General features: G+C 63.5%; 55 protein-coding genes and 1 pseudogene (1 of these 56 cut by a window edge). 23 read left to right on the top strand and 33 right to left on the bottom strand.

The window, feature by feature from the left end:
- Positions 1–33: 33 nt before the first annotated feature.
- The 5 genes from xdhC to ACMGE0_RS06005 all read right to left on the bottom strand — a co-directional run bounded on the left by xdhC (position 34) and on the right by ACMGE0_RS06005 (position 6,894).
- Entirely contained in the window at positions 34–867 is an 834-nt protein-coding gene (xdhC, locus tag ACMGE0_RS06025) for a xanthine dehydrogenase accessory protein XdhC (RefSeq protein ID WP_436814948.1), read from the bottom strand.
- A 240-nt stretch (positions 868–1,107) separates the two neighbouring features.
- Positions 1,108–3,444 (bottom strand): xanthine dehydrogenase molybdopterin binding subunit, encoded by a 2,337-nt coding sequence (xdhB, locus tag ACMGE0_RS06020; protein WP_436814947.1) that lies wholly within the window; start codon positions 3,442–3,444, stop codon positions 1,108–1,110.
- Positions 3,445–3,625: 181 nt separating this feature from the next.
- A complete protein-coding gene (xdhA, locus tag ACMGE0_RS06015) occupies positions 3,626–5,098 on the bottom strand; it encodes a xanthine dehydrogenase small subunit (RefSeq protein WP_436814946.1) in 1,473 nt (490 codons plus the stop codon).
- Between the two features lie 63 nt (positions 5,099–5,161).
- Positions 5,162–5,950, bottom strand: coding sequence for a 3-hydroxybutyrate dehydrogenase (locus ACMGE0_RS06010; RefSeq protein WP_436814945.1), 789 nt, complete (start codon positions 5,948–5,950; stop codon positions 5,162–5,164).
- 101 nt (positions 5,951–6,051) lie between these two features.
- Positions 6,052–6,894 (bottom strand): glycosyl transferase, encoded by an 843-nt coding sequence (locus tag ACMGE0_RS06005; protein WP_436814944.1) that lies wholly within the window; start codon positions 6,892–6,894, stop codon positions 6,052–6,054.
- Positions 6,895–7,152: 258 nt separating this feature from the next.
- On the opposite strand from ACMGE0_RS06005, the gene glpK reads away from it, so the two are divergent.
- Both glpK and ACMGE0_RS05995 read left to right on the top strand, forming a co-directional pair.
- Positions 7,153–8,646, top strand: a complete 1,494-nt coding sequence (gene glpK, locus ACMGE0_RS06000) for a glycerol kinase GlpK (RefSeq protein ID WP_436814943.1) — start codon at positions 7,153–7,155, stop codon at positions 8,644–8,646.
- A 111-nt stretch (positions 8,647–8,757) separates the two neighbouring features.
- Positions 8,758–9,963: a D-alanyl-D-alanine carboxypeptidase gene (locus tag ACMGE0_RS05995; RefSeq protein ID WP_436814942.1), complete on the top strand. Its 1,206-nt coding sequence runs from the start codon at positions 8,758–8,760 to the stop codon at positions 9,961–9,963.
- Between the two features lie 7 nt (positions 9,964–9,970).
- On the opposite strand, the gene ACMGE0_RS05990 is transcribed toward ACMGE0_RS05995, so the two are convergent.
- A complete protein-coding gene (locus ACMGE0_RS05990; protein ID WP_436814941.1) occupies positions 9,971–10,522 on the bottom strand; it encodes an SH3 domain-containing protein in 552 nt (183 codons plus the stop codon).
- A 133-nt stretch (positions 10,523–10,655) separates the two neighbouring features.
- Positions 10,656–11,084, bottom strand: coding sequence for a VOC family protein (locus tag ACMGE0_RS05985; RefSeq protein WP_436814940.1), 429 nt, complete (start codon positions 11,082–11,084; stop codon positions 10,656–10,658).
- 188 nt (positions 11,085–11,272) lie between these two features.
- On the opposite strand from ACMGE0_RS05985, the gene ACMGE0_RS05980 reads away from it, so the two are divergent.
- A complete protein-coding gene (locus tag ACMGE0_RS05980; RefSeq protein ID WP_436814939.1) occupies positions 11,273–13,474 on the top strand; it encodes a DNA/RNA non-specific endonuclease in 2,202 nt (733 codons plus the stop codon).
- A gap of 14 nt (positions 13,475–13,488) precedes the next feature.
- Here ACMGE0_RS05980 and ACMGE0_RS05975 read toward each other — a convergent pair whose 3' ends face one another.
- Together ACMGE0_RS05975 and ACMGE0_RS05970 are read right to left on the bottom strand one after the other, a co-directional pair.
- A complete protein-coding gene (locus ACMGE0_RS05975; RefSeq protein ID WP_436814938.1) occupies positions 13,489–13,944 on the bottom strand; it encodes a GFA family protein in 456 nt (151 codons plus the stop codon).
- Between the two features lie 47 nt (positions 13,945–13,991).
- Entirely contained in the window at positions 13,992–14,696 is a 705-nt protein-coding gene (locus tag ACMGE0_RS05970) for a glutathione S-transferase family protein (RefSeq protein ID WP_436814937.1), read from the bottom strand.
- 145 nt (positions 14,697–14,841) lie between these two features.
- Between ACMGE0_RS05970 and ACMGE0_RS05965 the strand changes: the two genes are divergently transcribed.
- The 3 genes from ACMGE0_RS05965 (at position 14,842) to ACMGE0_RS05955 (ending at position 17,042) form a co-directional block, all read left to right on the top strand.
- Complete coding sequence (locus tag ACMGE0_RS05965) at positions 14,842–15,216, top strand: YciI family protein (RefSeq protein ID WP_436814936.1); 375 nt, start codon at positions 14,842–14,844, stop codon at positions 15,214–15,216.
- A complete protein-coding gene (locus tag ACMGE0_RS05960; RefSeq protein WP_436814935.1) occupies positions 15,213–16,469 on the top strand; it encodes an RNA polymerase sigma factor in 1,257 nt (418 codons plus the stop codon). The genes ACMGE0_RS05965 and ACMGE0_RS05960 overlap by 4 nt, the downstream gene beginning before the upstream one ends.
- A 102-nt stretch (positions 16,470–16,571) precedes the next feature.
- On the top strand, positions 16,572–17,042 hold the full coding sequence (locus ACMGE0_RS05955; protein WP_436814934.1) for an SRPBCC family protein: 471 nt from the start codon (positions 16,572–16,574) through the stop codon (positions 17,040–17,042).
- Between the two features lie 90 nt (positions 17,043–17,132).
- Here ACMGE0_RS05955 and ACMGE0_RS05950 read toward each other — a convergent pair whose 3' ends face one another.
- The 4 genes and pseudogenes from ACMGE0_RS05950 to ACMGE0_RS05935 form a co-directional block, all read right to left on the bottom strand.
- The gene (locus ACMGE0_RS05950) at positions 17,133–17,267 is read right to left on the bottom strand and encodes a hypothetical protein (RefSeq protein WP_436814933.1); all 135 of its coding nucleotides are present in this window, start codon (positions 17,265–17,267) and stop codon (positions 17,133–17,135) included.
- Between the two features lie 183 nt (positions 17,268–17,450).
- On the bottom strand, positions 17,451–17,816 hold the full coding sequence (locus tag ACMGE0_RS05945) for a response regulator (protein ID WP_436814932.1): 366 nt from the start codon (positions 17,814–17,816) through the stop codon (positions 17,451–17,453).
- Between the two features lie 13 nt (positions 17,817–17,829).
- Positions 17,830–19,515, bottom strand: coding sequence for a GAF domain-containing protein (locus tag ACMGE0_RS05940; RefSeq protein ID WP_436815075.1), 1,686 nt, complete (start codon positions 19,513–19,515; stop codon positions 17,830–17,832).
- Positions 19,516–19,578: 63 nt separating this feature from the next.
- Positions 19,579–19,947: pseudogene (locus ACMGE0_RS05935) on the bottom strand (PAS domain S-box protein); the annotation flags it as partial.
- A 387-nt stretch (positions 19,948–20,334) separates the two neighbouring features.
- Here ACMGE0_RS05935 and ACMGE0_RS05930 point away from each other — a divergent pair.
- Both ACMGE0_RS05930 and map read left to right on the top strand, forming a co-directional pair.
- On the top strand, positions 20,335–21,378 hold the full coding sequence (locus ACMGE0_RS05930; RefSeq protein WP_436814931.1) for an LLM class flavin-dependent oxidoreductase: 1,044 nt from the start codon (positions 20,335–20,337) through the stop codon (positions 21,376–21,378).
- A gap of 58 nt (positions 21,379–21,436) precedes the next feature.
- Positions 21,437–22,192 carry a type I methionyl aminopeptidase gene (map, locus tag ACMGE0_RS05925; protein ID WP_436814930.1) on the top strand — a complete coding sequence of 252 codons (756 nt, stop codon included), beginning with the start codon at positions 21,437–21,439 and terminating at the stop codon, positions 22,190–22,192.
- Positions 22,193–22,819: 627 nt separating this feature from the next.
- Here the strand turns inward: map and ACMGE0_RS05920 are convergent.
- Positions 22,820–23,035, bottom strand: coding sequence for a hypothetical protein (locus ACMGE0_RS05920; protein ID WP_436814929.1), 216 nt, complete (start codon positions 23,033–23,035; stop codon positions 22,820–22,822).
- Positions 23,036–23,241: 206 nt separating this feature from the next.
- Between ACMGE0_RS05920 and ACMGE0_RS05915 the strand changes: the two genes are divergently transcribed.
- Entirely contained in the window at positions 23,242–24,417 is a 1,176-nt protein-coding gene (locus ACMGE0_RS05915) for a YbfB/YjiJ family MFS transporter (protein WP_436814928.1), read from the top strand.
- 145 nt (positions 24,418–24,562) lie between these two features.
- On the top strand, positions 24,563–25,834 hold the full coding sequence (gene sbmA / locus ACMGE0_RS05910) for a peptide antibiotic transporter SbmA (RefSeq protein WP_436815074.1): 1,272 nt from the start codon (positions 24,563–24,565) through the stop codon (positions 25,832–25,834).
- A gap of 390 nt (positions 25,835–26,224) precedes the next feature.
- Here sbmA and ACMGE0_RS05905 read toward each other — a convergent pair whose 3' ends face one another.
- Positions 26,225–27,223: a polysaccharide deacetylase family protein gene (locus ACMGE0_RS05905; RefSeq protein WP_436814927.1), complete on the bottom strand. Its 999-nt coding sequence runs from the start codon at positions 27,221–27,223 to the stop codon at positions 26,225–26,227.
- Between the two features lie 231 nt (positions 27,224–27,454).
- Here ACMGE0_RS05905 and ACMGE0_RS05900 point away from each other — a divergent pair, with 231 nt between their 5' ends.
- Together ACMGE0_RS05900 and der are read left to right on the top strand one after the other, a co-directional pair.
- The gene (locus ACMGE0_RS05900; protein ID WP_436814926.1) at positions 27,455–28,126 is read left to right on the top strand and encodes a tetratricopeptide repeat protein; all 672 of its coding nucleotides are present in this window, start codon (positions 27,455–27,457) and stop codon (positions 28,124–28,126) included.
- Positions 28,127–28,156: 30 nt separating this feature from the next.
- Entirely contained in the window at positions 28,157–29,587 is a 1,431-nt protein-coding gene (der, locus tag ACMGE0_RS05895; RefSeq protein WP_436814925.1) for a ribosome biogenesis GTPase Der, read from the top strand.
- Positions 29,588–29,830: 243 nt separating this feature from the next.
- Here the strand turns inward: der and ACMGE0_RS05890 are convergent, their stop codons facing one another.
- Positions 29,831–30,892 (bottom strand): glycosyltransferase family 4 protein, encoded by a 1,062-nt coding sequence (locus tag ACMGE0_RS05890; RefSeq protein WP_436814924.1) that lies wholly within the window; start codon positions 30,890–30,892, stop codon positions 29,831–29,833.
- Between the two features lie 206 nt (positions 30,893–31,098).
- Between ACMGE0_RS05890 and ACMGE0_RS05885 the strand changes: the two genes are divergently transcribed.
- Together ACMGE0_RS05885 and ACMGE0_RS05880 are read left to right on the top strand one after the other, a co-directional pair.
- Positions 31,099–31,344, top strand: a complete 246-nt coding sequence (locus ACMGE0_RS05885; RefSeq protein WP_436814923.1) for a type II toxin-antitoxin system VapB family antitoxin — start codon at positions 31,099–31,101, stop codon at positions 31,342–31,344.
- Entirely contained in the window at positions 31,344–31,772 is a 429-nt protein-coding gene (locus ACMGE0_RS05880) for a type II toxin-antitoxin system VapC family toxin (protein WP_436814922.1), read from the top strand. Before ACMGE0_RS05885 ends, ACMGE0_RS05880 begins: the two co-directional genes overlap by 1 nt.
- A gap of 32 nt (positions 31,773–31,804) precedes the next feature.
- Here ACMGE0_RS05880 and ACMGE0_RS05875 read toward each other — a convergent pair whose 3' ends face one another.
- The gene (locus tag ACMGE0_RS05875; protein WP_436814921.1) at positions 31,805–32,716 is read right to left on the bottom strand and encodes a sugar kinase; all 912 of its coding nucleotides are present in this window, start codon (positions 32,714–32,716) and stop codon (positions 31,805–31,807) included.
- Positions 32,717–32,860: 144 nt separating this feature from the next.
- On the opposite strand from ACMGE0_RS05875, the gene bglA reads away from it, so the two are divergent.
- Positions 32,861–34,510, top strand: coding sequence for a beta-galactosidase BglA (gene bglA, locus ACMGE0_RS05870; RefSeq protein WP_436814920.1), 1,650 nt, complete (start codon positions 32,861–32,863; stop codon positions 34,508–34,510).
- Positions 34,511–34,577: 67 nt separating this feature from the next.
- Here the strand turns inward: bglA and ACMGE0_RS05865 are convergent, their stop codons facing one another.
- The 4 genes from ACMGE0_RS05865 to ACMGE0_RS05850 form a co-directional block, all read right to left on the bottom strand.
- Positions 34,578–34,775 carry a ParE family toxin-like protein gene (locus ACMGE0_RS05865; RefSeq protein ID WP_436815073.1) on the bottom strand — a complete coding sequence of 66 codons (198 nt, stop codon included), beginning with the start codon at positions 34,773–34,775 and terminating at the stop codon, positions 34,578–34,580.
- A gap of 53 nt (positions 34,776–34,828) precedes the next feature.
- Positions 34,829–35,029: a hypothetical protein gene (locus tag ACMGE0_RS05860; RefSeq protein ID WP_436814919.1), complete on the bottom strand. Its 201-nt coding sequence runs from the start codon at positions 35,027–35,029 to the stop codon at positions 34,829–34,831.
- A gap of 56 nt (positions 35,030–35,085) precedes the next feature.
- Positions 35,086–36,780, bottom strand: a complete 1,695-nt coding sequence (ade, locus tag ACMGE0_RS05855) for an adenine deaminase (RefSeq protein WP_436814918.1) — start codon at positions 36,778–36,780, stop codon at positions 35,086–35,088.
- A gap of 84 nt (positions 36,781–36,864) precedes the next feature.
- Positions 36,865–37,503 (bottom strand): TetR/AcrR family transcriptional regulator C-terminal domain-containing protein, encoded by a 639-nt coding sequence (locus ACMGE0_RS05850; protein ID WP_436814917.1) that lies wholly within the window; start codon positions 37,501–37,503, stop codon positions 36,865–36,867.
- Between the two features lie 69 nt (positions 37,504–37,572).
- On the opposite strand from ACMGE0_RS05850, the gene ACMGE0_RS05845 reads away from it, so the two are divergent.
- Positions 37,573–38,001: a hypothetical protein gene (locus tag ACMGE0_RS05845; RefSeq protein ID WP_436814916.1), complete on the top strand. Its 429-nt coding sequence runs from the start codon at positions 37,573–37,575 to the stop codon at positions 37,999–38,001.
- A gap of 83 nt (positions 38,002–38,084) precedes the next feature.
- Here ACMGE0_RS05845 and ACMGE0_RS05840 read toward each other — a convergent pair whose 3' ends face one another.
- Entirely contained in the window at positions 38,085–39,191 is a 1,107-nt protein-coding gene (locus ACMGE0_RS05840; protein ID WP_436814915.1) for a branched-chain amino acid ABC transporter substrate-binding protein, read from the bottom strand.
- A 301-nt stretch (positions 39,192–39,492) separates the two neighbouring features.
- On the bottom strand, positions 39,493–39,933 hold the full coding sequence (locus ACMGE0_RS05835; RefSeq protein ID WP_436814914.1) for a MarR family winged helix-turn-helix transcriptional regulator: 441 nt from the start codon (positions 39,931–39,933) through the stop codon (positions 39,493–39,495).
- Positions 39,934–40,216: 283 nt separating this feature from the next.
- On the opposite strand from ACMGE0_RS05835, the gene ACMGE0_RS05830 reads away from it, so the two are divergent.
- Complete coding sequence (locus ACMGE0_RS05830) at positions 40,217–41,056, top strand: alpha/beta fold hydrolase (protein WP_436814913.1); 840 nt, start codon at positions 40,217–40,219, stop codon at positions 41,054–41,056.
- Between the two features lie 710 nt (positions 41,057–41,766).
- On the opposite strand, the gene aptA is transcribed toward ACMGE0_RS05830, so the two are convergent.
- Together aptA and ACMGE0_RS05820 are read right to left on the bottom strand one after the other, a co-directional pair.
- Positions 41,767–43,092 (bottom strand): omega-aminotransferase AptA, encoded by a 1,326-nt coding sequence (aptA, locus tag ACMGE0_RS05825; RefSeq protein ID WP_436814912.1) that lies wholly within the window; start codon positions 43,090–43,092, stop codon positions 41,767–41,769.
- A 142-nt stretch (positions 43,093–43,234) separates the two neighbouring features.
- Positions 43,235–44,101, bottom strand: coding sequence for a LysR family transcriptional regulator (locus ACMGE0_RS05820; protein ID WP_436814911.1), 867 nt, complete (start codon positions 44,099–44,101; stop codon positions 43,235–43,237).
- A 103-nt stretch (positions 44,102–44,204) separates the two neighbouring features.
- On the opposite strand from ACMGE0_RS05820, the gene ACMGE0_RS05815 reads away from it, so the two are divergent.
- A complete protein-coding gene (locus ACMGE0_RS05815; protein WP_436814910.1) occupies positions 44,205–44,426 on the top strand; it encodes a hypothetical protein in 222 nt (73 codons plus the stop codon).
- Between the two features lie 105 nt (positions 44,427–44,531).
- Here ACMGE0_RS05815 and ACMGE0_RS05810 read toward each other — a convergent pair whose 3' ends face one another.
- The 5 genes from ACMGE0_RS05810 to ACMGE0_RS05790 all read right to left on the bottom strand — a co-directional run bounded on the left by ACMGE0_RS05810 (position 44,532) and on the right by ACMGE0_RS05790 (position 48,998).
- Positions 44,532–44,852, bottom strand: coding sequence for an ArsR/SmtB family transcription factor (locus ACMGE0_RS05810; protein ID WP_436814909.1), 321 nt, complete (start codon positions 44,850–44,852; stop codon positions 44,532–44,534).
- A gap of 122 nt (positions 44,853–44,974) precedes the next feature.
- On the bottom strand, positions 44,975–45,775 hold the full coding sequence (locus ACMGE0_RS05805; protein ID WP_436814908.1) for a HugZ family pyridoxamine 5'-phosphate oxidase: 801 nt from the start codon (positions 45,773–45,775) through the stop codon (positions 44,975–44,977).
- Between the two features lie 72 nt (positions 45,776–45,847).
- Positions 45,848–46,903: a choline ABC transporter ATP-binding protein gene (choV, locus tag ACMGE0_RS05800; RefSeq protein ID WP_436815072.1), complete on the bottom strand. Its 1,056-nt coding sequence runs from the start codon at positions 46,901–46,903 to the stop codon at positions 45,848–45,850.
- Between the two features lie 8 nt (positions 46,904–46,911).
- The gene (choW, locus tag ACMGE0_RS05795) at positions 46,912–47,772 is read right to left on the bottom strand and encodes a choline ABC transporter permease subunit (RefSeq protein WP_436814907.1); all 861 of its coding nucleotides are present in this window, start codon (positions 47,770–47,772) and stop codon (positions 46,912–46,914) included.
- Positions 47,773–48,044: 272 nt separating this feature from the next.
- Entirely contained in the window at positions 48,045–48,998 is a 954-nt protein-coding gene (locus tag ACMGE0_RS05790; RefSeq protein WP_436814906.1) for a choline ABC transporter substrate-binding protein, read from the bottom strand.
- Between the two features lie 196 nt (positions 48,999–49,194).
- Between ACMGE0_RS05790 and ACMGE0_RS05785 the strand changes: the two genes are divergently transcribed.
- The 4 genes from ACMGE0_RS05785 (at position 49,195) to ACMGE0_RS05770 (ending at position 53,074) form a co-directional block, all read left to right on the top strand.
- Entirely contained in the window at positions 49,195–49,776 is a 582-nt protein-coding gene (locus ACMGE0_RS05785) for a thymidine kinase (RefSeq protein WP_436814905.1), read from the top strand.
- A 123-nt stretch (positions 49,777–49,899) separates the two neighbouring features.
- Positions 49,900–50,838 carry a hypothetical protein gene (locus ACMGE0_RS05780; protein ID WP_436814904.1) on the top strand — a complete coding sequence of 313 codons (939 nt, stop codon included), beginning with the start codon at positions 49,900–49,902 and terminating at the stop codon, positions 50,836–50,838.
- A gap of 134 nt (positions 50,839–50,972) precedes the next feature.
- Positions 50,973–52,136 carry a DUF2333 family protein gene (locus tag ACMGE0_RS05775; RefSeq protein ID WP_436814903.1) on the top strand — a complete coding sequence of 388 codons (1,164 nt, stop codon included), beginning with the start codon at positions 50,973–50,975 and terminating at the stop codon, positions 52,134–52,136.
- Between the two features lie 56 nt (positions 52,137–52,192).
- A complete protein-coding gene (locus ACMGE0_RS05770; RefSeq protein WP_436814902.1) occupies positions 52,193–53,074 on the top strand; it encodes a bifunctional helix-turn-helix transcriptional regulator/GNAT family N-acetyltransferase in 882 nt (293 codons plus the stop codon).
- Positions 53,075–53,088: 14 nt separating this feature from the next.
- Here the strand turns inward: ACMGE0_RS05770 and ACMGE0_RS05765 are convergent, their stop codons facing one another.
- The 3 genes from ACMGE0_RS05765 to ACMGE0_RS05755 form a co-directional block, all read right to left on the bottom strand.
- Complete coding sequence (locus tag ACMGE0_RS05765) at positions 53,089–53,499, bottom strand: PAS domain-containing protein (protein ID WP_436815071.1); 411 nt, start codon at positions 53,497–53,499, stop codon at positions 53,089–53,091.
- Between the two features lie 101 nt (positions 53,500–53,600).
- Positions 53,601–54,335 carry a helix-turn-helix transcriptional regulator gene (locus ACMGE0_RS05760; RefSeq protein WP_436815070.1) on the bottom strand — a complete coding sequence of 245 codons (735 nt, stop codon included), beginning with the start codon at positions 54,333–54,335 and terminating at the stop codon, positions 53,601–53,603.
- Positions 54,336–54,483: 148 nt separating this feature from the next.
- A complete protein-coding gene (locus tag ACMGE0_RS05755) occupies positions 54,484–54,945 on the bottom strand; it encodes an Lrp/AsnC ligand binding domain-containing protein (protein ID WP_436814901.1) in 462 nt (153 codons plus the stop codon).
- A gap of 110 nt (positions 54,946–55,055) precedes the next feature.
- Between ACMGE0_RS05755 and putA the strand changes: the two genes are divergently transcribed.
- Positions 55,056–55,090 carry the 5' portion of a bifunctional proline dehydrogenase/L-glutamate gamma-semialdehyde dehydrogenase PutA gene (gene putA / locus ACMGE0_RS05750; protein WP_436814900.1) on the top strand. 3,088 nt of this gene lie beyond the right edge of the window, so the window shows 35 of its 3,123 coding nt (coding positions 1–35); the start codon lies at positions 55,056–55,058; its stop codon lies beyond the right edge, outside the window.

The raw sequence follows: 55,090 nt of genomic DNA, 5'->3' as shown, positions 1-55,090 counted from the left end.
CGCGTCGAAGCGTTCTGGAAGGTAAGGCGCCGATCAGGCGCTCGGGACCTGCCGCTTTGACCGCTGTTCCTGCCGCACGGCATAGGTGGCAAGCAATTCGGCGGCGACAAGTGCTGCGATCACCGCCGGGCGCTTGTCCTTCACCGCGCCGCCGCCGATCGGCAGGACGAGCCGCGAGAGCATCGTGTCGTCGCCGCCTTCGCGTTTCAGCCAGCGGGCAAAGGTGGCGCGCTTGGTGGCCGAGCCGATCATGCCGACATAGGCGAGGTCCGCCCGCGCCAGCGCCCGGCCTGCGATCATGAAATCCAGCGCATGGTCGTGGGTGAGGATGATCGCCGCGCCGTTCGCGGGAATCTTTTCCACGAAGGATTCCGGCATGGCGGTGAGGTGCCTTTCCGCGTCCGCGGGAAGGTCTTCCAGCGCCTCGGCGCGCGTCTCGATCAGGGTGACCGCGAAGGGCAGGGGGGCGAGCGCCCTTGAGAGCGCCCGGCCCACATGGCCGGCGCCGAAAAGATAGATGGCAGGCCGGTCTTCCTCTTCGCTCCTCAGCCGACTTTCCAGCGTCTCCGCCAGCGCCGACGTCATGAGCTGGAAATTCAGCAGCGTGCGTCCGCCGCAGCACTGGCCGATCTCCGGCCCGAGCGGAATGTCCATCACGCTCTCGCCGCCGCCCGCGAGCATGGCGCGGGCATTGTCGATCGCCATATATTCGAACTGCCCGCCGCCGATCGTGCCCCAGATGGCGTTTTCCGTCACCAGCATGAAGGCTCCCGCCTCGCGCGGGGTGGAGCCCTTGGCTTGCGTGATCTCGACGAGGATCGAGCGGGGGTGGGCGGCGAGGAAGGTGGGGAGGGGAAGGTCAGGCATGGCGGCTCGTCCCTCCCAAGCAAGTCCCCCTCTGGCCTGCCGGCCATCTCCCCCACAAGGGGGGAGAAAATATGCCGCACCGTTCTTCCCTTCCGATAACGGAAAAGCCTCGGCAGCTTTCCATGTTGTTTTTAGAAGCGGGGCATTGCCTCTTGGTCTCTCCCCCCTTGTGGGGGAGATGGCCGGCAGGCCAGAGGGGGTGTTTTTTCCAAACACCTGCATATGCGGCAACCGCGGCCATCATAACGCCTTCAGCCGCTCCACAGCCATCAGAACGCGCTCCGGCGTCGCCGGGGCGTCGAGCCGCGGGCAGACCTTGTAGTCGGCCACGCTCGCCACGGCCATGGAGATGGCCTCGAACACCGAGATCGCCAGCATGAAGGGCGGTTCGCCGACCGCCTTGGAGCGGCCGATCGTCGGTTCGGCATTCTCCGACCATTCCGCGAGCCTGACGTTGAAGACCTTCGGCCGGTCGGAGGCGAGCGGGATCTTGTAGGTGGACGGCGCATGGGTTCTGAGCCGCCCCCGGTCGTCCCACCAGAGCTCCTCCGTCGTCAGCCAGCCCATGCCCTGCACGAAGCCGCCTTCCACCTGGCCGATGTCGATCGCCGGATTGAGCGACTTGCCGACGTCGTGGAGGATGTCGGTGCGCTCCACCAGGTATTCTCCGGTCAGCGTGTCGATCGCCACTTCCGAAACTGCGGCGCCGTACGCGAAATAATAGAAGGGCCGCCCGCGCCCGGCCTTGCGGTCCCAATGGATCTTCGGCGTCTTGTAGAAGCCGGTGGCCGAAAGCTGCACGCGATCGTAATAGGCGGCCCTGACGAGCGTGTCGAAGGGAACGATCTCGCTGCCGATCCGCACCCGGTTCGGCAGGAACTCTACCTTTTCGCGCGCCACCTTCCATTGCCGCACGGCGAACTCGATCAGCCGCTCCTTGATCTGGCGGGCCGCGTCATAGGCCGCCATGCCGTTGAGGTCGGAGCCGGAGGAGGCTGCGGTGGCCGACGTGTTCGGCACCTTGCCGGTGGTCGTCGCGGTGATCTTCACCCGGTCGATATCCACCTGGAACGTATCGGCCACGACCTGCGCCACCTTGGTGTAGAGGCCCTGGCCCATTTCGGTGCCGCCATGGTTCAGGTGGATCGAGCCGTCCTGATAGATATGCACCAGCGCGCCTGCCTGGTTATAGGCGGTCATGGTGAAGGAAATGCCGAATTTCACCGGCGTCAGCGCGATGCCCTTGCGGATCACGGGACTATCGGCATTGAAATCGATGATCGCCTGTCGCCGGGCCTGATAGTCGGACGAAGTCTCCAGCTCCTCGACAAGGCGGGCGACGATATTGTCCTCGACCTCCTGGTGATAGGGCGTCACCGTCCGCCCGGAGCCCCGCTGACCGTAGAAATTCAGCTTGCGGATATCGAGCGGGTCCTTCCCGACCGCATAGGCGATCTCCTCGATGATCCGTTCGCCGCCGAGCATGCCTTGCGGCCCGCCGAAACCGCGGAATGCGGTGTTGGAGACGGTGTGCGTCTTGAGCGGCTGCGAGGTGAGGCGCACATGCGGATAATAATAGCTGGAATCCGCATGGAAGAGGGCGCGGTCGGTGACCGGGCCGGAAAGGTCGGCGGAAAAGCCGCAGCGCGCCGCATAGGTGGCGTCGACCGCATGGATCAGGCCGTCCTCGTCGAAGGCGACGTCGTAATCGACGCGGAAGTCGTGCCGCTTGCCGGTGGCGACCATGTCCTCGTCGCGGTCCGGGCGGAATTTCACGGCGCGCTTCAGCTTCCTGGCGGCGACCGCCGCAAGGGCTGCGAACTGGTTGCCCTGCGTCTCCTTGCCGCCGAAACCGCCGCCCATGCGCCGTGTCATCACCGTCACCGCATTGTTGGCGATGCCGAGCACATGCGCCACCATGTGCTGCACCTCGCTCGGGTGCTGGGTGGAGGACCAGACGGTCACCTCGTCGTCCTCGCCGGGGATCGCCATGGCGACATGGCTTTCGAGATAGAAATGCTCCTGGCCGCCGATATACATGTGGCCCTGGATCCTGAGCGGCGCCTTGTCGATCTCCGTTTCCGGCTCGCCGCGCTTCAGCGTCATCGGCTCGACGACGAAGGGGGCGCCGTTCTCGCGCGCGCCGTCGATATCGGTCCAGTGAGGCAGGTCGCGGTATTCGATATGCGCGAGCTTCGCCGCCCGGCGGGCTTGATCGCGGGTCTCGGCGATCACGGCGAAGATCGGCTGGCCGTGAAACTGCACTTCGGTGGTCGCAAGCAGCGGCTCGTCGTGCTGGCCGGTCGAGGCGACGTCGTTGAAGCCCGGAATGTCGTCCGCCGTGATGACGGCGACCACGCCGGGCGCGGCCTTCACTGCGGAAAGGTCGATCGAGACGATTTCCGCATGCGCCCGGTCGGAGAGGCCGAGACCGCCGTGGAGCGTGCCGGCGGGCTCGGGAATGTCATCGATATATTCGGCCTGTCCGGTGACGTGCTTATGCGCCGAATCATGTTTCAGAGAGACATGCATCCGGCCGTCGATGACGTGCTTCGTTTCGAAGGTCGACTTGTCCATCAGAGGAGACCTCCTGCGTTGCGGGTCAAAACCCCTCCCCAACCCCTCCCCACAAGGGGGAGGGGCTTAACCGCCATGCTCACCCGCAGCTTTTGCAGGAAGGTCGTGCAACGGGTTTTCTCCCCCCTTGTGGGGGAGATGGCCGGCAGGCCAGAGGGGGACTTTTTTGATATCCTAGCCATCACGCCTCCTCCAGTTCGAAGCGGCGCAGCTCCTGGCTCTGGCCGGCGGTTTCCAGGAAGAAGCGGGTCAGGAGGTTCTTGGCCGTCAGGCTGCGGTATTCGGCACTCGCCCGCCAGTCGGTGAGCGGCGCGTAATCCTCGTCGAAGAGGTCGCGGACTGCAGAAACGACGCCCCAGCTCCAGGGGTGGCCGAAAAGTGCCTCTTCCACATGCTTCGCGCGTTTCGGCGTCGCCGCCATGCCGCCGAAGGCGATGCGGATCTTCGCCACCTTGCCGTCGCCGTCGAGCGTCAGATGGAAAGCGCCGCAAAGCGCCGAAATATCCTCGTCGTGGCGCTTCGAGATCTTGTAGACGGCGAAATGGCTCCCTTCGACCGGGCGCGGCACGAAGACCTTCTCGACGAATTCGATCGGCAGCCGGTCCTGCTTGCCATAGGCGATGAAGTAATCCTCGAGCGGGATGGTGCGGCGGCCGGCATGGGTGCGCAGCGTCAGTTCCGCGCCCAGCGCGATCAGCGGCGGCGGCGTGTCGCCGATCGGCGAGCCGTTGGCGATATTGCCGCCGATCGTGCCCATGTTGCGCACCTGCTGGCCGCCGATCCGGTCGATCAGCCGGCCGAACGGCGGGATTTCGTCCGACAGGACATCGAAGGCCTGCGTGTAGCTTACCCCGGCGCCGATCGTGATGCCCGTCTCGTCCGCGGTGACGGACTGCAGTTCGGTCAGGTGGTTGATGAAGATCACCGGGTCGAGCTGCCGCATCTGCTTGGTGACCCAGAGACCGACATCCGTGGCGCCGGCGACGATCGTCGCTTCGGGCTCTTCTGCCAGAATGTCGGCAAAGGCTGCGGCGGAGGCGGGCACGATCGAGCGCGCGCCGTCCTTCTCCACCACGATCGTGTCGACCTCCGCATGGATCGACCAGAGCTTCGCCATGATCTGGATGCGGTCGCGCTCCAGCGGATCGAAGAGCGAGCTCGGCCGGTTTCGGGAAACCTGCTCGGCTGCCTTCACGATCGGCTCGTAGCCGGTGCAGCGACAGAGATTGCCCTGCAGCGCGCTCTCGATATCGGCCCGCGTCGGTTCGCCGTTCGAAAGCCACAAGCCGTAGAGCGACATGACGAAACCGGGCGTGCAGAAGCCGCATTGCGAGCCGTGGCAATCGACCATCGCCTGCTGCACCGGATGCAGCTCGCCGTCGCGCCCGGCAAGATGTTCGACCGTCACCACATGGGTGCCGTGCAGGGAACCCAGGAAACGGATGCAGGCGTTGACGCTTTCGTAGCGCAGGCCCTGTTCCGTCAGCCGCCCGACCAGCACGGTGCAGGCGCCGCAATCGCCTTCCGCACAGCCCTCCTTGGTTCCTGTCAGCCGCCGCCTCAGGCGCAGATAGTCGAGAAGGGTTTCCGTCGGCCCGAAATTTCCAAGGGTGACCTCTTCTCCGTTCAGGATGAAGCGGATGGCTTCGCTCATTTGTCTCCTTCGTCCGCCGTTTCCGGCTTCTGTTCATTCACTTTGCGGCCGCCGGGCGTATCCTCACTGGGCCGTCCAGCCGCCGTCGATCGAGATATGCGTGCCGGTGATGCTTCTCGCCGCATCGCTCGCCAGATAGATGGCGGCGGCCGCCACCTCCTCGATCGAGACGAATTCCTTCGTCGCCTGGAGCCTCAGCATCACCTCGCTCTTGACCTCGGCCTCCGAGATGCCGCGCTCGCGGGCGGTATCGGGGATCTGCTTCTCGACCAGCGGGGTCAGCACGTAACCCGGGCATATGGCATTCACGGTAATCTCGAATTCGGCAAGTTCCAAGGCTGCCGTCTTCGTCAGGCCTAAAATACCATGTTTTGCGGCGACATAGGCGGATTTGAAGGGTGAGGCTGCGAGCGCATGGGCCGACGCCACGTTGATGATTCGGCCCCCTGGGCGCCTCGGGCCGGTCTTCTTCATCAAGGGGATCGCGTGGCGCATCGTATGGAAGGCGGAGGAGAGCAGGATGGCGATGAGCTGGTCCCACTTTTCCGGCGGGAATTCCTCGATCTTCGCCACGTGCTGGATGCCGGCATTGTTGACGAGCACGTCGACCGTACCGAAATTCCTCGCCGCCGTCGCGATCAGGTCCTCGATCTCGGCGGGTTTCGTCATGTCGGCGCCATGATAGAGCACCGTGCCGGAGCTCAAGCCGTCGAGCTCCCTGCGGGTCGCCTCGATCGCATCCGCCGGTCCGAAACCGTTGATGACGACATTGGCGCCTTCGGTCGCAAACGCCCTCGCGATGCCGAGGCCGATGCCGCTCGTTGAGCCGGTGACGACGACGGTTCTGCTCATCCGCTTATCTCCCTGAAATGCCGCGCTCTTATGCGCCGCAACGTATCCCGCAGGTTATGCGCAAATCAGGGAAGGTGGCAATCGGGACGAACGATCTGTCTTCACTCCCGCCAATGTTCGGCAACCCAAGGGGTCGGGCGGATGTAGTGGCGCAGATAGGTGAGCGGCGATTTGTTGTCCCGCCGGGCCGCATCGAAAACCCCCAGGATATGTTCGAGCGGCGTTGCCGCCCGGCCCAGTTTGCCGAATTTCCCTTCCACGGCATTCTGCGGATAGAAGCCACGGGGAAAGAGGACGACCCGGGCGCTGGCAGGCAGCCTCGGCGCTAGGAAGTAGTTCAAGGGCACCGGCCAACGGCAATCCTGCCGGAAATGCAGGACCCAGCGCCGCGGGAAGAACTTGATGCCGCCCGGCGCGTTGCGCGTCACGAATCGCTGTTCGAAGGAATACTTGTCGGCCACGCCCTGCGGATCGGCGCGAAACTTTTCCTGCAGGGACACGAGCTTGCCGACAGGAAAGCGGAACACGGAGGTCTGTCCAAGCCGTTCGAACGGCGTCGTCTGGTTGCGCGCCATCACGACGTCGTTCGCATCGCCGACCTCGAAGAAATCGTCAAGAGACCCGGTGACGACCAGGTCGAGGTCGAGGAACAGGACCGGACCCTGAAGACTGCCGAGCTTCGGACCCCATAGCCGCGCTTTCGGCCAGATGCCCTTGGTCTTCACCGGCATGTTGGGCACATCGAGCGGCGGCAGGTCCTCGCACAGGATCTCCGGGTTCAGGTCGGCCCTGCTGTCGGTGAAGCAGGTGAAGGTAAAGGGGGGCGTGATGTTGCGCTTCACCATCGCATAGAGGCGGTTGATGAAGGGCGGGCCGTATCTCGTGCCCCAGTTGATGCAAATTACCTGTTTCACGCCGCCGCTTGCGGCCAAAACGTCTGCCATGACTTCCGTTCCTGGTTGGCCTCCGTGGCGCCGGACATGCAATCTCCGACGTCAAGAGCTGTCAGCGGCTTTGATCATCATTGTCGCGGGAGGACAACCGCTCTTTGCAAGATCATTGGAGAGAGAAAGTCAAGTGACCTCTTAACCGTACCGATCCTGCCGGATATTGCCGTTCCGACCATTTTCGTTTGACAGGCTTTCCCGGCTTCTGTTCAAAACGTGGCCCGAAGTGCATCGCATGAGCGAGGGAGGAGCGGCATGGCGGGTTATGTTCTGGCGATCGATCAGGGGACGACCTCGACGCGGGCGATCGTTTTCGACGGCGAAATGAAGATCGCCGGCATCGGCCAGAAGGAGTTCACCCAGATCTTTCCGAAACCCGGCTGGGTGGAGCACGATCCGGAAGAAATCTGGGAAAGCGTGCTGTGGACCGTCCGCCAGGCGCTCAAGGAAGCGCGCATCGAAGCGTCCGGCCTCGCCGCGATCGGCATCACCAACCAGCGCGAGACGGTCGTCGTCTGGGAGCGTGAAACGGGCAAGCCGATCCACAACGCCATCGTCTGGCAGGACCGGCGCACGGCTGCCTATTGCGACAAGCTGAAGCGGCAGGGGCTCGAAAAGCTCTTCAACCGCCGGACCGGCCTGCTGCTCGACCCCTATTTCTCCGGCACGAAGCTTTCCTGGATGCTCGCCAACGTCAAAGGCGCGCGGGCGAGGGCGGCCAGGGGCGAGCTCTGCTTCGGGACGATCGACACTTTCCTCATCTGGCGGCTCACCGGGGGCAAGAGCTTCGTCACCGACGCGACCAATGCGTCCCGCACGCTGATCTACAACATCGCCGACAACCGCTGGGACGAGGACCTGCTCGAGACCTTGCGCATTCCCGCCGCCATGCTGCCGGAGGTCAAGGACTGCGCCGACGATTTCGGCACCACCGATGAAAGCCTGTTCGGCGCGGCGATCCCGATCCTCGGCGTTGCCGGCGACCAGCAGGCGGCGACCATCGGCCAGGCCTGTTTCGAGCCGGGCATGCTGAAATCCACCTACGGCACCGGCTGCTTCGCCGTCCTCAATACCGGCAAGGACATGTGCCGCTCGAAGAACCGGCTGCTGACCACGATCGCCTACCGGCTGAACGGCGAGACGACCTATGCGCTGGAGGGATCGATCTTCATCGCCGGCGCCGCGGTGCAGTGGTTGCGCGACGGGCTCGGCATCATCGAGAGAGCGTCCCGGACCGGCGAATTGGCCGAGGAGGCGGATCCCCAGCAGGAAGTCTATCTCGTGCCCGCCTTCACCGGGCTCGGCGCGCCCCATTGGGACGCGGAGGCGCGGGGCGCGATGTTCGGCCTTACCCGCGCCACAGGCCCTGCGGAGTTCGCCCGCGCGGCGCTGGAAGCGGTCTGCTACCAGACCCGCGATCTGCTCGACGCCATGCGGAAGGACTGGAGGAATTCCAACGGCGAGACGGTACTGCGCGTCGATGGCGGCATGGTCGCCTCCGACTGGACGATGCAGCGGCTTTCGGACCTGCTCGACGCGCCCGTCGACCGGCCGACGATCCTGGAGACCACGGCGCTCGGGGCTGCCTGGCTGGCGGGCTCGAAGGCCGGCGTCTGGCCCGACCGGAAGGCTTTCGCCAGGAGCTGGGCGCGTCAGCGCCGATTCGAGCCGAAGATGGACGAAAAGACCCGCGCGGCGAAAATCCGCGGCTGGAAGGATGCCGTGAAAAGGACGCTGACCAACGGCTGATCCTTTATTTCCGGTTAACCATCAGCCAAGAATTTGAATTAAATCCAAAAGCGCCATGTTCGCACCACCTTCCTTGCCTTATCTTTCCCCGCGACCCGGAGAGGGGTGATCATGTTGAGAATTCCGCATATCCTGGCCTTCCTGCTGCTTTTGAATTCCTTCGTCCTGATCAGCCGGACGGCGGAAGCGGGTTACGCGCATTTCGTCTACGATGCCAGGAGCGGGCGGGTCCTGGCTTCGGAAAACGCCGATACGCTCAACCATCCCGCATCGCTCACCAAGATGATGACGCTCTACATGACCTTCGAGGCGCTGCGCGACGGACGGCTCGGATGGGACCAGGAAATCGTCATGACGCCGAACGCGGCGCGCAAGGTTCCCTTCAAGCTCGGCGTGCCGGCGGGGCAGACGATCACCGTGCGGGAGGCGGTGTATGCCATGGCGGTGCGCTCGGCCAACGACGCGGCGGCGGCGATGGCGGACCATCTCGGCGGTTCGGAGGAGCGCTTCGGCGCGATGATGACGAAGAGGGCGAAGGCGCTCGGCCTGCGCAGGACGGTGTTCCGCAACGCCTCCGGCCTGCCCGAGAAGGCGCAGGTGACGACGGCGCGCGACATGGGCATGCTGGCGCTGGCGCTCATCCGCGATTTTCCCAGGGAGTATCAGCTGTTTTCGCTGCGCTCCTTCGAGTTCCGCGGCAGGAGGATATCCGGCCACAACAACCTGATGTACCGCTATCCGGGCATGGACGGCATCAAGACCGGCTATATCAACGCGTCCGGCTACAACATCGCCAGCGCCGTCGATGTCAACGGAAGGCGGGTGATCGGCGTCGTCCTCGGCGGCAAGACCGCACGCAAGCGCGACGACCGGATGGCGGAGCTTCTCGACCAATACGTCCCGGGAACCGGTGCGGCGCCCGGCGGCCTCATCGCCTTCGAGCAGCAGAAGCGGCCGGGCGAGGGCACGGTGCCGCTGCCGTTCACGACCCCGCGCAAGGAGATCACGCTCGCCAATCCTCCCGCCGGAACGGCGGTCGCCAGTCTCGGCCCGACGCCCCCGGAACCCGTCGGACCGCTCTGGCGCATCCAGATCGCCGCCGCCGGCAGCCGCGAGGCGGCCTCGGCCCTGCTCCAAAGGGCGCTGCCGCTGCTTTCGGAAGGTTTCGGCCCGGTCGCTCCGAGCGTCGAGAGCTACGCGGATGGTGGAAGGGAGTATTTCCGGGCGCGTTTCGTCGGCTTTGCGGACCGGGATGCGGCCACGCGCGCCTGCTCCGCCCTGCAGGCGAAGTCGATGAGCTGCTTCGTGGTGCGATAGCGCCGCGTCATTCGATCGTCTCGCCGGGATAGACGCCCCAGAGCGACCCCTGTTCGACGAAACCGCCGAGACGTCTCTCCTGCAGCGAGGCCCGGCACCAGCTTCCATCGCAATGGATGAGGTCCAGCCGGACTTCCGGCGAGAGGCGTGCGACGATGCGGGCGTTTCGCGAAGGGGCAGTGCGAAGCGGGATGGGCTGCTTCACCCACGGCCCCACCACGGCGGTGCGATTGCCCGACAGCAAGGGCGCGTACATCCATCCGGTATTGCCTTCATGGTCGCGCACCCGTCTCCAGTTTCCGTATTCCTCGGTGATTTCGAGCGGCAGCCCGCGCGCGGAATAGACCCAGGCCGTCGGGTAATCCGTGGAAGGGCCGACGCGCATATGCGCCCTGGCGGCCTTCAGCGAGACGAAGCGGGGGATCGGAAAGCCGGTTTCCCGGCCTTTCTTCCAGCCTTCGTTGAAGGCGGGCTTGGCCTGCAGGGGCTGGCCGATGGCAACGGGGAAGAGGAAGGCAAGCGCGGCAAGCGCCGAGGGGATGAGAGTTTTGGGTTTCATTGATCCGACGAGGCTGACGAGCGGCCGGGTGGTCCGGCCGGTTGGCCGGCATTGAAGTCGGCGAGGGTTGCCGGAAGGTTAATTTCCCCGGCAACCCGAAAGACCGGCAGTCACGATGGATTGATCGCGAAGCTCAGTCCTTCACCGGAGCGTTCATCGCCCAGGAAACGCCGAACGGATCGTTGAGCTGGCCGTAGCGGTCGCCCCAGAACATCACCTGCAGGTCCAGGGTGACGGTCAGCCCGGCATCAACGGCGCGCTTCCACCAGAAATCGATGTCGTCGACTGGCAGCAGCACGGTGAAGGCCTGCGGCTTTTCGAGCGGGTAGCCATAGTCCGGATAGGGATCGCTCAGCATCAGCGAGCTGCCGTTGATGTAGAGGTGGACATGCATCGTCCGCCCCTGCTCGTCGAGCGGGTAGAAGGATTCGATCGTCGCGCCGAAGGCCTTCTTGTAGAATTCGGCGGCCTTCATCGCGCCGTCAACCTGCAGATAGGCGACCAAGCCGCCGCGGACCGGCGATTGCGCCTGGTTTTCGTTCGTCTGAGCTGTCGCGTTCATGGAAATTCCCTCCTTGTTCGATCGAGGTCCGGATTGAACCTCACCAAGGACGGATGCCGGGATCGAATTCCGACAGACGCGAACAAAAATCGGATAAAGTAGAATGGTGCCGCAGCCTAGAGGTGCCATTGAACTGTTATAAATTCTATCTATCGTGGCGGTGGAAAGCGGTATTCGGGGGGCGGGTAATGGCTCGGTTGGATCGACTGCGGGAGGCGCGTCTTGTCGTGCAGCGCGCTGCCGTGGAGCGTTATCAACAACGCACCGGCGAACGCGAGGAAAACAAGCGAAAGATCGCCGAGGAAGGGCCGGGTGCGGCGGACAGTCCCGAACGCCGGATGACGTTCCGCCGGCGTCAGTCGTGCATCAACCGGCTGCGGTCCGGCGCGGCGCCCCTGCCGTTCGGCATCGAGCGCAAGATGGGGGCGACGCTGGATTTCGTAGACGTCGTGCCGAGCGACACCGCCCGCAAGGCCGGCCGGTCCGTCGCCCGGATCGCCGCCTTCGGCGGCAGCGACATCGAGCTCGAAGGGTTCGCGACGGGTTTCATCGTCGCGCCCGGCCTGCTGATGACGAACTGGCACGTGTTCCCGGCCGAGGCGGATTGCCGGAACTGCGCCGCGAACTTCCTTTACGAGAAGACGGAGCGCGGCCTGGAGCGCGGCATCGTTTTCGAGATCGATGCCGACCGCTTCTATGTCAGCGACCAGAAGCTCGATTTCGCCGTCGTCGCCGTGAAGCCGAGAGCGATCACCGGCGAGGCGCTTGCCGATCTCGGACAGAACACGCTGATCGAGGCCACCCCGAAAATCCTCAAGGGTGATCCGGTCAACATCATCCAGCATCCGGAAGGCGGGCCGAAGCAATACGCCATTTCGCAGAACCGGCTGGTCGACATCCTCGATGCGGAAGGCTTCCTCCATTACGAGACCGACACGCTGGAGGGCTCTTCCGGCTCGCCGGCCTTCAGCGAGAACTGGGAACTGGTCGCCCTGCATCATGCCTCCATTCCGCAGATGCGCAACGGCCGCGTGGTCGCCCGCGACGGCAGCTTCTGGACGAAGAACATGGGCGACGACAAGGTCCATTGGATCGCCAACGAGGGCGCCCGCGTCAGCGCCATCGTCAGGCGGCTTTCGGCCATGTCCCTGCAGGATGTCGCCAGGCAGCAGATATTGAACGGCCTCCTGGCGACCACGACCGATCCGGTCCAGGAGGCTATGGATGCAGTCGGCGGCCAGGAAACGATTGCGAACGTCGATCTCGGCGTTTCCGGGCCGGGACCGCTATCGGCGGCGCAGGGGACAGCACAGGGGATACAACAGGGGGGAAGCATCATGGCGGGCGTGCAATTCACCTTCACCGGGCCGGTGACGATCAACGTGAATGCGGGCGGCGGTCCCGTATCCGTCCTACCGCTTCCCGTCACCCCGCCCGAACTGCCGAAGGCGGAGGAGCGGTCGATCCGCTTCGATCCCGATTACGACGCCCGCGGCGGTTACGATCCGGATTTCCTCGGCGGCGGCATTTCCGTGCCGGCGCCCTCGGTTGCCGAGGAGCGCCTGCACGAGATCCTGAAAGACGAGGACGGCAAGCCGCTTATCCTGAGATACCACCATTTCGAGCTGATGATGAACAAGCCGCGCCGGCTGCAGATGTGGTCGGCCGTTAATGTCGACTACGATCCCGAGTATAAGTCCGAGAGGAGCCGCGAGGACTTCGGGCGGGACCGCTGGATTCCGGATCCGCGCATTCCCGCCGCAGCGCAGATATTCGACGCGGATTTCTACAAGCCGGCCGGCAATATCGACCGCGGCCATATGGTCCGGCGCGAGGACAACGCCTGGGGCGAGACGGAGCTGGAGATCGAGTTCGCCAATTCCGACACGTTCCACTGGACGAACTGCACGCCGCAGCACGAGGCCTTCAACCAGTCCACGCCAGGACAATACAATCGGACCTACAAGCAGATAGAGGGCCTGTGGGGCGCCTTGGAAAACCATATCCAGCAGAGCCGCAAGGACGGCGACACGAAGGCATGCATCCTGGCGGGGCCGATCCTCTCCGGCGAAGACCCTTCCGCCGATTTCGGCCGCGGCACGATCCAGTATCCGATCGAGTTCTGGAAAATCGTCTGCGTCGCCGAAGGTCCGAAGGACGCCAAGCAGCTGAAAGTCTTCGGCTTCATCCTCAGCCAGAAGACCGTGGTCGACCGGTTCGGGATCGAGCGCTTCGGCCCCGGCCGCTTCCAGCGCCACCAGGTGCCGCTTACGGAGATAGCATCCAAGGCGGGCGTCGTCTTCGACAAGGAGCTTCTCGACCACGACACCATGGCGGGCCAGCAGGCCGTCGATGTCGCGAACCTCTCGGACGTCCGCGGGCTCGGCTGATCCAGCGGGCGGTCTCAGGCCTTTTCCGCGAACTCCTTCACAAGACCCTCATAGGCTTCGAAGGGCGGGAACTTCTCGTAGCTGTGGACGGCAGGAGTGGCCGCCCAGGGCAGTTTTTCCGACGCATAGGTCTCGATGAAGGGCACGAACCAGCTTGCGTCGTCGAGCATGGTCGGCCTGATATTGACGAACCAGTCCATGCCTTCCGGCCGGGTGAACATCCAGCTCTTGCAGCGCGGGCAGTGATAGTGGTGGGCGTCCGCGCCGTGCAGACCGCCGATCACCGGCTCGCCTGTAATGGTTTTGAAGCCCTGGGAAGGGATCACGGCGGAGAGGGAGAAGGCGCTGGCGCTCATCTTCTGACAGCCGGTGCAGTGGCAGGCCATGGTGAGGATCGGCTGCGCGGTGATCCTGAAACGGACTTGGCCGCAGCGGCATCCGCCTTCCATGGGGAGCGTGGGCTTGGGCATGTGAAACCTCCGTCATTCCGAGAAGATAGAGCCGTCGCGGCATTTCGTCAGGGACGTTTGGGGATTTCGAGACCGCGCTGCACGGCGGGCCTTGCTAGGCCGCGCTCGAGCCACTTGGGCACCAGTTTCAATTGGTCGTATTCGATAAGCTCGCCGGCGCCGTAGAAGCCGATCAGGTTGCGCACCCAGCCGAGCATGGAAATGTCGGCGATCGTGTATTCGTCGCCCATGATCCAGTCGCGGCCTTTGAGCCGGGTTTCGATGACGCGGATGAGTCGGTGCGATTCCTTGGCGTAGCGGTCGCGCGGGCGCTTGTCCTCGATGTCCTTGCCGGCGAACTTGTGGAAGAAGCCGAGCTGCCCGAACATCGGGCCGATGCCGGCCATCTGGAAGAAGACCCACTCAATCGTCTCGTAGCGCCTGGCCGGATCGGCGGGCAGCAGCTTGCCGGTCTTTTCGGCGAGATAGAGGAGGATTGCGCCGGATTCGAAGAGGCCGAGCGGCTTGCCGCCGGGGCCGTCCGGGTCGATGATCGCCGGGATCTTGCCGTTCGGGTTGAGCGATAGATATTCCGGTCCCCAGGTCTCGTCCGCACCGATATTGATGAAATGCGGCTCGTAGGGCAGGCCGATCTCCTCCAGCATGATCGACACCTTCACGCCGTTCGGCGTCGGCGTCGAATAGAGCTGCAGGACGTTCGGATCGTTGGCGGGCCATTTGGAGGTGATGGGGAAGCTTGAAAGATCGGCCATGGATATCCTCGGGTGGTGGCATTCGTTCGGGCGCGACTATAGCCACCATTGCGAGATGCGCCAGACGCCGGCGGTTGAGATTTTTTGATGCGTCCTGTCGGTTCTCCGGTTACTCCTGCGTCATCCATAGGAGAAGGAGACAGACATGCTTTATGCCATCCTTTGCTACGCCCATGAGGAAACCGTCTTCGCCTGGTCGAAGGAGGAGGAGGATGCCGTCATGGCCAAGCTCTACGCGGTCCAGGAGCCGATGGCGCGGGCCGGCAAGCTCGGCCCCACCGGCCGGCTGATGCCGACGACCGCCGCCACCACCGTCCGCAAGGGCAAGGACGAGCCTCTGGTGCTCGACGGTCCCTTCGCCGAAACCAAGGAAGTGCTGCTCGGCTTCTACACGGTCGATGTCGAGACGCTCGAAGAGGCGATCGCCTTTTCCAAGGAGCTCTCCGCGGTCAATCCCGGGTCTACCTCCTATGAGATCCGGCCCTTCTACGTCTTCCATCCGGGGGAAATCAAAACATGACGACGGACATTGCCTGGATCGAACTTGCGCTAACGGCGGCCCGGCCGCAGGCGCTCGGCGCACTCTTACGCTATTTCCGCGATCTCGACACCGCGGAGGAAGCCTTTCAGGAAGCGTGCCTGCGCGCCATCCGCACCTGGCCTGACAAGGGGCCGCCGCGCGATCCGACCGCCTGGCTGATCTTCGTCGGCCGCAACAGCGGCATCGACGCGGTCCGCAAGCGCTCGAAGAACGATCCGTTGCCGGAGGAGGCAGCCTTTTCCGATCTTTCCGACGCCGAGACCGACATCGCCGACCGGCTCGACAATTCCAACTACCGCGACGACATCCTGCGCCTGATGTTCATCTGCTGCCACCCGGACCTGCCGAATACCCAGCAGATCGCGCTGGCGCTGCGCATCGTGTCCGGCTTGAGCGTGCCGCAGATCGCCCGCGCCTTCCTGGTCAGCGAAGCGGCCATGGAGCAGCGCATCACCCGCGCCAAGGCGCGCGTCGCGAAAGCCGGCGTGCCCTTCGAGACGCCGGGGGCCGAGGAGCGGGCCGAGCGCCTCAACGTCGTCTCCTCGATGATCTATCTCGTCTTCAACGAGGGCTATTCCGCAGGCATCACCAATCCGGACAACGCCGCCTTCTGCGAGGAGGCGATCCGGCTCGCGCGGCTGCTTCTGCGCATCTTCCCGGCCGAACCGGAGATCATGGGACTGCTGGCGCTGATGCTGCTGCAGCATTCGCGGGCGAAGGCGCGCTTCGACAGGGATGGCCAGATCATCCTGCTCGAAGACCAGGACCGGCACTTGTGGGACCGCGCGCTGATCAACGAGGCGCTGGCGCTGCTCGACAAGGCGATCCGCCACCGCCGGCCCGGCCCCCATCAGGTTCAGGCGGCGATCTCGGCCCTGCATGCCCGGGCAGCGAGGCCGGAGGAGACGGACTGGAAGGAGATCGACATGCTCTACGGTCTCCTGGAGCGCATCCAGCCTTCGCCCGTCGTCACGCTCAACCGGGCGGTCGCCGTCTCGAAGCTCAAGGGGCCGGAAACGGCGCTGGAACTGATAGAAGCACTTGCCGAAAAGCTCGATGGCTATTTCTATTTCCACGGCGTCCGGGGAGGGCTCCTGATGCAGGCCGGCCGCAACGGGAAGGCGCGGGAGGCCTTCGACCGGGCGATCGCGCTCGCCAACTCGCCGGCCGAATGCGCCCATATCCGCCAGCAGATCGACAAGCTCGGCGCCGTCGCCTCTCCGGTGGAATGATCCGGGAAAAAAATTCGGGCCGGTTGTCGGATTTCATTCCGGCCGCACGTTCTTAGGGCAACATCGGATGAGATGTTGCTCAAACCCAAGGGAGACTTAAAAATGACCGCTGATACCGCCACGCACACGCTGCAGCTCGTCCGGGAAATGGATGTGCCCGCCGACAAGCTCTACAAGGCCTGGACCACGCCGGAGCGGATGGGCGAATGGTTCTGCCCGAAGCCCTGGAAGGTGACGGAAGCCCGTGTCGATCTCAGGCCGGGCGGATCGAGCTTCATCATGATGGAGGGGCCGAACGGGGAGAAGTTCCCCAATCACGGCATCTATCTCGAAGTCGTGCCGAACAGGAAGCTCGTCTTCACCGACGCCTATACCAGCGCCTGGGTGCCTTCGGAAAAGCCGTTCATGACGGCGATCGTCGAGTTCGAGGACCTCGGCAACGGCCGCACGAAATATACCGCGACGGCGGTCCACTGGACGGCGGAAGACAAAAAAGCCCACGAGGACATGGGCTTTCACGAGGGCTGGGGCATCGTCGCCGGCCAGCTCGAAGAGGTCGCCAAAACGTTCTGAGACATGCGCCTGAACGATGAAAATACGAACCTTTCCGAGGGGATGGAACCGTCTCCTCGGTTTTCGATTCAATGCCTGTGCCGCCCGTGGCTAGAAGACGTCCTGAAGAAATGCCTTCACCGTCCGCGAATGGATTTCGAGCTTTTCGTCGAAAGCAGCCGCTTCGGAAGCGCTGAAAACCGCGCTGCCGATCAGGAGCAACAGCAGGCCTGCTCTCGTCACCATAGCCGTCCCCAATCTTCGAAGACCTGGAAGTCTTCATCGCTTGGCCAGCCTCAACCGTCGCCACGAGCTATATCATGTCTTCGCGGCGGGCGGAAACGCCCCGGCGCTTTGGAAATTGATTCCGCCGAAGGTCCGAAGTCCTTGAAATCAGCGCCGAACGGCATTTCCGGCAAGGCGAGGGCGTTACACGCCGAGCGCGGTGCCGAGCGCCTGCTCCAGGTCCTGCTGCTGGAACGGTTTCTGGAGAACCGGAGCCTGCTGCAGCGAAGCGGGAAGGCTGGAGGCTTCGTAACCTGTCGAGAAGACGAAAGGTATGCCGCGCCGGCTCAGGATCTCGGCGATCGGAAACGTCTTCTGTCCGTGCAGGTTGACGTCGAGGATCGCGACGTCGAAGACAAGCGAACTGGCCTTCTCCAGGGCGTCTTCCAGGCGCGATGCCGTATCGGCGATTTCGCAGCCCATGTCGATCAGCCCTTCTTCCAGAAGCATCGTGACCAATGCCTCGTCCTCGACGACCAACACGCGCCTGCCCGCCAAACTGCTTCCCACGCCCCGCAATTTCCTACCCCTCCGATCGATCGCCCAGGGCCGGCGGATGCGGTTTGCCGTTGCTGCCGCACAACTCCTCCAGGGGGGCGTCGATCACGAAGACCAGCCCGCCCGGTTCGAAATGGAGTTTGACGACGCCTCCCAGATCCTGGGCAAGGCCATGCTTGATCAGGCGCGATCCGAAGCCGAGCTTGCGCGGCTGTCCGATCGGCGGCCCCCCGATCTCGCTCCACTCGAAGCGGAAGGGCCGCGAGCCGCCGGCATCCCAACGGATTCGGACATGGCCATTCTCGTTGGACAGGGCGCCGTATTTCACCGCATTGGTGGCGAGCTCGTGGAGGGCCATGGAGATCGCCAGCCCGGCTTTCGGAAGAAGCCTTATGTCGTCGCCTGAAACGTCGAAGCGGCGGGGGCCGCCGCTGGTCGAATAGGCCGCCAGGGCCTCGGCGACGAGTTCGCGCAGGCTTGCGCCTTCCCAATGTTCGCGGGTCAGCACGTTGTGCGCCCTGGAAAGCGCGATCAGGCGCGCATCCAGCGACTTTCGGCCTTCCGCCATGGTCGGGGCATGACGCAACGTCTGGTGCGCGATCGACTGGACGGTCGCGAGCGTGTTCTTGACCCGGTGATTGAGCTCGTCGAGGAGCAGGCGCAGCTGCGCCGCCCGGCGCTGCAGGGCATCTTCCGATTCCTTCCGCTCGATGAGATCGGCCGCCTGCCTCGCCAGCACGTCGAAAAGCCTGAGGTCCCCTTCGGAAGGTTCATGCGGTGAGCGCCAATGGGTCGAGATCATGCCGAGCGAATGGCCCGCGCGCCCGACGAGCGGCGTGGATTGCACCGCCCGGATGCCGGCTCGCCGGTATTGCTCCAGAGCAGGCGTGCCGGCCATGAATTCGTCCGTCTCGACGTCGGGAACCACGATCCGGGTCTTTGTTTTCAGAGCATGGCCGCAACTGGTCGCGTCGTCGTGTTCGATCCGGCGCCAGGTGGCTTCGCTCTCCGCGTCGAACCCCTTGTGGGCGATCAGCCGGAGGGCGCCATCGTCGTGGTCGAGCACCTGGATGCTCGCCATGTCCGAATGCATGACCTCGCTGGCGGCTCCGACGATCTGGGTATAGAGCGCCTCCACGTCGCCTTCCCGGATGAGCGAGGTGCTGATGTTCTGCAGGTGCCGGGCGGCCGCGAGCTCGGCGGCGAGATCCCTCTGGGATGCCAATAGCGCCTGGCTGATCCGCTCCCGCTCCACGCTTTCCTGATGCCGCGAAATGATGATGGAGGCGGTGTGCGCGAGGGCGGCGGCGAGTTCCCGGTCGCGGTCGGCCGCTCCGTTCGGCTCCTTGAAATACATGGCAAAGGAGCCGACGACCTTGCCCGAGGCCGTCTCGATCGGGAAGGACCAGCAGCCGCGGAAGTCAAACTCCCGTGCGAGCCACGCCCATGGCTCCCATAGGGGCTCCTCCAGGACATCGGGCATGATGACCGGCTCGCCGCGGTGGACGGCAAGGCCGCAAGGCAGCGAGTCGGGGCCGATTTTCAAGCCGTCCACGCATTTGACGTAGCCGTCCGGCATGCCGACGACATGTTGCAGCGCGGTGCCCTCCGGATTGGCGATGTAGAAGGCGCATCGGCGTTCGCTTTCCGCCTGCTTCATCGCGGTCTCGATGAGGATGCCGAGCGATTTTTCCAGCGGCGCACCGTTCATGGCCGCCTGGAATGCTTCCTTCTGGCCGGCGAGCCAGGCCTCGTTCTGCCGCAGCCTCCGCTCCGCCTTCTTATGTTCGCTGATGTCGAGCAGCATGTTGACGGCGCCGAGAAGCTCGCCGTTCTCGTCACGCAGGGGTGTCGGAAACGGCATGAACGGGACCCGGGCTCCATCGGGCCGTTCCGCGACCGCCTCGACGCCGCGGACGGGACGGTTCTCCTTCAGCGCAACCGCCATCGGGCATTCCGAGTGCGCGAGCGGCGTGCCGTCGGGGAGACGGAGCTTCCAGGTGACGCACCACTCGTCTCTTCCGAGAACGGGCCGGCGCCCGGCCAGATCGGCCGCGGCCTGGTTGAAGTAAGTGATGCGTCCGTCGGCATCCGTGGTATAGATCGCGACCGGCAGGGCATCGAGCAGTTGACGCAGATGCCTGGCGTCGATCCCGAAGCCGAGCGTGGCCACCAGGTCGGCAACAGCGTGTTGAGGAGCTTCGCCGATGGCGTAGACGTCCTGTTCTTCCACCATCAGCGGCATGCCTTCGAAAATACCATCATTCCCTGCGCTCTCCCCCGATGCCGCACAGCAAGCGCTCTCCCGCGCAAATAGCAGGGACGACAAACCGGATCTGTCGGCTATCCACCCTCATGCGCTCACACCGAGCCGCGAGCAGAACGCCGTGCAGCGGGCATTTGTTCCGGACAAATCCTCCGCGACGCCTCTTTCCATCCAAATCGTCGATCGAATCCTTCGAAAGATTCGTGTTTGCGCCCGGGCTGGCCAGTCACTATCTGACGGGCGTCAACGAACGGATTTCTCACGATGGAACTCGGGCTGCATACTTTCGGCGATGTGGATGCCTCGGCGCTCGACAAGGGCGCGGAAGGCGCGCGCCGCATCAAAAACCTCCTCGAGGAGATCGAGCTTGCCGATCAGGTCGGCCTCGACGTCTTCGGCCTCGGCGAGCACCACCGCCCGGACTACGTTATTTCCTCGCCCGCCACCGTGCTTGCCGCCGCCGCTGCCCGGACGAAGAACATCCGCCTGACGAGCGCCGTCTCCGTCCTGAGCTCCGACGATCCTGTCAGGGTCTTCCAAGAGTTCGCGACGCTCGACCTCGTCTCGAACGGCCGGGCGGAGATCATGGCCGGCCGCGGCTCGTTCATCGAATCCTTCCCGCTGTTCGGCTACGACCTCGGCGACTACGACCAGCTCTTCGAGGAAAAGCTCGACCTGCTGCTCGCCATCCGCGACCAGGAGATCGTCACCTGGGAGGGGGAGAAGCGCGCGCCGATCCACGGCCGCGGCGTCTATCCGCGTCCGCTGCAGGAGCCGCTGCCGGTCTGGATCGCCGTCGGCGGAACGCCGCAATCGGTGGCGCGGGCCGGGGCTTACGGCCTGCCGCTCGCAGTCGCCATCATCGGCGGCGAATATCCGCGTTTTGCGCCCTTCTTCAACCTCTATCGCGAGGCGGCGCGCCGAGCGGGCCACGATCCGGCGACGCTGAAGACCAGCATCAACGTGCACGGCTTCATCGCCGACACGACGGAGGCCGCCGCCGACCGGTTCTACGGCCCGCAGGCGGAGGTGATGAACCGCATCGGCCGCGAGCGCGGCTGGGGGCCGACCAACCGGGCGCATTTCGACCAGTCGCGCTCGGCACTCGGCAATCTCTTCGTCGGCGAGCCGGAACTGGTGGCGGAAAAGATCGTCGCCGCCCACAAGGTGTTCGGCATGGACCGCTTCCTGCTGCAGATGGCGATCGGGCCGATGCCGCACGGTGAGGTCATGCGCGGCATCGAACTCTACGGCACGAAGGTCGCGCCCATCGTCAGAAAAGAACTCGGGGCGTCAGAAAAGAATTGACGGGCCCGGCCGATGGCGCGAAACCGACGGCCTGACGCAATACGACCCAGGGCTCATCATGGTCATCTCCACCGAACACGAACTGTCGAAGCTGAAAGAGATCGGCCGGCTTTGCGCGCAGGCCATGGAGGCGATGGCCAGGGCGCTGGAGCCCGGCATCACCACCCGCGAGCTGGACGATATCGGCCGCAGGATCCTCGAAGACAACGGGGCGCAATCGGCTCCGGAGACCTGCTACAAGTTTCCGGCGGCGACCTGCATCAGCGTCAACGAGGAAGTGGCGCACGGCATCCCGGGAGACCGGGCGATCCGGGCGGGCGACCTCGTCAATATCGACGTTTCGGCGGTCAAGGACGGGTTCTTCGGCGATACGGGCGCATCCTACGCGGTGCCGCCGGTGAAGCGCGAGATCGAAAAGCTCTGCCGCGACGGGCGCCGGGCGCTCTGGACCGGGTTGCAGCAGGTGAGGACCGGCAGGCCGATCGCCGGCATCGGCAACGCCATCGGCGCCTTTGCCAAGAAGAACCGCTATACGCTGATCACCAACCTTTCGAGCCACGGCATCGGGCTCACGCTGCATGACGAGCCGAAGGAAATCCCGACCTGGCCGGACCGGCAGGAAACCCGGACGATGGAGGAGGGGCTGGTGTTCACCGTCGAGCCGTTTCTTTCGCTCGGCGCCAACTGGGCCGAGGACGGCGGCAACGGCGATCCCTGGACGCTCTACAGCGACCCCAAGGCGCCGACCGTGCAATACGAGCACACGGTGGTTGCGACCCGCAACGGCCCGGTGATCCTGACGCTGGCGGCGTGAATTGCCCGCCATCCGTCGACAATTCGGAATATCTTAATGGCGTCCGATCTATCTTCCAAGGCATGGTCGAGGCATCTGAATCTTCCCGAAAGAAGCGCGACGTAGGTGCGCATAACGAGATCATCAAACATCGTGCCGCTTGGGCAAACCATTCAGCGCGCCTTGAACGAGGACCTGACTGCTCCTATTATCATGAGTGGATCTTCTGGCTTTTCCTGGGCTGGGCGATCCACATGGTAGGCTCCAATTTCTACCTCAGCACTTTCATGGTTGAGGACGACGAAGCCGAAAGGAAGAACGATGAGCCAGTTTGAGATCTATTATCTCGTCACGCCGCTGATTGGATTGGCTATCGTTGGCGGCATGTTTGCCTATCGACACTTTGTTCAGCATCCTAGGGCGGGTTTTGCACCGGCACCAGCCAGGGCTCCTCTTCGCGTCCGGCCGCGCAAGCCACGGGCATCGGTTTAGCAGTTCATGATATTGTATAGGATTGCGGCCGTCGTCGCTTGAATATTGCGACGTTGCGAAAGCTGCAGATACAATCTACCGACTGCGGATCATGTTGTGCTTGCTACCCAAATTCCGCCCGCCTTCTTGCGATAAAGATTGTCGGCTGCCGGAAAGTCAGCTCAGCTTGTTCTTCTCCGACACGTCATCCACGCGGCGATAGAAGGCGTCGGCGCGCTCGGCATGCAACTGGCCGAGAAGCTGGCGCGTATGGACACGGGCCGCGCTCTGCAGCAATTGGGCGAAGGCGGCGTAACCCACGTCGTCGGCCTTGCGCAACTGTGCGATCAGAGGATCGACGAGCACTTCCGATACGGTCAGGTCCTGTTTCATGGCTGCCTCCACCGTCCGATGACGATGGAAAGAGAGTGGCCCGCATTCGTGACAGCGGCAAGACAATTCCCATCATGCGCCGCATCAAATCGTCGCGGCACCTGCGTGAAGCAGCGTGAACAGGACGCCGGATCATCAGCGGCATTCATTGCAGCAATGACAAATCCTCATTTGCCGGCCGCTCCCGGGGCTGCGATAACCGCTTCATGCTGCAGATGAACACCGACTATTCCAGCCGCCCCCTGCTGATCGGTTTTGCCGGCGCGATCGCCATGGCCGCCGCGATGGGCTTCGGGCGCTTCTTCTACACGCCGATCCTGCCGGGCATGATGAGCGGCATTCCGCTTTCGGCGGCCGATGCGGGCACGATCGCCGCCGGCAATTTCGCCGGCTATCTCGCCGGCGCCATCCTCTCGGCCTATGGCTGGGCGGCGGCGCGCGAGCGGCAGGTGGCGCTCGGCGGGCTCCTCGCGACCGCGATCCTGCTTGCCGCCATGGCGGGGACGACATCCGTCTTCGCCTTCACCGTGATCCGCTTCCTGGCGGGCGTCGCGAGCGCGTTCGCCATGATCTTCACCTCGTCGATCGTGCTGCCCTATGCGGTCGGCCGGGACAATGTGAGCGCGCTGCATTTCGGCGGCGTCGGGGCGGGGATCGCGCTCTCCTCGGCGCTGGTGCTTAGCGTCAACGCGATCGCCGGCGACGGCGCGCATGGCTGGCGGCTGAACTGGCTTGCCGGCGCGGCGCTCGTGCTCGTCGTGCTTGCCGCCGTGGCCTGGCTCCTGCCGCGGCCGACATTCGGCACCGGCTCGGCCGCGGAGCCGCCGCTTCGATGGCGAATGCCGCTCGTGCTGCTGACCCTCTCCTACGGGCTTTTCGGCTTCGGCTACGTGATCACCGCGACTTTCCTCGTCGCCATCGCCCGGATGGGCTCGGCAGGAGCGATCGTGGAATTCCTCGCCTGGTTCCTGACGGGAACGGCGGCGGCCGTCTCGCTCATCCTCTGGCGGCCGTCGGTCAAGCGGTTCGGGCTCGGCAAAACCTATATCGCCGCGCTCCTGGTCGAGGCGGCGGGCGTGCTGGGCTCGGTCGTGCTGCCGCCGACCGCCGGCGCGCTTGCCGGCGGGCTGCTGCTCGGCGCCACCTTCATGGTCGTCACCGCCTACGGGCTGCAGATCGGCCGGATGCTTTCGCCGGAAAGCCCGCGCCGGGCGCTCGCCTCGATGACCGCTGCCTTCGGCACCGGCCAGATCATCGGTCCGCTGGTGGCGGGCCGGGTGGCCGAGGGGAGCGGCAGCTTCACGCTGCCGACGGTGCTCGCGGCCGCCGCGCTCGTCGTCTGCGTCCTGCTCGCGCTGCCGGTCGCGCGCCAGCCGGGCTGACTTCGTTACTGCGGGATAAACCCACGGTTACAATTGCGTAACAATGAAATGCGGCCATTGCCGCCCCCTTGGAACTGCCTTAGTTTCGCGCTCTACAGTCGTTCCCGACCTTCAGAGATCTCGAACTCAGGAAAGCAAAAGCTCCGTGTTCCACTCCTTCTTCCCCCGACCGAAACTATTCTTCATTTCAGCGTTTCTCTGGGCCATCGTGGCCATAGGATTCTGGTATGCAGGTGGAAACGCAATCGGTCCAGCCATCGGTCTGCGTCCTGCCGACGCAAATGCCAACGTGGACGTCTCGCTTTTCTGGTCGGGGCCGTTTCTTTGGTTCTACTTGTATTACGCGGCGGCCACTGCGATCTTTGCTGCCTTTTGGTTTTGGTACGCTCCTCACCGCTGGCAATACTGGTCGGTGCTGGGAAGCGCACTGATCGTATTCGTTACGTATTTTTCCGTGCAGGTGAGTGTGGCGTTCAATGCCTGGTACGGTCCTTACTACGACCTGGTTCAGCAGGCGCTTGCGAAAACCGCGCCGGTGACCGCAGAGCAGCTTTACACCGGGCTTCTGGGTATCACCGGTATCGCCTTCGTTTCCATTACCGTCAGCGTGTTGAACCTCTTCTTTGTCAGCCATTACATCTTTCGGTGGCGCACGGCGATGAACGACTTCTACATGGCGAACTGGTCCAGGCTGCGCCACATCGAGGGCGCGTCGCAGCGCGTGCAAGAAGATACGATGCGCTTTTCCCTGACCGTCGAAGGTCTGGGCGTGGGCTTCGTCAGGGCCATTATGACGCTGATCGCCTTCATGCCGGTGCTGTTTTCCTTCTCGAATACGATTACCGAACTGCCGCTTATCGGCGAAATCCCGCACGCGCTGGTCTGGGCGGCGGTCCTGTGGTCGCTGTTCGGTACCCTTTTCCTGGCGCTCGTCGGCATCAAGCTGCCCGGCCTCGAATTCCGCAACCAGCGCGTCGAGGCAGCCTATCGTAAAGAGCTCGTCTATGGCGAAGACCACGAGGATCGCGCCCAGCCGGCGACCGTGGCGGAGCTTTTCGCCAACGTGCGGAAAAACTACTTCCGGCTCTATTTCCACTATCTCTATTTCAATATCGCCCGCTTCTTCTATCTCCGCGCGGATGACCTCTACAGCCTTCTCGTGCTGATCCCGTCCATCGCCGCCGGGAAGGTTACGCTGGGCGTCTTTACCCAGGTCGGCAATGTCTTCGATCAGGTGCGCACGTCGTTCCAGTATCTCATCAATTCCTGGACGACGATCGTCGAGCTGATGTCGATCTACAAGCGCCTCAAGGCCTTCGAAGCGGTGATCTACGATGAACCGCTGCCGGAGATCGACCAGCATTATCTGGAGCGCGAGGCGCAGGGCGGGGAGCTCGCGGCCGACCGGCCGTACTGATCCGTCTTCAAAACAAGCACCTTCGGCCGCGCCGGATCGTCACTCCGGCGCGGTTTTGCTTTTGGGAGGAGGGCAGGCGGGGCATTTCAATGGTATTGGGTATTCAGGCTTTCCGCCTGCCCCGATCGCGTCCGTGATCTTCAGAGGATTTCCAGGCCCTCGTCGACCGCTTGTCACGACCATCACCGGAAACCGGACCCTTCGAGCCAGATGAGGAGGCCGGTTCGCGAACCCGGTTTCCCATCCGATGACCGGCCGATTATCGCGCAAGTCCCAAGGGCGGGGATGAAGCGGGGAAGATGGAGGGGCTAACTGGTTGAGAAGTGGAGCGGGAATTTTTTGGACGGCCGAGGTTTATCCCCTCCCGATAGGCCGGGAGGGATGGGACGGCTATAATCCCGACGTCTCCCCGCCCTTCGCCCGATCCTTCAGCATCGCCACGGCTTCCGAATAGCTGACGCAGGCGACGTCTTGCCTGCCGCAGACCTCCGTCACCAGCCGCTCCATTGCCCGCCAGTAGGCGCCGCCGTTCATCTCGACGAAGTGGAAGCCGAGCTGGAGGGGAATGCGGCCACCTTCGTATTGCCGGTCGAAGGCCGCCCTGAAAGCTGTGTAAGCGCGCTCCTCGAATTCCGCCGATCGGCTCGGATTGTCCAGGCCGGCCGAATGGCGGACGAAGAGATTGTAGTCCATGCCGATGATCGGCCGGTTGGACGGGCCTTCCGGAATGAGCGGCAGGCCGAAGCGCATCAGGCCGTTCTTCTCCTCCGGCATGGCGGGTCCCCTGGTGACGAGGCTTGCGTCGTAGAGCATGCCGGCCTTCTTCTCCGCCTCGACCATGCCGGGGCTCGTCGAGAAATAGGGCGCCCGGAAGCCGCGGATATCGCTCGCCACGAAATCCTTCCAGCCGGCGGGCTCCTGCGCCTCCGCGCCGACCGTCTTCCAGGCATCGGTCAGCACGTCATGGAAGGTGTCGAACTCGGCGGTCCAATCGGCGGCAGTCCACTCCTTGCCGTCGAAATGGCCGCACGTATGGCTGGAAATGTCGTGTCCTTCGAGATGCGCCTGCCAGATATGGCCGAGCCTTTCGCGCGCTTCCTCCGCGTCTCTCGCGAAACCGATGTTGGACCTGCCTGGCTTCTGGTGCGGCCCCTGATAGCTCTTGGCGTTCTTCCGCTCGATCACCAGCGTGCAGGAAAGGAAATAGGTGAAATGGGCGTTGACGCGCTTTGCGGTATCCCTGCTGCGCTGCCAGAGATGGTTGGCACCCGCTCCGTCGAAGGAGATCATCACCAGCTGCTTCGGTTTGTCGGCGGCATCCGCCGCGATGGGAGCAAGCGAAAGACAGAAGGCGAGGGCCAGTGGGCCGAAAAGGGCAAGCGGACGCATCAAGGAACCTGAATCACGAAAAAGGAAGCCGGTGTTGTGATGGGCGAATAAGGCGAAGCTTTGAAGAAGCGGAAATCCCGATTCCTACATTCCGCCCGTTAACAAGCCTCTCAGTTTTGCGCGAGGGGCCTTACATCTCCCGGAAAATAGGCTAGAAGGCGCTTTCCTTAGGAGAATAGGCCTTACGAGAATGGGCCTTGCGAGAATGGGCCGCCCGGGCCGGAGACTTTGATGGCGAACAACGACGACAGTTTTATCCGCGAGGTGAACGAGGAACTCCGTTCCGACCAGGTGAAATACGCGTGGAAACGTTTCCGGCCGCTGATCATCGGGATCGTCGTGCTGATCGTCGGCGGTGCGGTCGCCAAGGAAGGCTACGAATGGTGGGACGACAGCAATTCCTCCAGCTCGGGCGACAGGTTCCTGGCGGCGCTCAGGCTCGCCTCCGAGAACAAGCCGGACGAGGCGCTCGCCGCCTTCGAAGCGCTCGAAAAGGACGGTACCAGCTCCTACCCCCTGCTCGCCAGGCTGCGCGCCGCCTCGGTGCAGCAGGCCAAGGGCGACACGGCGGCGGCGATCGCCGGCTTCCAGGCCGCCGGCAACGACACGAGCGCCCCGCAGGCCATGCGCGATCTCGCCAAGATGCGCGCCGCCTGGCTGCTGATCGATACCGGAACCTACGAGCAGGTGGCGGCGGAAGTGCAGGCCATGACCAACCAGGGCAATCCGCTTGCCAATTCCGCGCGCGAGGCGCTGGGGCTTGCCGCCTACAAGGCCGGTAACATGGCCCAGGCCAAGCAGTGGTTCGAGCAGATCGCCAGCGACGCCGCAGCCCCCCGCAACATCGCCAACCGCGCGCAGATCATGCTCGACAACATTACCGCGTCCGGCAAGGCGCCCTGACTCGCTGCCGGCGGGATTTAAGGAAACAGAATGAGCTTCACCGTCGCCATCGTCGGACGCCCGAATGTCGGCAAGTCCACGCTTTTCAACCGCCTGGTCGGGAAGAAGCTGGCGCTTGTCGACGACACGCCGGGGGTGACCCGCGACCGCCGGCCGGGCGATGCCAGGCTCCTGGATCTGAAATTCCGCATCATCGACACCGCCGGTCTCGAAGAGGCAGGCCCCGAGACGCTCGAAGGCCGCATGCGGGCGCAGACGGAAGCGGCGATCGCGGATGCCGACCTGACGCTCTTCGTGATCGACGCCAAATCCGGCCTCACTCCGCTCGACAAGACGTTCGGGGAACTCCTGCGCCGCAGCGGCAAGCCGGTGGTGCTGGTCGCCAACAAATCGGAAGCGCGCGGCTCCGACGCCGGCTTCTACGATGCCTTCACGCTTGGCTTGGGCGAACCGGTGCCGATCTCCGCCGAACACGGCGAGGGCATGCTCGATCTCCGCGACGCGATCGTGGAAGCGATCGGCGAGGACATGGCCTTTCCGGAGCCGGACGAGGAGGCGGAGACGAATGTCGACGTTTCGGAACATCTCGCGGAGGGCGAGGCGGAGGAAGAGGAGGCCGAGTCCGCCTATGACGAAACGAAGCCGCTGCGCGTCGCGATCGTCGGGCGCCCGAATGCCGGCAAGTCGACGCTGATCAACCGCTTTCTCGGCGAGGACCGGCTGCTGACCGGGCCGGAAGCCGGCATCACCCGCGATTCCATCTCGGTCGAATGGGACTGGCGCGGCCGCACCATAAAAATGTTCGATACGGCCGGCATGCGCCGCAAGGCGAAGGTTCAGGAGAAGCTCGAAAAGCTCTCCGTCGCCGATGCGCTACGCGCCATCCGCTTCGCCGAGACGGTGGTGATCGTCTTCGACGCGACGATCCCGTTCGAGAAGCAGGACCTGCAGATCGTCGACCTGGTCTTGCGCGAAGGCCGGGCGGCGGTGCTCGCCTTCAACAAGTGGGATCTGGTCGAGGAACCGCAGGCGGTGCTTGCCGATCTTCGCGAAAAGACCGAGCGGCTCCTGCCGCAGGCGCGCGGCATCCGCGCCGTGCCGATCTCCGGCCAGACGGGCTACGGGCTCGACAAGCTGATGCAGAACATCATCGACACCGACCGCGTGTGGAACAAGCGCATCTCGACGGCCAAGCTCAACCGCTGGCTCGACGGCGTGCAGGTGCAGCATCCGCCGCCGGCCGTTTCGGGCCGCCGCGTCAGGCTCAAATACATGACGCAGGTGAAGGCCCGCCCACCGGCCTTCATGATCTCCTGCACGAGGCCGGACGCGCTGCCGGAGAGCTATGTGCGCTATCTGGTGAACGGGCTGCGCGCCGATTTCCAGATGCCGGGCGTGCCGATCCGCGTGCATTTCAAGGCCGGCGAGAACCCGTTCGAGGGACGGAAGAAGAAGCGGTAGAGGCAGTGCTTCGTCGAATTCGTTAGGTAGGCTTGCTTTTCTCTCCTCCACATGCTCGACTGCGACATTATCGCGCGGTCGGGAGTTCGCGCGTGGGAGGAGATATTCATGATCATCGCCGGACTTCTGGCATCCGTCTGTCTTGCAATCGGCAGCATCGCGTTTTTCGTGTGGCGCGACCGCAAGATCGGCTAAAGGCCGAGTTCTATCTGCCGGAATTTTCGCTGATATTCCCGATGCCTCTCAGGCCGTCGAAGGTTTCGTATTGCGCGGCCGGGGCAGCATCGGCCGGCGCCCCTGGGCGATCAGCACGTTGTTCAGGAACTGCTTCGACGCCGCTTCCCAGGTGAAGTTGCGGGCGAGCTTGCGGGCGTTCTCGCGCGGGCATTTCAGCGCCGCAAGGCAGGCCTCGCGCAGGTCCTCGTTCAGCGCGCCGGCGCCGGACCCGTCCTCGATGATGTCGATCGGTCCGGTGACCGGATAGGCCGCGACCGGGACGCCGCTTGCGAGCGCCTCCAGGATCGTGTTGCCGAACGTATCGGTCTTCGACGGAAAGACGAAGACATCGGCCTGGGCATAGGCGCGGGCGAGATCCTCGCCGGTCTTCATGCCGGTGAAGAGGACGTTCGGATAGCGCTTCTGCAGATCGGCGCGCTCCGGACCGTCGCCGACCACGACCTTGGAGCCCGGCAGGTCGAGATCCAGAAAGGCCGGCAGGTTCTTTTCCACCGCCACGCGCCCGACCGTCATGAAGATCGGCCGCGGCAGGTCGAACGGGCGCTCGTCGAGCTCCATGGGGTGGAAGACGGTCTGGTCGATGCCGCGGCTCCAGCGGAGCAGGTTCTTGATGCCGAGCTTCGAAAGCTCGCGCTCAAGGCTCGCGGTCGCCACCATGCAGCCGTTGCCGGCGTTGTGGAACCAGCGCACGAAGGCATGCAGCCAGCGCAGCGGAATCGGGAAGCGCGCCGCCACATATTCCGGAAAGCGGGTGTGATAGCTGGTCGAGAAAGGGACGTGGTTCTTGAGGCACCAGCGGCGCGCGAGAATGCCGAGCGGGCCTTCGGTCGCGATGTGCACGGCGGTCGGCTGCGAGGCCTCGATCGCGCCGGCGACCTGGCGATAGGTCGCGACCGAGAGGCGGATTTCCGGGTAGGTGGGGCAAGGGACGTTGGTGAAATCCTGCGGGGTGACCATCATCACCTCGACGCCCATCAGGGCGAGTTCCCGGTTGGTGTTCTCGATGGAGCGCACGACGCCGTTCACTTGAGGATACCAGGCATCCGTCACGATGGTGATTCTGGTCATGGATTGGCCGGACCCGGTTGCCGGTCCGCGGAGCGACTCGGCGCTTACGGACACGTTTCGGCCTTCTATCGTAAAGCATTGTTACAGGAGGATGAAGGGGCGGGGCTCCGCCGATTGAATGGGGGCCCGATCGGGTAGCCCATTTAGTGCCGTGGTTGTCCAAAAACAGTGTGCGTGATATCTCTTTTGCCCGAAGGAGATATCTTATGCCTCTTTTTGTTCGCGACGATGAAATCGCCGAAATGACGCTCGAATTGCAGCAGCTCTTGAAAATGCCGACGAAGACCGAAGCATTGCGGCTCGCCCTGCGGCATGAGCTGGAGCGGGCGAGAGCCAAAGTGCCGGTGAAAGAGCGGCTGGCGAAGGCGCGAGCGATGGCCGATGCCATTGGTCCGTCCAATCCAGGGTTCGACCAGAAGGCGTTCACCGACGAGCTTTGGGACGATCTTTGATGTTTCTGGATGCATCGGTAATCGTAGCGATCCTGAAGCCGGAGGAGGATGCCGAAGAGCTGATGACGCGGCTCGGCGAGACGGATGGGCCCTTCTACGTCTCGCCTCTTGTGAGGATGGAGGCCACGCTATCGCTCGCGCGGGCCAAAGCGGAAATGCTGCGTAAAGATGCCAGACCGACGCCTGAAATGCTCAAGGACGCGGGTGCTGCCGTCGATGAATTCATAAAGGCACTGTCTGCGGCAGATGTTGCGATCACATCGGAAATCGGAATTGCCGCTCGCGAGGTCGCCGGTCGCTATGGAAAAATCATCGGGCATAAGGCGAAGCTTAACCTCGGCGATTGCTTCACTTACGCTTGCGCCGCAAGTATCGGGCAAAAAATCGCCTACAAGGGCGAGGATTTCATTCACACCGATATGGCGTGAGGGATGCCTCCCCGGCTTGGCCGATCCGCACTTCACCCCGGCAGCAACGCCGGGCTGATCAGCGCGCCGTGGTGGCCGATGACGACGGAGGCGACCGCGGCGCCATAGGCCGCGGCTTCCGCCGGCGTTGCGCCGCGCACCAGCCGCGACAGGAAGGCGCCGTTGAAACTGTCGCCGGCGCTGGTCGTATCGACGAGCTGCGCGGTCCTGACTGCCGGGACATGCGCGGTCGCGCCGCCGAAGCTCAAAGTGACGCCTTCCGCGCCGTTCTTCACCACGACATTCTCCACGCCGAGCGCACGGTAGCGGGAAATCGTGTCGCCGACCGTGACATCGCCGAAATGGGTGGTTTCGTCGTCGAAGCTCGGCAGGACGAGATTGGCGGCGCGGGCGCCGGCCTCGATCGTCTCCAGCATATAGTCCCTGTTCGGCCAGAGACGGGGGCGGATGTTCGGGTCGAAGGCGACCTGTTTTCCCGCCGCCTTGGCGCGGCGCAGTTCGGCAAGCAGCGTCTCGACCGCTTGCCGGTCGAGGATGCCGAGCGTGATGCCGGAGAAATAGACGATGTCGACGGCTTCGATCGCGCCGCGTAGATGGTCGGCGTCATCGGCGAGTTTCTTCGCCGCGGCCGTATCGCGCCAGTAGCTGAAGGTGCGCTCGCCGTTCTTCAAGGTGATCAAGTAGAGGCCGGGCGTTCTGCCCTCGATGCGGCGGATGAAGCCCGTGCCGATGCCGGCATCCTTCATCATCGCCAGCATTTCGGACGAGAGCGGATCGTCGCCGAGCGCCGTGCAATAATCCACCGACCATTCGGCGGGCAGGCAGGCGCGCGCATACCAGGCCGTGTTGAACGTGTCGCCGGCAAAACCCTTGCGCAGCAGGCCTTCGCCCGCCTGCGACAGTTCCACCATGCATTCGCCGATCGAAAGAAGCCGTCCGCCCATTCCGTTCCTCCGGTGCTCTTCGAAAGTCGCATAGGCCGAAGTTCCGCTCATGGCAAGAGCAGGAGCAAGCCTCTGCTTTTGCGTTGTCTTTTGCGGGGACGGCTCTAGGTTGGGCTGGAACATTCAAGAAAGGAGAAAGGACATATGGCGACGGAAGCGGCAGAGGCAGTCGATCAGAACTGGTGGCGCGGCGCGGTGATCTACCAGATCTACCCGCGCTCCTTTCAGGACACGACCGGCGACGGGCTCGGCGACATCAAGGGCATCACCCGGCGCCTGCCGCATGTCGCCTCGCTCGGCGTCGACGCGATCTGGCTCTCGCCCTTTTTCACTTCGCCGATGGCCGACATGGGCTATGACGTTTCCGATTACTGCAATGTCGATCCGATGTTCGGGACGCTCGCCGATTTCGACGAGATGATGACCGAGGCCCACAGGCTGGGGCTGAAGGTGATCATCGACCAGGTGATCAGCCATACGTCGGACCGGCATCCGTGGTTCGTGGAAAGCCGCTCCAGCCGCACCAATCCCAAGGCCGACTGGTATGTCTGGGCCAATCCCAAGCCGGACGGCACCGTGCCGACCAACTGGCTTTCGATCTTCGGCGGGCCGGGCTGGGAATGGGACGGCGTGCGCAAGCAATACTACATGCACAATTTCCTGATTTCGCAGCCGGACTTGAACTTCCACAACCCGGAGGTCCAGGAGGCCGTGCTGGACACGGTGAAATTCTGGCTGGAGCGGGGCGTCGACGGCTTCCGGCTCGATACCGTCAACTACTATTTCCACGACAAGCAGCTCAGGAACAACCCGCCGATGGTCTACGACACCGACGGCGCGGGCATGGAGACGGATACCAATCCCTATTCGATGCAGAACCACCTCTACGACAAGACGCAGCCGGAGAATATCGGCTTCCTGAAGCGGCTGCGTGCGCTGCTCGACAGCTACGAGTCCCGCGCGACTGTGGGCGAGGTGGGCGACGGACCGCGATCGCTGTCGACCCTGGCGCTCTACACGACCGGCAACGACAAGCTGCACATGTGCTACACGTTCGATTTCCTAGGTCCCGCCTTCGATGCGGCCTATATCCGCAAGGTGATGACGACGGTGGCGGAGACAGTGACCAACGGCTGGGTCTGCTGGGCTTTTTCCAACCACGACGTGGTGCGGCACGTCACCCGCTTCACCAAGGACGCGCGAGAGCAGGACCGGGTTGCGAAACTCTCGATCACGCTGATCTCGGTGCTGCGCGGTTCCATCTGCCTCTACCAGGGCGAGGAACTCGGCCTGACGGAGGCGGAGCTGGCTTACGAGGACCTGCGGGACCCTTACGGCATCCGCTTCTGGCCGGCCTTCAAGGGCCGCGACGGGTGCCGCACGCCGATGGCATGGGAAGCGGCGGCGCCGCATGCGGGCTTCACGACCGGCGCCAAGACCTGGCTGCCGGTGCCGCGCGAGCATGCCGCCCGCGCCGTCGACGCGCAGGAGGGGCTGAAGGATTCGGTGCTCAACCATTACCGGGCGACGCTTTCCTTCCGCAAGGCGCATCCGCCGCTGATCGACGGCGACATGACGTTTCTCGACACTAACCAGGACCTGCTCGCCTTCGTGCGGGAAAAGGGTGGCGAAAGGCTGTTCTTCGTCTTCAACCTCACCCGGGAGCCGCAGGATTTCACCCTGCCGAGGCGGCTCGGAGATTGCCTGCCGGTCTCGCTGCCGGGTTTCGAGTCGCGGCTCGAAAAAGGCGTCGTGAGGCTCGGCGCGCTCGACGTGTTCTGTGCGAGGGTGTGATCAGGTTCGGAAGGCGACGAGCCTCCGGAAGGCTGGATGAAGGCCGAGAGCTACCGGAAATAGCCGGTCAGCCGATCAGCTTGTCGTACCCGGCATGCGAGCCGATCCAGAACCACACGAAGTCCTCTCCGTCCTGGATGGCCAATGCTCTCCAGGACTTTCCAACTCTTGCGGACCAAAATCGCCCGATGCGCTTGAAGCGCAGGGAAGGGTGTTTCGGATCTCGTTTGAGAAGTTCGAAGTTCTCGTCAGCAAGCCTTTGCACCTGCTTTGGCAGCCGATTATAGGCTTCCCAGAAGGTGGATGCCGCGTGATGTTTCAAAGCGGCCGCGTCTTTCCGGCACGGAATTCTGCCAAAGCCTTATCGGCCAGGGCATCCAGTTTACCGGCGGAAGCGTCGGCCTCAATTTGCCGGTCCCACCGTTCGGCCTGAAACTCTTCGAACCATGCCGAAAAGGCTTCGAGCTCCTTCGGATCGAGTTCGGCGACGGATTTTTCGATCTGTTCGAGTCTGGTCATCTCGGGCGCCTCGTTTGCACGGAAAATAGTCTTTCGCGGAGCATTTGCAAAGTCGGTCAGATCAGCGCGAACCGGTCGACATCCACCATTCCCTTGTCGGAAATCTTCAGGTGCGGGATGACCGGCAGCGGCAGGAAGGCGACCTGCAGGAAAGGCTCTTCGAGAGTCGTGCCAAGGGCTTGAGCCGCTTTTCTCAGGTGGTGCAGCGTGTCGCGGACCACCTCATAAGGTTCGAGGCTCATGAGGCCGGCGACGGGGAGCGCGATCTCGCCGGTGACCCTGCCGCCTTCCACCACCACGAAGCCGCCGTGGATTTCGCCGAGCCGGTTGGCGGCGAGCGCCATGTCGTCCTCGTCGACGCCGACGACGCAGATATTGTGGCTGTCGTGCCCGACGGTCGAGGCGATCGCGCCTTTCGTCAGCCCGAAGCCCTGCACGAAACCGTTGGCGTGATTGCCGTTCCTGCCATGCCTTTCGATCACCGCGACCTTGATGATGTCACGGGAAATGTCGATGCCGGTCTGATTGCCGGAGGCGGGCAGGCGATAGCGGCGGTGCTCGGTGATGATCTTGCCCGGCAGGACGCCGATCACCGGCGTTTCGGCTTCGGTCGCCGGTACGCCGAAATGGGCGGCCTCCACCTTGCGCGCCTTGACGCTGTCGAGACCGACCGGAGCGACCGGCTTGCGGGTGGCGAAGAGTTCGTCGGTGACCCTGCGGCCGGCGGAAAGGACGATCTCCGCCCTGCAGTTTTCGAGACTGTCGATGACGGCAAGATCGGCCCGCCAGCCGGGCGCCACGAGGCCGCGGTCGCGAAGCCCGAAGGCGCGCGCCGCGGAAATCGAAGCTGCCCGATAGATGGCGAGCGGCTCGACGCCATTGGCGATGGCGGTGCGGATCATATAATCGAGATGGCCCTGTTCGGCGATGTCGAGCGGGTTGCGGTCGTCGGTGCAGAGCGCGAGGAACGGCGACAGCCGCTCGGTGATGATCGGCATCAGGGCGTGCAGATCCTTCGAGACGGAGCCTTCGCGCACCAGGATGTGCATGCCCTTGCGGATCTTTTCGAGCGCTTCCTCGGCGGTGGTGCTTTCGTGCTCGGTGCGGATGCCGGCCGAAAGATAGCCGTTCAGGTCGACCCCGCGCAGAAGCGGCGCGTGGCCGTCTATATGATCGCCGTAGAAGGCGTCGAGCTTGGCGAGGCAGACCGGGTCCTTGTGGATGACGCCCGGGAAATTCATGAATTCGGCGAGCCCGATGACTTTCGGATGGTCGCGGAAGGGCAGGAGCTTTTCGACGGCCAGATCGGCGCCGGCCGTTTCCAGATGCGTCGCCGGGACGCAGGAGGAGAGCTGCACGCGGATATCCATGATGGTTTCGAGCGAGGAATCGAGGAAGAATTGTATGCCCTCGGTGCCGATGACGTTGGCGATCTCGTGCGGATCGCAGATCGCCGTCGTCACGCCGTAGGGAAGCACGCAGCGGTCGAATTCATGCGGCGTGACGAGCGAGCTCTCTATATGCAGATGGGTGTCGATGAAGCCGGGAACGACGATCTTTCCGGATATGTCGATCTCGGTTTTGCCCTTGTACGTGCCGCAGGTGCCGACTATGCGGTCGCCCGAAATCGCGATATCGGAAGCGACGAGCTCGCCGGTCACGAGATCGAAGAACGTTCCGCCCTTCAGCACGATATCGGCCGGTTCGCGGCCGGTGCCCTGATCGATAAGCGTTTCGAGGCGGGTGGTCATGGCAGGCTCCGATTCCGTTTTCGGCATTCTAGCGGGCGGCTTCGGGGAGGCAAAGGTGCCATTCCGCGCCGACCTTCCACCGCTTCAACGGTTTCGCGTGCCTCCGTTCAAAAGCCCGGTCAGAATGAGATCGACGCCGAAGACGAAGCGGGCGTTCTGGTCGGTTTCCAGAAGATCGGGAAGGGCTGCGGCGAGGTGAGGATAGTCTGCGGCAGAGAACGCCTTGAACTTCTCCTCCATCGGATGGGTACCGCCGGTGCCGCGTGACTGTTCGACAAGCGCCTGTTCCTCGATGACGAAGCCCAGAACGAAATAAAAAAGCGAAGCGATCGCTCGTGCGGCCGTTCTGGTGCTGAACCCGGCGTGCGAAAACGCCGCCAGGGCAATTTCCGCCACCTGAAGCACATTCGGGCGAGCCACGAACGTTCCCGCGAAGACGCGTGCGCCATCCCGCCTCGAGAGAAGCGCCAGGCGCAGTTCGGTGGCGATGTCGATCATCACCTCCCGGCAGTCGCCGGAGACGGTGATCCTGCCGGGAATGCCGGCGACCAGGGCTTCCGCCATTTCGTCGAGCAGCGCCTGCTTGCCGGGGAAATACCAGTAGAGGGCGGGGGCCTGCACTTCGAGCGCATCGGCGAGCTTGCGCATCGTCAGACCTTCGAGGCCTGTACGATCGAGCAGATCGAGGGCAGCATCGGTGATGCGTTGACGGTCCAGGTTCACGGCGAATCCTCCTTGCCGCCTTAATTTAACAGTGTTAAGTTATTTAACAATGTTAAATTGGAGGGCTTCATGCGGCTGGATGCACAGAATTTCCCAATCATCTGGATGCGGGAACACGACCACGATGACGACCATGACGATGATGCCGACCGCAAGCTGTTTCTGGAGCTGCTGGCACGGGAAGAGCGCTTTGTCCTCATCGCGGAGAGAATGCCGCGGCCGTCCGATCTTGCCGAAACGACGCCGGAAGACCGCAGGGAACGCGCCAGGATGTTCAAGGCTTACAAGGGCGAGATGGCGCGTCTGTGCGCCGGCATGATCCTGATCGGGCGGGCCTCCGGCGTGGCCCTGCCGATCCGGAAGACGATCGAGAATGTTTCCTCGGCGATGGGGATCGGTATCCTGTTCGCCGATAGCGAGGCGACGGCCATAGAGCTTGCCAGGGAGCGCCTGGGGGGAGGGAAAACGGACATGCCGGCAAAACAAAACCGCCCGTAACCTCGTACGGGCGGTCTCGGGTTCATTGTCGCTGTTCCGTTTTTCGTAACCCGGGGCCTCCCGCGAGAGGCGCCCGATCGATGTCACTCGGCGGCGACGATCTTGCCGTCTTCCCACTTGAAGAGCGAGAAGGCGGGCGAGGTGAGGTCGCCGGTTTCGCCATAGGTGAGCTCGCCGATCGAGGTCTTGATAGGCTCTCCGGACTTGATGGCGGCGGCGACCGCTTCGGTGTCATCGGCGCTGCCGGCCTTCTCGATGCCGGCCTTGATGACCTCGACGGCGGCATAGGCGTTCAGCGTGAAGGCTTCCGCCGGGATGTTCCTTGCGGCGAGCGCTTCGGCCGCAGCCTTGGAGTCGGGGGTCTTCGTCGCGTCGGAGGCGTTGGTGAAGACGGTTCCGGCTGCGGCATTCGTGCCGATATTCCAGAACTCGCTGTTCGACAGGCCGTCGCCGCCGATGATCGTCGCCTTGACGCCGAGATCGGAGAGCTGGCGGGCGAGCAGGCCGCCTTCCGGGTGATAGCCGCCGAAATAGACGACCTCGACGTTTTCCGACTTCAGGCGGGTGGTGAGCGCGCTGAAATCCTTGTCGCCCGGGGTGACGGCATCGTCGATCACCTCTTTGACGCCGCCGGCATTGAGGGCCGCCTTGAAGGCATCCGCCAGGCCTTTGCCGTAGGCGCCCTTGTCGTTGATGATGGCGACGCGCTTGTCCTTGAGGTTCTGCAGCACGTAGTTGGCGGCGACCACGGCCTGCTGGTCGTCGCGGCCGCAGGTGCGCAGCACGTTGGTGAGGCCGCGCGTGGTGAGGTCCGGCGTGGTGGCGGTCGGGGTGACCATCAGAACGCCGTTTTCGGCCAGGACGTCGGAGGCCGGCATCGCGACGCCCGAGGTCACCGGACCGACCACGAAGCGGATGCCTTCGCCGACGATCTGGTTGGCGGCGGAAACGCCCTGCTTCGGTTCGGCGGCGTCATCGGCGGCCTTGAGGACGACCTGCTCGCCCAGAATGCCGCCGTTCTTGTTGATCTCCGCGATGGCGGTCTCGGCGCCGTTGCGGACCTGATCGCCGTAGGCTGCGACGGGGCCGGTGAGCGGCGCGATCAAGCCGATGACGATCTCGGCATGGGCGAGCGGCGCGAAGGTGAGGGAAGCGAGGGCAGTCGCCCCCAAGAGCGTCTTGAGGTTCATGTCGGTTCTCCTTGGGTGGGGCGTTGCCGCCCGCGGTCAACGCCGCATTCTCTGCCTGCCGTCTCCGATGCCGCTCGGCATCCTGTGCCAATGACGGAAGGCGATGCGGTCGATGCCGAGCCGAGCCATGTTTGGCTTTCGACGATCGGCTGACAATTCTGTAGGAATTTGTCCGAGATTCCGCAAGAAGATAACAAAACGGGCTCGATTTTTGGCGGCTTCCCGAAAAAATCAGGAGGCGAATCGCGGACGCAGGCGGTTTTTGCGAAATCGGAGAGGCCGGCTGCGTGGCCGCAGGACGCTAGGCGCTGCGCTCCAATGCGTCTCGGAAGGCCTGGACCTGGCGGTTGAAAGCCTGGAATTCCCGGCTGCTCATGCCCGATCGTTCAATCAGCATGTCGCCCAGGCACCTGCTCTTCTCGAGCAAGGCACGGCCGGCGCCGGTGAGCCGGACGTGAACCTGGCGCTCGTCCGTCTTGCTGCGGCGGCGCTCCACCAGGCCTGCCTGCTCCAGCCGTTTGACCGGGGGGGTGATCGTGCTCGATTCCAGCGAGAGCCGGTCGGCGATGGCGCCGATGGTGATGCCGTCGTTCTCGGCGAGCGTGCTCAGGACCAGATATTGCGGATAGGTGATGCCCATCTCGTCCAGCATCGGCTTGTACAGGCGGTTGATGGCGATGTTCGTTTCATAAAGCGAAAAGCAGAGCTGATCGTCAAGCGGGTAGGGAACGTGTTCGGACACGGAATTTCTCCAGGTGATCGCGGTCGGCCGTATCCATACCACAAAAAATGATATCGCGATAAAGATTCTTGTAGACAGGTATCGAAAGCTCCGCTAGATTTTGATTATCGCAATAATTAATATCGAGGTATGAAAATCGCGATACCCCAAAAGGTGCGGTTCATCAGAACGACATGCACCGCTAGCATGAATGCCTGGCGCGGCCTCTTCCGACCGGTACGCAGCCGCGCAGTCCATTCACGTCGCAATCATTCGAAGATAGCTTTCAAGAAGGACAAAGATCATGAGCAGCAACTTCATCACCACCAAGGACGGCACGCAGATCTTCTACAAGGACTGGGGTCCTCAGGATGCCCAGGCGATCGTCTTCCATCACGGCTGGCCTCTGAGCTCCGACGACTGGGACGCCCAGATGCTGTTCTTCCTGCATCAGGGCTTTCGGGTGATCGCCCATGACCGCCGCGGCCATGGCCGTTCCAGCCAGACCGAGACCGGCAACGAGATGGACACCTATGCCGCCGACGTCGCGGAACTCGCCGGGCATCTCGATCTCAGGAACGCTATCCATGTCGGGCATTCGACGGGCGGCGGCGAGGTGGCGCGCTATGTGGCCCAGTATGGCGGCGGCGGCCGCGTTTCGAAAGCCGTCCTGCTCGGTGCCGTGCCGCCGATCATGGTGAAGACGGAAAGCAATCCGGGCGGCCTGCCGATCGAGGTCTTCGACGGCTTCCGCGCAGCCCTTGCCGCCAATCGCGCGCAGTTTTTCCGCGATGTCCCGGCCGGCCCGTTCTACGGCTACAACCGCCCCGGGGCGCAGGTCTCCGAAGGCGTGATCCAGAACTGGTGGCGGCAGGGCATGATGGGCGGCACCAAGGCCCATTACGATTGCATCAAGGCGTTTTCGGAAACCGATTTCACCGAAGACCTGAAGAAGATCGACGTGCCGGTGCTGGTCATGCATGGCGACGACGACCAGATCGTGCCAATCGCCGACTCGGCGCTGCTGGCGATCAAGCTTTTGAAGAACGGCACGCTGAAGGTCTATGAAGGCCTGCCGCACGGCATGGCGACCACCCACGCGGATATCGTCAACGCCGACCTGCTCGCTTTCTTCAAGGGTTGAGCTCGAAAGGCGAGGGGCTCGCCGCAGCGCGGCGGGCCTCACAGCGAGCAGCGACGAACCGGCGATGGTTCCGAGCAGGATGGCGAGCATCATCGGCCAGAACCGCCGCAGGACCGTGCCGACGCCTGGGCCGGCAGCCAATTGCCAGACATTGGTCACGAAGGAGGGGACGATCGGCAGGCTTGCGGCGGCGAGAGGAAACATGGCGATATCCACGCAAGCGGATAAAGTCACTCCCAGACCTTTCCGATGAGCCGGTGAAATCGCGTCATCGGACAAGAAAAGAAAACGCCGAAGTCGTATGCCCTGCATCTTTCGCGTGCTTTCGGTCTCGATTATAGCGACATGGGTTATGCGAGCCGGGGGCGGGCAACGATGCGAGTGTTGATAGCGGTTGTTTCGGCGGCCGTCATTTTGGCGAGTTGCACGCCGCGAGGAGCTATGGTGGATTTGCACACCAATGGCAAAGGGGAGTTGAGCCGCGTCGTGATGACCAGATCGACTGGTGACAAGGCGGCGGACGAACATGTCAGGCGAGCCGCGATCCGGAATTTTCACAATAAAGTGCCGACGCCGCGAAAGAATACGGTCTACCACCAGCCCGCGAAAGTTTATTTCCCGCCCGAACCTTATTTCCAATAGAAAACTGAATGCAGAAGGCGGAGATCAAACTCTCCGCCTGTATATTTCATGCCGATCGACGTGATGCGTCAGATGCCGCTCTTCAGGATATCCCGCAGCTTGCCGAAGATCTCGTCGATATGGTGTTTTTCGACGATCAGCGGCGGCGACATGGCGATGATGTCGCCCGTCGTGCGGATCAGGAGGCCGTTTTCATAGGCCTTCAGGAAGGCGGTGAAGGCGCGTTTGGTCGGCTCGCCGGCGATCGGATCGAGCTCGATCGCGCCGATCAGGCCGATATTGCGGATGTCGATGACATTGGGCAGGCCCTTCAGCGAATGCAGCCCTTCCTCCCAATAGGGAGCGATTTCCTTCGCCCGCTCGAATAGGCCTTCCTCCCTGTAGGTTTCGAGCGTCGCAAGACCGGCGGCGGACGCGATCGGATTGCCCGAATAGGTATAGCCGTGGAAGAACTCGATCAGATGTTCAGGACCGTTCATGAACGCGTCGTGGATTTCCGAGGTCACCAGAACCGCGCCCATCGGGATCACGCCGTTGGTCAGGCCCTTGGCGGTGGTGATGATGTCGGGCTTCACGTCGAAATACTGGGCGGCGAAGGGCGCGCCCAAGCGGCCGAAGCCGGTGATGACCTCGTCGAAGATCAGCAGGATGCCGTGCTTCGTGCAGATTTCACGGAGCTTCTGCAGATAGCCCTTCGGCGGGATGAGCACGCCGGTCGAGCCCGCGACCGGTTCGACGATGACGGCGGCGATGGTCGAGGCGTCATGCAGCGTGACGATGCGCTCCAGCTCGGCCGCAAGATCGCCGCCATGTTCCGGCTCGCCCTTCGTGAAGGCGTTCTTGCCGGGGATATGGGTGTGCGGCATATGGTCGACGCCGGTGAGCAGCGTGCCGAACATCTTCCGGTTGGCGACGATGCCGCCGACGGAGATGCCGCCGAAATTGACGCCGTGATAGCCGCGCTCGCGGCCGATCAGGCGGAAGCGGGAACCGTTGCCCTTGGCGCGATGGTAGGCGAGCGCCACCTTCAGCGCCGTTTCGACCGATTCCGAGCCGGAATTGGTGTAGAGCACGTGGTTCAGGCCTTCCGGCGCGATATCGACGAGACGGTTGGCAAGCTCGAAGGCTTTCGGATGGCCGAGCTGGAAGGCGGGCGCATAATCGAGCTCGCCCGCCTGTTCGCGGATCGCCTCGGTGATCTTCGGACGGCAGTGGCCGGCATTCACGCACCAGAGGCCGGCGGTCGCATCGAGCACCTGGCGGCCGTCATGGGTCGTGTAGTGCATGTCCTTCGCACTGACGAAGAGACGGGGCTCCTTCTTGAACTGGCGATTTGCCGTGAACGGCATCCAGAAAGCGCGAAGGTCGTTGGGCGTGCTGAGGCGATTGGACATGCTGTTCTCCACCGGCCATCCCGAGCAGGTTCGAGGGCCATTTCCGATCGGCGGCTTTGCGCCGGTTTTTTGACTGCATGGTCAAATTATCAGGGGGAATGGGGGCGTCAACTGCCTTTGGGCGGAGAGGGTCCCCGCAGGCTCACGGCCATCCAAGCGGGACGAAGGCCTTCTTGATCGTTTCCGCCAAGGCATCGACAGCCGGACGGGACCGATAGGCCTTCCGCTTCAGGAGCACCCGAGAGAAATCCACCGGCGGAAAGCCGTCGTCCTGCGTCAGCTCCCGGCAACCGGCGGGAATGCTGCTGCGCGACAGCGGCGCGACGCCGAGACCGGCGGAGACCGCCGACCGGAGCGCGCCGCTCGTCTCGCAGGTGAAGGCGATCCGGTAGTCGATCGCGTGCCGTTCCAGGGAGCGGATCGCGAATTCGCGGCACCAGTCCGACCGGCGGTAGACGGCGATCGGCACGGGCCGCTGCAGATGGGCCTCATGGGCGGTCGAGGCGACCCAGACGGTGGGGTCTATCGCCAGGACCTCTCCGGACTTGTCGTTGTTCCAGTCGAAGATGATCGCAAGATCGAGCTCGCCGCTTTCGAGCGCCTGGAGCTGCTGGGACGTGTAGCCGCATTCCACGGTGACTTCCGTCGCCGGGTGCCTTTCGGCAAAAGCCGCAAGAGCACGCGGAAGGACGGTCTGGCTGTATTCCTCCGGAATGCCGATCCGCAGCGTGCCGTCGAGCGGTGTCGCCTGCATGAGAGCCGTCGTCTCGTCCACCAGACCGACGATGCGTCGCGCATGGGGCTCCAGGCGAAGCCCTTCCTCGGTGAGATAGACGCCGCGCGGGCCGCGCTCGAAAAGGGGCCTTCCGACGATGTCCTCCAGGCGCTTCACCTGCATGCTGACCGCCGACTGGGTGCGGCCGAGCTTCATGGCGGCCTTGGTGACGTTGCGGGTTTCCGCAACGACGAGAAAGCTTCGCAGAAGATCGCTTTCGAGAGGGAGCGCCATAGGACCAGAAATCGATTTCGCTAATGGCTGGCATCGTAACTATTCATTTGTGCGATGTCTACGGCGGCTGATGATAGGCCTGTTTTCTTGCGGGAAGAAGGCCATGACTTCGATCATCACGCGTGCCGCATCGGCGATCGCCGCAGCCTGGCGCAACCATGAACGGAAACGGATGGAGCGACAGGCGCTGCTGACGATCATCAGTCGCAAGAACGATCATCTGCGCAGGGATGTCTGTCCGGCGACGGACGACGATCTTTCGCCGCCACAACGGCGCCCGCGCATCAAGCGGGACCAAGCGGCAGGAAACTGCCGGCAGCCATGACAAGAAAACCCCGCCTTCGGCGACCCGAAGACAGGGATTGGACCGTTTACGAATACACGGCCGCGATCGGCGGAGACGTCATGTCAGCGCTGTCATCCTCAAGCATCAAGCAGCAGCGGATTTCTTCTGAGCCGGCGCGCAATAAATCTCTTCCAGCGTCTCCAGGACCTTCAGGACCGACTCCGACGAGCTGGAATAATAGATGGTCTGGGCGTCGCGGCGGGTCTTAACCAGCTTCTGGGCGCGCAGCTTGGAAAGATGCTGTGAAAGAGCAGACTGGCTGAGGCCGACCTGGGACGCGAGCGCGCCGACGGCAACCTCGCCCTTCACCAGGCAACATAGAATCATCAACCGTTTAGGATTGGCCATCGCAGACAGCAAGCTCGCCGCTGCGGTGGAATGCTCGGATAATGCCATCGTGTCCATCGACTACAGTTCCCCCTGTACTCCAAAGCGGCCCCCCGCTTCAAAATTCGCCCGTTCGTCCTACAGGCGAAAATTAACAAGGAGCAAACAGGATTGTATATCCCTAAATTTCAGGTAACAGATTAACGTACTTTAGCGTCTTCAAAAACATAATCAAGCACTGCCCGGGGCGAGGCGGCAAGGACATCAAATTCGTGCCGAAGTAGAAAATCCCCTGCAATCAGGTCTATTCCGGCCCGATCTGCGCCGACGAAACGCCAGTTCTTCCCGTTTTGCGTGTGGAGACGAGCGGCAAAGGTCTCCGCCAGATCCGTCATGCCAATCAAATTTTCAGAGAGGTCGAGCCAGTCGGAGGTGATTCCCGGTTCGCGAATCACCAAATCATCGCCGGACAGTAAATATGCACGGCCGAAGCCTCCGTTCAGCGAAGCGCTCTGCGGAGTGATTCGGAAGAAGCGGAAATCTCCGAAATCCGCATAAAGGGCGGCTTTCGGGTGGCGGTGAAGGAAGCGCCGGCGGATGCGGGCATGCTCCGGCGTATCGCGGGCGACGCTTTCGGCAAGGCACTGGACCGTAATTCGCGGATGGGCGAGCGGATCGCCCTTGCCCGGCTCGCCGGCAAGCAAGGAGCAGCGCGGATCGGCGACGAGCCCCTTCGTGTGGCCCGAGAGGCCGGAGACGAGGATCACCGGCACGCCGTCGACATCGGTGCCGGTCAGCGCCCGGCTGACCGAGGGAAAACCGGTCTCGGGATCGAGGACCGCGAGCGCCATGTAGCGCACGCCGCGGACCAGCGTGCGGGCGAGGCGGCGGGCTTCGTCGTCCGTATCGCGCAGAACCTTCGGCTTGTCTGCCTCGGGCGGTTGGTCGGCCTGCGGCGGCCTGCCGGTCTCGGTTTTGCCGGACTGGGATTCGTCGGCCATCTCGTCCACTCCTGTTTCGCCGGCGGGCATACCACCTGTCGTCGCGGGGCGGAAGCCGGCGGAATGCCTCGGTCAGCCGCCGTCGCGCCGGCGGTGGCGGGTGAGGCCGGCGACAACGTCTTCGGCGGAGATCGTGCCGATGATCGCGCCGTTGTCGACCACCCCGACTGCGCCCGGCTGGCGTGACAGCGCGTCGAGGATATCGACGAGCGGCGTATCGGCGCGGGCGGTGGCGGAGACGGCCGCCGCGCCGGCCCTGGCATTCACGCCCGGACGCATCACGTCGCTTGCGGTCAGCATGCTGATCGGATTCATGTGCTGCACGAAATCGGCGACATATTGGTCGGCGGGCGCCCGGACGATTTCCTGCGGCGTGCCGCACTGGATGATGCGGCCGCCCTCCATGATGGCGATGCGGTTGCCGATGCGGAAGGCCTCGTCGAGATCGTGGCTGACGAAGAGGATGGTCTTCTTGAGCCGCCGCTGGAATTCCAGAAGCTCGTCCTGCAGGCGGGTCCGGATCAAGGGATCGAGCGCCGAGAAGGGCTCGTCCATCAGCAGGATCGGCGCGCCGGTCGCAAAAGCGCGGGCAAGGCCGACGCGCTGCTGCATGCCGCCGGAAAGCTCGCCCACCTTGCGGTCGGCCCATTTCGCCAGGTTGACGAGTTCGAGCTGTTCGCCGACGCGGCTCTTCCGCTCGGCCTCCGCGACGCCCGCAAGCTCCAGGCCGAAGCCGACGTTTTCCGAGACGGTGCGCCAGGGCAGCAGGCCGAACTGCTGGAAGACCATGGAGACCGTGTGCATGCGCAGGTCCCGCAGCACTTTCGGGCTTGCCTTATAAGGATCGACCGGCCCCGACGGGGTCGCGACGCGGACGGAGCCGCGCACGACCGGCGCCAGGCCGTTGACGGCCCGGAGCAGGGTGGACTTGCCGGAGCCAGAAAGGCCCATCAGCACGAGGATCTCGCCCTCGCGGATCGTCAGCGAAGCATCGGCGACGCCGAGCACGATACCGGTCGCGGCGCTGATCTCGTCGCGGGTCCTGCCTTCGTCCACCATGGCCAGCGCCCGTTCCGGGTTGTCGCCGAAGACGATGTCGACGCGATCGAAGACCACGCAATCCGTCATCTGTTCGCTCATGCGCCGTCTCCCGTCGAGGTGCGGAACATGCGGTCGAGGATGATCGCCAGGATGACGATGCACAAGCCCGCCTCGAAGCCGCGGGCGATGTTGACCGTATTGAGCGCGCGGACCACCGGAACGCCGAGGCCGTTGGCGCCGACCAGCGCGGCGATCACCACCATCGACAGCGACAGCATGATCGTCTGGGTCAGCCCGGCCATGATCTGCGGCATGGCGAAGGGCAGTTCCACCTTGCGGAGCACCTGCGCGGGCGTGGCGCCGAAGGCGACGGCGGCTTCCGTCAAGGCGCCGGGCGTCGAGACGATGCCGAGGCGGGTGAGCCGGATCGGCGCGGGAATGGCGAAGATGACGGTGGCGATGAGGCCGGGCACCATGCCGAGGCCGAAGAGGATCAAGGCGGGGATGAGGTAGACGAAGGTCGGGATGGTCTGCATCAGGTCGAGGATCGGCCGCATGACCTCGTAGACCCAGGCGCGCCGGGCCGCGAGGATGCCGAACGGCACGCCGACCGCCATGCTGACGGCGGTGGCTGCCAGCACCAGCGCCAGCGTCTCGGTCGTTTCCTTCCAATAGCCCTGGTTATAGATGACGAGCAGTCCGAGGCAGGTGAAGAGCGTGACGCCCACCGAGCGGCGCAGCCACCAGGCGAGCGCGGTGATGAGGGCGATCAGCACGTAGGGGTTCGGCCATTGCAGCACGAAAAGCAGGGCGTCGATGACCCCCGACAGCACGGCGGACAGCCAGTCGAAGAACCAGTCGGCATTGGCCGTTAGCCAATCGACGAAATCCTTCGCCCAATTGCCGAGGCGCAACTTGCCGCCGGAATCCACGAGCCATTCGGGAAGCCAATTCACGTTCGAAGCCTGTCTTGGTCGAGGGGAAATCGTGTCAGGCGGCTGTAAAGGTACAAGGCACTTCGGCGGGCTTCCTCTGGTCTCCCCCCTTGAGGGGGAGATGTCACCGAAGGTGACAGAGGGGGGTAGCCACGCTGCGGCAAACAATGAAGTCGGTGAGGTGCCGAGACATCACCCCCCTCTGCCCTGCCGGGCATCTCCCCCTCAAGAGGGGAGATCGGTCTGCCGGGCTGTCTTTTTCCCATGCGCGTTTGCCCCTGTCCGCTCAATGCTCACAGCCCGAGTTCGGACTTCACCGCTTCGAGGCCCGGCTTGCCGTCCTTGGTGGTGACGCCGGCGAGCCATGGTTCGACCGCCGTGCCGTTCGCCTTCAGCCACTTGGTGGCGGCGTCCTCCGGCTCGTCGCCGTCGTTCAGGATGCCGCCCATGATCTCGTTCTCCATGGACAGCGAGAACTTCAGGTTCTTGATGAAGGCGCCGACATTCGGGCACTCGTCCGTGAAGCCGGCACGCACGTTGGTATAGACCTCGGCGCCGCCGAAATTCGGCCCGAAGACGTCGTCGCCGCCGGAAAGATAGGTGAGCTTGAAATTGCTGTTCATCGGATGCGGCTCCCAACCGAGGAAGACCACCGGCTGGCCGGCCTTGTCGGCGCGGGCGACCTGGGCGAGCATGCCCTGTTCGGAGGATTCCACCACCTCGAAGCCGCCGAGATCGAACGTGTTCTTCTCGACCATGCCGAGGATCAGGCGGTTGCCGTCATTGCCGGGCTCGATGCCGTAGATCTTTCCTTCCAGCGCATCCTTCTGCTTGGCGATATCCTTGAAATCTTTGATGCCGAGCTCGGCGCCCTTGGCGTTTGTGGCGAGCGTATACTTGGCGCCGACGAGGTTAGGCCCGAAGGATTCCACCGACTTGTCGGTGAGGTAGGGGCGCACATCCGCTTCCTGGGTCGGCATCCAGTTGCCGAGGAAGACGTCGATGTCCTTGTTCTTCAGCGAGCTGTAGGTGACCGGGACGGAAAGGACCTTCACGTCGGTCTCGTAGCCAAGCGCCTTCAAAAGGACGCTGGCGGTCGCCGTGGTGGCGGTGATGTCGGTCCAGCCGACGTCGGAGAAGCGGACCGTGCCGCAGGCTTCCGGTTCGGCGGCCATGGCGCCGGTGGCCAGCACCAGGACGGAGGCTGCGGCTGCGAGCGTGGTTTTCAGCGAGGTGGTGATGCGCATGAGTTGCTCCCCTTTTTCTGGTTCCCGCCATTATCAATATATGCTGAGACGAGGCAAGCGTGCGCATTCGCGGCCATGGATCGGCGCTATTTGCGACATTTGTGACTTTGCCGGCGCGCCGCTTCCGGCACATATTCCTGTGAGTATCGGCGAATGCGCGCTTCCGTCGAATCCCGTTCGCGATCAGAAGCGGAGCATGGCAAAGCTTTATTTCCATTACGCGACGATGAATGCCGGCAAGTCGACCATGCTCCTGCAGGCCTCCTACAATTACCAGGAGCGCGGCATGCGCACGGCGATCTTCATCGCCGCGCTCGACGACCGGGCCGGCAAGGGGCGCGTGTCTTCCCGGATCGGGCTTTCCTCCGACGCTATCCCCTTCGGATCGTCGGACGATCTCTTTTCGGCGATCGAGGCCATGCACGGCGAAGAGCCGATCGCCTGCGTCTTCGTCGACGAGGCGCAATTCCTGTCGGCCGAACAGGTGTGGCAGCTCGCGCGCGTCTGCGACCGGATCGGCATTCCCGTTATGGCCTACGGGCTGCGCACCGATTTCCAGGGCAAGCTCTTTCCGGGCTCGCTGGAACTGCTCGCCATCGCCGACGAGCTGCGCGAAGTGCGCACCATCTGCTTCTGCGGCCGCAAGGCGACCATGGTGGTGCGGCTCGACGCCGAGGGCAATCTCGTACGCGAGGGAGCGCAGGTCGAGGTTGGCGGCAACGAGAAATACGTCTCGCTCTGCCGCCGGCACTGGGAGGACCGGATCCGCTGCGAGTGACGGTCGGCGTCTGGGCTGAGCGTCGCGGCGAGATCGACCATTGTCAAAGCCGAATATCGTCGCGCCGCCGTGGCGGAATTTCCCGGCGGCACTATCTTCTCCCGTGACGGGAGGAGAGGCGGCGTGGTGGGAAAACGGGTTTTCGACAGCGAAATCGCGCGCATAGGCGACATGCTTTCTGCGATGCGCGAGGCGTTCGAGCCGCCCGCCGCCCTGCTTGCGGGAGCCGCCGGCAATCGCGAGCTTCCCGACGAGGCGAGACTTGCCGCGGCGGACGGGAACCTCAAGGCCGCGGTACCGGAACTGCAGGCGACCGAGAAAGCCATCGCCCGGCTCGTGGCGGGCCTTGCCGCGGAGATCGGCATCCGGAGGTCGGAGTTCGACACGCGCGAACGGCCGACACGTCTCGAAAGGCTGATCGGCCATGTTTCGAAAGCCGCCATGCGCCGGCGGATCGAGGCACGCTGGCGCCGCGCCGTTCCGCCCGGCCATCTTGCCGAGCTTCTGCGCCGCGCCGATCTTCTCGTCGGCCTCGTGAAGGCGGAGCGCGATATCCTTCTCGCACAGCGCGCGAAGAGCGAAGGCGATCTGCTGGCATTCATCGACGGCCGGCCGTATGTCATCGGAAAGCTGCGCAGCGAGATGGGCGGGGCGATGACCCGGGTCGAGGCCGCGCGGCATGCGGAACGTGGCGTATCCGTTTTTCAAGGCTTCATCGATGCGCTGAACGGGCGGGTCAAGGTCTTTAACACGCTTCTCCACAAGCTTATGGCCGATACGGAAGATCTGCTGATCCTCCACCAGGCCGTTTCCGAAACCGCCCGACATGGCGACGAGGGGCTCAGGCCGGAGCCCTTTCCGAACCTTGCGGCCGAGATTGAGCGCTTTGCGAAGGGCATGCTGACGGTGCGCGGTCTCGACCGGCGCAAGGATCACGCCGACCGGGCATTCGCCGAGCGGTTTCCTGCGGAGGCCGCGGGGGAGGCGGCGGTGGAGGTCCGGCCGGCGAAGGCGGTCTTCTGGCTGCCGGCGATCTTGCGCTTCAGGCCCGCTCGTTCCTGAGCGGGTTTCCCGCCGGCCCGCGCTTTGGCGATTCTTTTCCTATGGTTGCGGCGAAAGGCTGCGACCAGTTGTGCTCTTCCGGGGGAACACATATGTGTTGAGCACACTCGGAAGCCGCCTTACAGGAGACAGCGATGCTCGACCGGATTACCGCCTTGTTCCAACGGATCGGACAGGCCGTCGGCAGAGGCATCGGCCTCCTGGTCGCCTGGCTCCTCTGGCCGTTCATGGCCGCGCACGGCTGGTACGGCCGACGCCACTGGATGGTGAAGGGGCCGATCCTCGCCCTTCTCGTGCTCCTCGTCGGCCTCTACGGCTATTTCTTCTGGCAGACGCAGGTGTGGAGCGGCTTCAACCCGAATTTCGTCGACAGCTACCGCTGGTCCGAGCGCACCGTGCCCGCGGGGCAGGAACTGCCGCCGACGACGGCGCCCGCAGGCGCCAACGCGGCTCCCGCAACGACCGCGACGAATACGGTCGCCCGGCAGTGCCAGTCGTCGGCGATCGTCGACGCCGCGGCCGACCTGACCGACATGAACGTCAACCAGAACGCCTGGATCTCCTCGATGCTGCTCTACCGGCTCGGGTTCTTCGGCATCGACTGGGACCACACGCCCTTCCTCGACAACAAGGCCTCGTTCCAGCGCGGCGTGAACCAGGCCGTGCGCCGCACCTCGACCGAACTCGTCGACACGCTCGGGCGCGTGCGCGGCACGTCCGGCATCAACAGCAACCTGCAGGACGCGCGCGGAAACCTGCAGTTCGACGAATATTCCTGGTATTTCGGCCTCGATCCCTTCGGCTTCAAAACGCCGACGCCGGCCTATTACCGTACGGCAATCCAGAAGCTCCGGGCCTTCAACACCGACCTTTCGTCCTGCAACGCGACGTTCGACACCCGCGCCGACAATCTGATCCAGTTCGTCGACCGCATCGCCAACGATCTCGGCGGCACTGCCGCGATCCTGCGCGAGCGCTCGGAAAACAACAGCGCCGGCTGGTTCGATACGCGCGCCGACGACCGGTTCTGGTTCGCCTACGGCCAGCTCTACGGCTATTACGCCGTGCTTTCCGGCGCCGGTGCCGATTTCGCCCAGGTGATCCGCGAGCGCAATCTCGGATCGCTCTGGAACGATACGCTTGCCCGCTTCAGGGCAGCGTTGCGCGTCCGGCCGGCGATCGTCTCCAACGGCCGCGAGGACGGCATGATCATGCCGAGCCATCTTGCCGTGATGGGGTTCCATACCCTGATGGTCCGTTCGAACCTGGTGGAAGTGCGGTCGGTCCTCGATCGTTAAGGCGTCTCGATCGGGAATTCCTTGCGCCGGATTCGATATCTGACTAAAGTCAGAGAATGGAGAAGGAGCATATAGCGCAGGTCCGCCGCTTCAGCCGCGCCGTCACGCAGCATGTCGGGGCGCTCGAGGACAGCTATCTGCAACGCGGCCGGCCTCTCGGCGAAGCCCGCCTCATTCACGAGATCGGCGAGAAGGGCATCGACGTGCGCCTTCTGCGGGAACGCCTGAAGCTCGATTCCGGCTATGTGAGCCGTCTCTTGCGTTCGCTCGAAGGGCAAGGGCTCATTGCGACCGATCACGGCGGCGGGGACCGCCGGGTGCGGCGCGTGGCGCTGACGCCCAAGGGCCGCGCCGAGCGTGCGACCTACGACACGCTCTCGGACCAGCTCGCGATGTCTTTCCTGATGCCTCTCGGTCCGAGCCAGCGCGTCCGGCTGGTCGAAGCCATGGCGGAAGTCGAACGCCTGCTCCGGGCGGGTTCGGTCGAAGTGAATTTCAAGGCGGCAGCCAGTCCGGCCGCCCAGGCCTGTCTCGCGCGGTATTTTTCGGAGTTGGCGACGCGTTTCGACACGGGTTTCGATCCGGACAGGAGCAACTCGGCCACGGTTGCGGAGATGACGCCGCCCGCCGGTTATTTCGTTCTGGCGGAATTCGACGGAGCACCCGTCGGATGCGGCGCTCTGAAAGTGACCGGTGCTTCGACCGGTGAAATCAAGCGGATGTGGACGGCGCCCGACGCGCGCGGGCTTGGCATCGCACGGCGCGTGCTGCGGGCACTCGAAGCCAAGGCGCGGGAGATCGGGCTCGGCACGCTTCGCCTCGAGACCAATCGCGTGCTCCTGGAGGCGCAGACGTTCTACCGAAGCGAAGGCTATCGCGAAGTTGCTGCTTTCAACGCCGAACCCTATGCCGACCACTGGTTCGAAAAGCAGATCTAGCCCATGTTCCCGGTTCAGTTGCCCGGTTCGTCGAGAAAGAAGGTCACGCCCGGGCGCTGGGCGAAAAATTCGTAGGTGATTCCCACCACCTCGCCGCCGGTGCCCGGCTTGTCCCGGAACTTGCCGACGGAGCGGACGTATTTGTAATGTTCCGCATCGGACTTGATCCGGTAGATGTTGTGATAGGTCAGCCGACCGGCGCTGGCGCGCTCGAAGGTTTCCATGAGCAGCGGCATGTCTTCGGGATGGATGCGGGCGCCGATCTCCACGAGGTTCATCGGGCCTTCCCGATGTTCGAGACCGAAAATGCGGCTGACGTCCTCGGTCGCGAACAGGTGGCCGCTATCGATATCGAAACGCCAGAAGCCGTAAAGGCGGAAGGCAGTCGCGAGTTCGACGACTTCCGTGTCGCTCAAGCCTATCATTTCGTGTTGTCTGTTCGGATTTGTCCGGGCGAGTTCAAGCCAGAATGGCAATCGGTTTCTCCACGCAGGATAAGGATACGTCGCCCCCGTATCCTCTGTATCTATACGATCAGTTTCAATCTGATGGCTTTAGCTACCAACTGCGTGCGATTAACGCAATCCAGTTTCTTAATGGCATTCGTCATATAAGCATTCACCGTGTGATCCGAGAGCGACAGGATGCGGCCGATCTCGACCGAGGTCTTGCCCTGCGCAGTCCAGCGGACGACTTCGAGTTCGCGGCTGCTCAGGGGGCCGGCGGCGGCCGACTTGGCGCTGCGGCGGAGCTTGTCGAAGACATCGAAGGCATGCAGCACGATCATGCCGATCTCGTTCAGCTCCACCTGCGTGAGGCGGGGCCGGACGCCGTCGAAGCGCAGCATGAAACGGTCGCCGTCGACGGAATTGAGCGACATGGCGACGCTGGTGAGAATGTCGTAGCGGCGCTGGAGTTCTTCCATGGCGGCAGGGATCGCAAAGCCGCGGACGTTTTCCGGCTCGTCGACCGACCAGCAAAAGGGAAGGGCGGATTTCGCGATGAGGGGTGCGACCGGGCACAGCTTCAGCAGGCGCCGGCGGTCGAATTCCTGGACATAGGCGCCGGGCAGCGTCGTCTCGACGATCATCCGCGACATCAACACCTCATCCGGCGAGGTGGCGGCATACAGCGTAACGTGGCGGAATCCGAATTCATGGGCGGTCCGCTGCAGGGCGCCAAATATTTCCACCTGCGAGTCGGCGGCCGAAATTTCGCTGTTGAGTATCGATTGCCGTTCCAAGGTTATCATGCAGGTCAGCTGAAGAAATATTTATGTTAACGTTAACAAATATACAAATCTGTTTGAATAGCCAGCGAATTTTCGTGCAATGCAACAGATACTCAGGAAATTTATGACAGGCAATCACTTTTTTCTCGGGAATTCAGGGGGTTATCCCGAACAGGCCTTAGACGGGGATATGTCCGGTTCCCTTAACTTCCTCCATCACCGCATAGGTATGGGTTTCCCGGACGCCCGGGAGAGGAAGAATCACCTCCGACAGAAACTGGCGGTAGGCTTCCATGCCGGCGACGCGCGCCTTCACCAGATAGTCGAAGCCGCCCGCCACCATGTGGCATTCCATGACGTCGTCGCTGCGTTTGACGGCGGCGGCGAATGCATCGAAAACGTCGGGTGTGGTACGATCGAGCTTCACCTGCACGAAGACGAGCAGGTTGCGGCCAAGCTTCTCCGGCGAGAGCTGCGCGCTATAGCCGAGGATGTAACCCTCGCGGGTCAGCCGCTTGACGCGTTCGGCGGTCGCCGTCGGCGAAAGGCTGACGCGATCGGCGAGTTCTATGTTGCTGAGGCGGCCTTCCTTCTGGAGCGCCCGAAGGATCTTGCGGTCGAGACGGTCGAGTTCCTTCATTTTTGCCTGCCAAGTGGAATGAATGTAGTTTAATATCCGGTGAGTATCGCAGAAATCCGCCGAAATCGCCAGGGAATTCCCGCTATGTGGGGAATGAAACGGAGGCATCCATGAACCAGCAGATTCTGACCCAGCCATTCATTCC

Origin of the sequence: Neorhizobium descurainiae, from assembly GCF_051400715.1 — a bacterium.
Taxonomy (GTDB): domain Bacteria; phylum Pseudomonadota; class Alphaproteobacteria; order Rhizobiales; family Rhizobiaceae; genus Neorhizobium.
The sequence above is the reverse complement of the archived record's forward strand: the minus strand, read 5'-3'. Positions and strand labels throughout refer to the sequence as shown.

Bases quoted from the DNA above. Each gene is read 5' to 3' on its own strand.
- ACMGE0_RS05880 (WP_436814922.1), top strand. From the start codon at position 31,344: ATGTTTCTGGATGCATCGGTAATCGTAGCGATCCTGAAGCCGGAGGAG.
- aptA (WP_436814912.1), bottom strand. From the start codon at position 43,092: ATGTCCAATCGCCTCAGCACGCCCAACGACCTTCGCGCTTTCTGGATG.
- ACMGE0_RS05755 (WP_436814901.1), bottom strand. From the start codon at position 54,945: ATGAAGGAACTCGACCGTCTCGACCGCAAGATCCTTCGGGCGCTCCAG.
- ACMGE0_RS05790 (WP_436814906.1), bottom strand. From the start codon at position 48,998: ATGCGCATCACCACCTCGCTGAAAACCACGCTCGCAGCCGCAGCCTCC.
- ACMGE0_RS05900 (WP_436814926.1), top strand. From the start codon at position 27,455: ATGGCGAACAACGACGACAGTTTTATCCGCGAGGTGAACGAGGAACTC.
- ACMGE0_RS05930 (WP_436814931.1), top strand. From the start codon at position 20,335: ATGGAACTCGGGCTGCATACTTTCGGCGATGTGGATGCCTCGGCGCTC.
- ACMGE0_RS05765 (WP_436815071.1), bottom strand. From the start codon at position 53,499: ATGATAGGCTTGAGCGACACGGAAGTCGTCGAACTCGCGACTGCCTTC.
- ACMGE0_RS05995 (WP_436814942.1), top strand. From the start codon at position 8,758: ATGTTGAGAATTCCGCATATCCTGGCCTTCCTGCTGCTTTTGAATTCC.
- ACMGE0_RS05955 (WP_436814934.1), top strand. From the start codon at position 16,572: ATGACCGCTGATACCGCCACGCACACGCTGCAGCTCGTCCGGGAAATG.
- ACMGE0_RS05950 (WP_436814933.1), bottom strand. From the start codon at position 17,267: ATGGTGACGAGAGCAGGCCTGCTGTTGCTCCTGATCGGCAGCGCGGTT.
- map (WP_436814930.1), top strand. From the start codon at position 21,437: ATGGTCATCTCCACCGAACACGAACTGTCGAAGCTGAAAGAGATCGGC.
- xdhA (WP_436814946.1), bottom strand. From the start codon at position 5,098: ATGAGCGAAGCCATCCGCTTCATCCTGAACGGAGAAGAGGTCACCCTT.
- ACMGE0_RS05975 (WP_436814938.1), bottom strand. From the start codon at position 13,944: ATGCCCAAGCCCACGCTCCCCATGGAAGGCGGATGCCGCTGCGGCCAA.
- ACMGE0_RS06005 (WP_436814944.1), bottom strand. From the start codon at position 6,894: ATGGCAGACGTTTTGGCCGCAAGCGGCGGCGTGAAACAGGTAATTTGC.
- ACMGE0_RS05980 (WP_436814939.1), top strand. From the start codon at position 11,273: ATGGCTCGGTTGGATCGACTGCGGGAGGCGCGTCTTGTCGTGCAGCGC.
- xdhB (WP_436814947.1), bottom strand. From the start codon at position 3,444: ATGGACAAGTCGACCTTCGAAACGAAGCACGTCATCGACGGCCGGATG.
- ACMGE0_RS05985 (WP_436814940.1), bottom strand. From the start codon at position 11,084: ATGAACGCGACAGCTCAGACGAACGAAAACCAGGCGCAATCGCCGGTC.
- ACMGE0_RS05960 (WP_436814935.1), top strand. From the start codon at position 15,213: ATGACGACGGACATTGCCTGGATCGAACTTGCGCTAACGGCGGCCCGG.
- ACMGE0_RS05905 (WP_436814927.1), bottom strand. From the start codon at position 27,223: ATGCGTCCGCTTGCCCTTTTCGGCCCACTGGCCCTCGCCTTCTGTCTT.
- ACMGE0_RS05810 (WP_436814909.1), bottom strand. From the start codon at position 44,852: ATGGACACGATGGCATTATCCGAGCATTCCACCGCAGCGGCGAGCTTG.
- ACMGE0_RS05815 (WP_436814910.1), top strand. From the start codon at position 44,205: ATGACTTCGATCATCACGCGTGCCGCATCGGCGATCGCCGCAGCCTGG.
- choV (WP_436815072.1), bottom strand. From the start codon at position 46,903: ATGACGGATTGCGTGGTCTTCGATCGCGTCGACATCGTCTTCGGCGAC.
- ACMGE0_RS05885 (WP_436814923.1), top strand. From the start codon at position 31,099: ATGCCTCTTTTTGTTCGCGACGATGAAATCGCCGAAATGACGCTCGAA.
- ACMGE0_RS05915 (WP_436814928.1), top strand. From the start codon at position 23,242: ATGCTGCAGATGAACACCGACTATTCCAGCCGCCCCCTGCTGATCGGT.
- der (WP_436814925.1), top strand. From the start codon at position 28,157: ATGAGCTTCACCGTCGCCATCGTCGGACGCCCGAATGTCGGCAAGTCC.
- ACMGE0_RS05820 (WP_436814911.1), bottom strand. From the start codon at position 44,101: ATGGCGCTCCCTCTCGAAAGCGATCTTCTGCGAAGCTTTCTCGTCGTT.
- ACMGE0_RS05890 (WP_436814924.1), bottom strand. From the start codon at position 30,892: ATGACCAGAATCACCATCGTGACGGATGCCTGGTATCCTCAAGTGAAC.
- ade (WP_436814918.1), bottom strand. From the start codon at position 36,780: ATGACCACCCGCCTCGAAACGCTTATCGATCAGGGCACCGGCCGCGAA.
- ACMGE0_RS05990 (WP_436814941.1), bottom strand. From the start codon at position 10,522: ATGAAACCCAAAACTCTCATCCCCTCGGCGCTTGCCGCGCTTGCCTTC.
- ACMGE0_RS05940 (WP_436815075.1), bottom strand. From the start codon at position 19,515: ATGAACGGTGCGCCGCTGGAAAAATCGCTCGGCATCCTCATCGAGACC.
- ACMGE0_RS05830 (WP_436814913.1), top strand. From the start codon at position 40,217: ATGAGCAGCAACTTCATCACCACCAAGGACGGCACGCAGATCTTCTAC.
- bglA (WP_436814920.1), top strand. From the start codon at position 32,861: ATGGCGACGGAAGCGGCAGAGGCAGTCGATCAGAACTGGTGGCGCGGC.
- ACMGE0_RS05775 (WP_436814903.1), top strand. From the start codon at position 50,973: ATGCTCGACCGGATTACCGCCTTGTTCCAACGGATCGGACAGGCCGTC.
- ACMGE0_RS05965 (WP_436814936.1), top strand. From the start codon at position 14,842: ATGCTTTATGCCATCCTTTGCTACGCCCATGAGGAAACCGTCTTCGCC.
- ACMGE0_RS05845 (WP_436814916.1), top strand. From the start codon at position 37,573: ATGCGGCTGGATGCACAGAATTTCCCAATCATCTGGATGCGGGAACAC.
- ACMGE0_RS06010 (WP_436814945.1), bottom strand. From the start codon at position 5,950: ATGAGCAGAACCGTCGTCGTCACCGGCTCAACGAGCGGCATCGGCCTC.
- ACMGE0_RS05770 (WP_436814902.1), top strand. From the start codon at position 52,193: ATGGAGAAGGAGCATATAGCGCAGGTCCGCCGCTTCAGCCGCGCCGTC.
- ACMGE0_RS05840 (WP_436814915.1), bottom strand. From the start codon at position 39,191: ATGAACCTCAAGACGCTCTTGGGGGCGACTGCCCTCGCTTCCCTCACC.
- ACMGE0_RS05860 (WP_436814919.1), bottom strand. From the start codon at position 35,029: ATGACCAGACTCGAACAGATCGAAAAATCCGTCGCCGAACTCGATCCG.
- glpK (WP_436814943.1), top strand. From the start codon at position 7,153: ATGGCGGGTTATGTTCTGGCGATCGATCAGGGGACGACCTCGACGCGG.
- ACMGE0_RS05970 (WP_436814937.1), bottom strand. From the start codon at position 14,696: ATGGCCGATCTTTCAAGCTTCCCCATCACCTCCAAATGGCCCGCCAAC.
- ACMGE0_RS05785 (WP_436814905.1), top strand. From the start codon at position 49,195: ATGGCAAAGCTTTATTTCCATTACGCGACGATGAATGCCGGCAAGTCG.
- ACMGE0_RS05920 (WP_436814929.1), bottom strand. From the start codon at position 23,035: ATGAAACAGGACCTGACCGTATCGGAAGTGCTCGTCGATCCTCTGATC.
- ACMGE0_RS05805 (WP_436814908.1), bottom strand. From the start codon at position 45,775: ATGGCCGACGAATCCCAGTCCGGCAAAACCGAGACCGGCAGGCCGCCG.
- ACMGE0_RS05875 (WP_436814921.1), bottom strand. From the start codon at position 32,716: ATGGGCGGACGGCTTCTTTCGATCGGCGAATGCATGGTGGAACTGTCG.
- xdhC (WP_436814948.1), bottom strand. From the start codon at position 867: ATGCCTGACCTTCCCCTCCCCACCTTCCTCGCCGCCCACCCCCGCTCG.